Raw genomic sequence first — 51,443 nt, forward strand, 5'->3', positions numbered from 1 at the left:
AATAATGATTTTAATAATTATTGGGTTGGCTAATGCTGCCAACTGCACAAATAAAGAAGCTAAAAAGACTTCTAAAAGTACAAAGCGGTAGCGTGATAAATAGGGCAGAAACCATTGTAAACCAAAGCGTTTTTTGGGTGTGGTTTTGGTGGGGGAAAGTAGCAATACCCGCATCTGGTCAGAATTGCCTGCTTCTAGTTCTAATTGAGAAAGCAATTGTGCAGGTTTGAGCCGTAGTATTCCCTTGGATGGTACACCAATAACTATCAGGCGATCGCTGGCTTCATAGACAACCCCATAGCTATCACCATAGTGAATCATGGCTGGGGTAGGAATGCGCGTGATTTGTGAACAAGGCATATCTCCTAATTTGGCTTTGAGTCCAATGAATTCAGCCAAGGTTGCACAAACCTGCAACGGTATTACACCATGCTGTTTCATCTGCTGGGTGAAGATGCGGTGAATCACGTCCCGCCGAAAGGGCATTTCCAGATATTTGGAGAGCATTTGGAAACAGGCGATCGCAGAATTTAATTGCCCTTTACCATGAAAATGCGGATAATTTATATTCTTTGCTTCATATTTTATACTTTGTGGTTTTGGTTCTGGTGCTTCTTCAACAGGTGCATAGGGAATTTCATTTATGTCTATATACTGATTTTTTAGTGATAAATCTGACTCACACATACCAAGCAACCGTACCGGGATTTTCCCCTCAATCTCAACCGTGTCTTGGAGATTGTTAAATTCCAGGGAAGAACCACAAGCAAGGTTTTTCACAATTCCCCCACCACTGACAAACCAGATCCTTTCGTTATCGAGTTGACTAAGTGATGTTTTTCCAGGGGGGAGATAATCTATTTTTGCACCAGCTAAAGCATTTCGAGCCAATTCTTTGAGATTGATATCGCCTAAATCTGACAGTTTTGACTGTATACTCAAAACATGATAAATTTCTGCCAAATTGCTTTGATATTGACGAAATCGGGCAAAGACGGGATAATTTGTTAGTAAGCGGAAATAATCATCAGCATCCAAAGTTAAACATTTCACCTCAGTAGAGGCGATCGCTATCTCGCAGGGGACTTTCCGGAGTACACTAATCTCACCGAGAATTTCCCCAGGTTGGAGTAATTTTAAAGTTATTGGCTTTTGGGTTTGGGGGTCATATCCTAATAGACGAGCTGTTCCCTCATAAATAATTGCTAATTTTTCAGGGATGCTTTCTCGAACAATAATTTTTTGTCCTAGTGAATAATATTGAGGTTGTATTCGTGACAATAAATCGGTAAGTGCTTCATTTGATAATTTATCAAAACCTTCGATTTTCGCTATAAAATCTTCAAAAGTTCTTTGAATATAAGCCATGCTAAATTAACTGAAGGGTCAACTAAAGTTTTTCAACTTGCTGATAAGCCTATCTCTTGCCCAATTAAGCTAAGAAATGCAGTACCAAAGTGTTGGATCTCTAAAAAGTTAGCTTGTTCTGGGGCAGATTTATAAACGCGGAATGTTTTCATAATTCCCAGAGTTGCTGCACTTTCTAAGGGGCTGACGAAGCTAGTATCGCGGTCAAGAAAATAAGGTTTATTAGCCCAATATTCAATTTGATGAGCATTTAAAAAATAACACCCAGCATGAGGATTCAGGGTACGCCTAAATGTAATTGGTATTCCCATAATTATCCCCTGAAGTTGTGGTTTTTTCTTGATATTTTGAAAATTTGCAGTTATTTTGGGTGCTAGTTCACCGTCAATATAGGCTTTACAGGCTAAATTATTGGTAGCAACTTCGTAACGATTCGGCTGAAGTAGACTGAGATTACCTGCTTGCTGAGTAAACCAATTTAACTTAATAAAGAACCAAGGATCGTTAAGTATCAAGTCATCTTCGAGAAAACAATAGTAATCGTATTTACCAAGGGAATCACGCAATATTGCTTGACACTCAAATCCCAGCAACATGGGTTCTACTCCTGTGGGATGGTGTTGATAAAAGTGAGATGGCAAAGATAGCTGATTCAGGAGATGATGACCTTGGGTAGTACAAATCACAACATCCAAATCGTAGGATTGCGGTTGATTGGCTGGTAAAGCTAACCTCTGTTTAATGTCGATGATGCTTTGAGATTTGCCAAATAGTTGATGCAAAGCACTAATACTTTTAGTTAATGCTAATAGTCGAGGTCGGGGATCTTTTCTTTGAGAGGCGTGTTTACCGTTGCCGTTAGGATTAAAAAAGTGGGCTATGGTAATAAGAATCCGCATAAATTTTTTAATATCTGGAAATTAAATTTTTAGTAGTCTCAATCCTGGTTTAGAGATCCCCGACTTTTTAAAAAAGTCGGGGATCTGAATATCTGCTACCTATGATCTATGCTTAAAAGATAAAGTCTGTAGCATCCACATTGGTAGCAGTAAAGTTTGCCAAAGTAATTGTGTTACCAGCCCCAAATACACCACTGGAAATTACTGTATTTGCAGCATCTTGAGTTACTGTCAAAGAGCCGAAACTGATTGCAAAAGCTGTGAGGTCGATTTTGTCTGCATTATTGCCGAAACTGTTAATGCGATCGCTACCGAAGCCTGATGCAAAAATAAAGGTGTCGTTACCTGCGCCACCGTTGAGGGTATCGTTTCCAGCACCACCAACGAGGATGTCAGCACCAGCACCACCCAGAAGGCTATCATTACCACTACCACCATCTAGGTAATCATTGCCAGCACCACCATCGATGGTGTCATTGCCTTGATTACCAAAAATATTGTCATTGATTGCCGCACCAGTTAACAAATTAGTAGTTCCATTCAAGGTATCATTAGCGGCAGTACCGACTACAAGAGCTATTGCATCAGCCGCGATCGCTCCGGTGAGATTTGCGCCTCGGAAGTTAGCATTGGTAAAATCACCTTTTGAGAGATTAGCGTTAGTCAAATTAGCATTGCTGAAGTTTGCACCAACCGCAGATCCGTTAATCAGAACACCTGCTGCATTAGCTTGAGAGAAGTTAGATCCACTGACATCAGTAGTATCAAATACCGTTCCCGTCAGGTTAGTCACTGTACTACCAAAGGCACTAAAATCAGAATTGGTTAGAACGGCATCATCTATAGTTGCACCGCTTAAGTTCGCACCACGAAAGCTCAGATTAGCCGTTTCACCTGGTGGGAGGGGAGCATCACTCAAAGAAACACCACTGAAATTTGCCAGGTCAAAAATAGAGTCTTGCAGAGTGACATCAGTGAAGTTAGTTAAGCGGAAGTCTGCACCTGTAGCGTTGACGTTAACTAAGAGCGTCGCTTCCAGAATTGCGCCTTGGAGGTTAGCATCTGTCAAATTAGCACCTGTAAAGTCAGCAGCTTTTAAATTTGCCAAAGACAGGTTAGCACGGGTGAAATTAGCACCAGTCAGGTTAGGACGGTTAGATTGTTCACCACTGAGATTAGCTTCGCTCAGGTTAGCATCGGTGAGGTTAGCATTTGACAGGTTAATATTTGATGTGTTGATTTTAAATAGATTCGCCTGTTTTAAGTTTGCGCCACTGAAATTGACATTTTGCAATGTCGCTAGAGAAAAATTGACGGGTGCGGGAAAGTTGGTATTAGGAGCAAAGACGGCATTTGAGGCATTAACATTGATGAGGATTGCTTCTGAGAAGTTAGTACCTCTCAGGAGTGTACCAACGAACTGCACATCAGTCAGGCTGGCTTTGAAAAACGTTGAGCCATTCAGGTTTTGACCAGAAAAATTGTTTCCTACGAGAAGTTGATTGCTAAAGTTCAAAGCTGACATGACACATACCTCAAAAAAATTGGTGTAAAAATTCAGAACTCTAGCCTGTGGTTAGCCTCGTGAGTTCGAGGCTACACACTAGAAAAAAATGAATAAAAGGAACACTTTTTTCTCCACTCAGCACGCGGCTCATCGCCCCATTGACATAACCTCTGTAGAGAAGAACGTTAACAGCACTCAGCACTAGAAAATAAAGTCACTAGCATCGATATTTGTAGCGGTGAAGTTTCCTAAAGTAATCGTGTTACCAGTGCCAAAAACTGAACTGGAAATGACTGTAGTCAGTCCAACTTGATTAACTGTTAAAGCCCCAAAACTGGTAGCAAATGCCGTGAGATCAACTTTGTCTATACCATCGGCGAAAGCGTTAATGCGATCGCTACCAAAGCCTGTGGTAAAGATAAAGGTGTCACTACCATCAGCACCATTCATGGTGTCGTTACCAAGGCCGCCAATAATAATGTCATTTGCCACACCACCCACAATGGAGTCATTACCTAAACCACCATCGAGATAGTCATTACCGCCACCACCCAGGAGGGTATCATTGCCATCCCAACCATAAAGGGTATCGTTACCACCAAGTCCACTGAGGGTATTGTTTTCCGCGTTACCTGTGATGATATTGGCCAGGGCGTTACCAGTACCATTTTGGGCTGTGCCAAGCAAGGTCAGGTTTTCTACGTTATCACCTAGGGTATAGTCCAGAATAGATTGGATAGTATCTATACCTTCGTCAGCATTTTCTGTGATGGTATCGCCTATACTATCGACTATATAAGTGTCGTTGCCTGTTCCTCCACTCATGGCATCATCACCTAGACTACCATCGAGTAAATCAACACCTGCACCACCAATCAAGAAATCATTATCTATACCACCAATCAAGGTATCAGCAGCTGCACCGCCTTCGAGGGTGTCACTATCTGCACCTCCAATTAGGTAGTCATTGCCGTTACCACCGATGAGGAAGTCAAACCCTGCGCCACCATCTAAGGTGTCAGCACCAAGACCACCACTGAGGTTATCATTACCATCTGCACCATTGAGGATATTGTTAGCATCGTTACCTGTGATGACGTTGGCAAGTGCATTACCATTACCGATTGCGGCTGTACCAGTTAAGGTGAGGTTTTCTATGTTGTCGCCTAAAGTATAGTCCTGGCTAGATTGGACAGTATCTATACCTGCGTCTGCATTTTCTGTAATGATATCCCCAACACTATCAACTATGTAGGTGTCGTTACCTGCACCACCAACTAGGGAATCATTACCCGTACCACCATCTAAGGTATCATCACCTGTACCACCAATTAAGGTATCGTTACCATCTGCACCATTGAGGGTATTGTTAGCATCGTTACCTGTAATGACGTTGGCAAGTGCATTACCAGTCCCGATTGCGGCTGTACCAATTAAGGTGAGGTTTTCTATGTTGTCGCCTAAAGTATAGTCCTGGCTAGATTCAACAGTATCAATACCCGCGTCGGCATTTTCTGTAATGGTATCCCCAACACTATCAACTATGTAGGTGTCGTTACCTGCACCACCAACTAGGGAATCATTACCCGTACCACCATCTAAGGTATCATCACCTGTACCACCAATTAAGGTATCGTTACCATCTGCACCGTTGAGAGTATTGTTAGCATCGTTACCTGTGATGACGTTGGCAAGTGCATTACCCGTCCCGATTGCGGCTGTACCAATTAAGGTGAGGTTTTCTATGTTGTCGCCTAAAGTGTAGTCCTGGCTAGATTGGACGGTATCAATACCTGCGTCGGCATTTTCTGTAATAGTATCCCCAACACTATCAACTATGTAGGTGTCGTTACCTGCACCACCAACTAGGGAATCATTACCCGTACCACCATCTAAGGTATCATCACCTGTACCACCAATGAGGATATCGTTACCACCTGCACCGTTGAGAATATTGTTAGCATCGTTACCTGTAATGGTGTTGGCATCTGCATTACCTGTACCGTTTTGGGCTGTGCCTAATAACACCAGATTTTCTAAGTTGTTGCTTAAGGTGTAGTTCTGGCTAGATTGGACTGTATCTATACCTTCATTGGCGTTTTCGGCGATCGCATCCCCGGTACTATCAATTATGTAGGTGTCGTTACCCGTCCCACCAATCAGAGAGTCATTACCTGCGCCACCATCAAGGATGTCATCACCTGCACCACCATTGAGGGTATCGTTACCGTCAGCCCCGTTGAGGGTATTGTTGCTAGCGTTACCTGTGATGATGTTGGCAAGTTCATTACCTGTGCCGCTTTGGGCAGTACCAATCAAGGTGAGGTTTTCTAAGTTGTTGCCTAATGTATAGTTCTGGCTAGATTGGACAGTATCTACACCTTCATTAGCATTTTCTGTAATGGTATCGCCGCTATCAATTATGTAGGTGTCGTTACCTGTACCACCAACGAGAGAATCATTACCCGCACCACCATCAAGGGTGTCATTACCAGCACCACCAATTAAGGTATCGTTACCATCTGCACCGTTGAGAATATTGTTGCTAGTGTTACCAGTAATAATATTATTGAGTGCGTTACCAGTACCGCTTTGTGCTGTCCCAACTAGGGTAAGGTTTTCGACGTTGTTGCCTAATGTGTAGCTAGCGAGACTAGAACGGACGGTATCAATACCTGCGTTGGCGTTTTCAACGACAGTATCACCCGCAACATTGACTGCATAAGTGTCATTACCCGCACCACCAACCATTCTGTCAGCACCTGCGCCACCATCGAGATAATCATGACCGCCAGCACCTGTGAGGGTGTCATTACCACCAAAACCGAATAAGTTATCGTTGCCACTAGTACCTGTGATGCTATTGTTACTGGCATCACCGAGAGTTAAACCGATCGCATCAACAGCGATCGCGCCATTGAGATTTGCACCCACAAAGGTAGCATTTGTAAAGTTGCCTTTCCAGAGGTTAGCGTTACTCAAATTGGCTTCAGTGAAATTTGCACCAATGGCGATCGCATCCGTCGTCAGCACCCCTCTCATGTCAGCACTTGTGAAGTTAGCATTGGTGAGGTTGGTTTTAGACAGATCAGTGTTTAGCAGTGTTGCACTACTGAAATTTGCTCCCGTCAAATCGGTCTCAATTAATTTAGCCCCAGTCAAGTCTGTAGCTGTAACAGTGCCGTCAGTAGCTACATAAGCACTAAAATCAGCACTAGTCAAAACAGCATCATCTAGAATCAAGTTGGTTAAATTAGCACCACGAAATCTGACATTACCTGGCTGAGATGGATTTAGTGCTTGTGCATCACTCAGAACAACATTACTGAAATTGGCTAGGTCAAAAATCGCGTTTTGTAGGGTAATATCTGTCAGGCTTGCTAGTCGGAAGTCAGCACCAGTTGCATCAATGTTGACTAGAAGAGTAGCTTCTAAATCCGCTTCTTCTAAGCTGGCGTTTGTCAGATTAGCATCCGTAAAGTCCGCAGCTTTGAGCTTTGCTTTAGATAAATCAGCACCAGTAAAGTTTGCCCCTCTCAGATTTGGTCGTTCTGACTGTTCGCCACTAAGATTAGCCTCCTGTAGATTGGCATTGCTCAGGTTGGCGTTTGAGAAGTTGATAAATTTGGTATTTATTAATGAGAGATTAGCCCCAGTTAGGTTTGCTCCCGTGAAGTTGACATTTTCTAATGTCGCCTTAAAAAGATTAGCTGGGCCAAAGTTGTTATTGGCGGCAAAGATAGCATTACGGGCATCAACATCGAATAGTTTTGCTTCTTCAAAGTTAGTACCTCTCAACTGTGTATTGAAAAATGAAACATTGGTGAGAGTAGCTTTGAAAAATGTCGAACCATTCAGGTTTTGACCGTTAAAGTTGTTTCCGACTAAAAGCTGTTCGTTAAAGTTAAGAGCTGGCATACTACATACCTCAAAGTTTTAGGAATAGGGGTTCAAAAGGAAAGACACAAGGCAATCCTGATGAAATGAATGTCTCTGCCAAGCATTAATAGGGAACTAAATAAAACCAATTCGTAATTCGTAATTAATTCAGCCATTCATAAGGGGCGATGTTTTCAACCTTATTTTTTGGATAAATTCAAAATTGCAAAACTGAGCAATTTCAAGCTGAATGTTGAATTGCTAGCGATTGTGGTGGAGAAGTTTTTTGCATTTGCTCTTTTAACCAAGCAGCAAAAAGTTCGTTGAGTAACCTTTGTCGCATCGCTTGGTCGAATTGGGCTGGGATAAACTTTTCTAGCCGCACGATTATCCAGCAATCGCCAATATTAGTTGGTGGTGATAGTTGACCGGGTTGGCTAATAGCAAGGATGCGCGCCAGTTTGGGATGGGGTGTACTCAATGCTACAGGCCCTATTAAGCCACCAGTCTGAGCTTCTGCACCTTGGGAATATTGTCTGGCAATTTCAGCAAAGGACTGTTCACCTTCTAGGAGGCGAAAATAAAGTTCTTGAGCTACAGAACCATCTTGAATACGAATCAGAGAATAAACAACCTGGTCAAGTTTGGGTTTCAGTTGGCGAAAATGAGACTCTAACTTGCTACCCCAGGTAGCTGCTTTGAATTTCTCAATTCTCAGGTTGCGAGTTGCTAAATCTAAAAATTCTGCTTCCGTCAGGTTTTGCTGCTGTAACCAAGCTTGGCGTTCAGCTTGTGATGACAACTGATGTTGTTGACAAAACTCTTGATAACACTTAGCTTGCTCTTCGTTTGAGCAGGTAAAAGAGGCGATCGCTTCGTCAATTAAGAGTTCTTGCTGAAGCTTTGGTAACATTTGATATCGACTCAAGAGGGGAATAATTTCTTGAGTTGTCAATGTCTGATTGTGAACTTGTAAGGTTGTTTCAGATGTGGCTTTTGGTGATTGCTTACCAAATCCCTTGTTTTTGATCGGGGTGATCGCCTCTAACTTCCTTCCTCCCGATGGGTAAATGAGTTGAGTTTCTTCTGACTGCTGTATCCATTGCAAATGTTGGGGTAATAGCTGGGCTAAATCATAGCGTTCTAGAATCGTTTGCCTAGCTTTCGCCCTAATTCCAGCCATTTTCTCTGGATGACTGAGGGCTTCTACAATGCGATCGCATATTTCCTGGGGTGAAAAGAAATCTGCTAAAAGTCCATTAACACCATCTTGCACCACCTCGGCTACAGGAGCAGTTCTTGAACCTATCAGTAAGCACCCTGCTGATAAAACCTCCAACATCGACCAAGATAAAACAAAGGGACGAGTCAGATAAACGTGTGCAGAAGAAGCTTGCAGAACTTGCAGATATTCTTCGTAGGGTAGCCAACCTGTAAAATGAACTCGGCTAAGGTCGAGATCATATTTTTCTAGCATCACCTCTTTATAGGTTTTGCCATCGGGTAGCTTTTTACCATAGGCGACGCGGTTTTCTCCGACAATCACCACATGACAATTAGGGCGTTGTTGTTGGAGTAAGGCGACAGCCTCGATAAACTGGGGAAATCCCCGATAAGGTTCCATACCCCTTGCTACATAAGTAACAAGTTCTTCAACGTGAGAAAGGTCTAGATTTATCCGTGGTAGTACTAACTTCGCCCCTGGTTTGGGAACAAAGAAATTAGTATCAACGCCGTCATGAAGTACGTTAATTTTATTGTGATACTCTATGGGGAATTGCTGGCGTTGCCAATAGGTAGGAGAAAGACCGCGATCGCAACTATATAGATCCTGCAAAATCGGCGCATTTTTAATGCGAATCCGGGCTTCATCATCCGCAGTTATGTGATCGTTGGGATCAAAGTCAGCATCAGAACCATGAGCATGATAAAACCATTCAAAATAGCACAGTAATTTAGCTTGGGGAAAAATATCTTTGATAAATAAGGTCGGCCCCCAACCAGAATGACCATAAACTACATCTGGGACAAATCCCCGTGCTTTGAGTTGCTCTGCCAGTCTATACACCCCTTGACCTTGAAGAACCGCATTTTCCAAAGGTTTGACATAATGGTGAGTTTCCGGCCGAGCCTCACGTTTAGGGTTATAAACGACTCTATTCACACCAGGCAATTTACCTTCTTGGCGAGTAGTACCAAAAAAAACTTGGTTATTTTTGTCCTTAGCTAAAGCAGCAGCTACGTGACGAAATTGGGCTGGGAAATTGGGGTGTAAAAATAAAATTCTCATGGTTTTTTGATGACTTCTCTCCTGCTTCCCTCAACTATGTTTAAGCGGATTTTCGACTAGTTAAGCTATTCTGCTTTTAAGTTGCAAAATCCATCATGAAGGCTGTTAACTGTTGATTGTTGACAGCCATTATTAGCATTTGTGTAATTTAGACGTGCATGGTTTTATCTAGCTAGCAGATTGAAACGTTAGAGGAACAATTTTTTCAGGAATAACTGTCTGAAAAAGAGTGTAAGTAAAGCTATGCTGGAAAACATTTAGATATGTTCGGCATCACTCAGATATACGTGTTTCTGCTAGCTACTTCCAAAAGTTAATAAAGTTGAATTGGAAGTACACAAAAAAATTAAAAGATTATAATTGAGGCTTCATCGGAAGAGTAGCTCAACAAGTTATCCAGACTCTGTAGCTACTCTTCATGATTGGGGTAACTATTAGGTGTGTGCTACTTGGCTACCAACCAAAGTACACCGCCTAGTTACCCATTTCTTAGATAGACTCGATGAAATCTGATGCGTCAAACGCTCCACGGTTCACACCTGCCACAAAGGCGAGATTTTCAGATTGAGCAGGAGTAAAGCCTTCAGTCAGAACGTAGATGCGAGTACCACTTACTCCATTAATGGTGGCGTTCTGGAATCCTAGATCCGCAAATTCTAGAAGTTCTAGTACGAAGAAATCAGTACCATTTTGGAAGTCGGTAATCCAGTCGCCAGCCGGTACGGGTACAGGTGGTTCACCTGGATCTAGTGGTTCTGGCACAAATTCTGTATATAGCAATTGGAAGAAGTCAGTATCAGCACCACCTGTCAAGGTGTCGCGTGCAGTTTGAGTTTCTGCATCTTCCCCACCGAATAGAATGTCAACGCCTGCACCACCGATAACGCGGTCAACGCCTGCACCACCATCGAGGAAGTCATCACCTGCACCGCCTCGGAGAATATCATTACCTGCAAGAGTTTCAGCTACACCTAAGTCACCGTAGATGGTATCGTTACCACCGAAACCATCGAGAGTATCATTACCCTCGCCACCGTCAATAAAGTCACCTTCACTACCGCCAGTGATGCTTTCTACACCAGCACCACCCAAGAGGGTGCTAGGGCCTGCGCCACCATCGAGAATGTCGTTTCCGTCACCACCATCGAGGGTGTCAAAACCATCACCACCGACGAGGGAGTCGTCACCAGCATAACCATAGAGAATATCATCGCCATCACCACCGATGAGGGTGTCGTTACCACCGGAAGCCAAGCTGTCAGCCTCACCGTAAAGGGTATCATTACCTGCGCCACCATCGATGTAGTCAGCACCACCTGCAACAGTACCTTCTGTATCATCACCGTACAGCACATCATCAAAGTCGCTACCAATTAGGGTGTCATCACCAGCACCGCCTTGGGCAGTATCTTCAAAGCCACCATAAACCCAGTCAGCACCCGCGCCACCATCGAGGAAGTCTTTGCCATCTAGTGCATCGTCGGCATCTGCGCCGCCGTAGAGGGTGTCATTGCCGGCTTCACCATATACTTCGTCTTCACCTTCTCCACCAAAGAGTCTGTCAGCACCAGCTCCACCAAACAGCACATCCTTATCTAATCCACCATTGATGAAGTCATTGCCAGCATCACCATGTAGCTCGTCTTCACCTGCTTCCCCTAATATTCTGTCATTACCATCACCACCAAACACGGTGTCTTTATCCTCTCCACCGAAGATGGTGTCATTACCGCCTAAGCCAAATAAGAGGTCTTCTTTACCAAAGCCGCGAATCGTATCCGCATTATTAGTGCCTGTGAGGGTATCGTTTTCCGGTGTTCCGTTTCTGACTGCCATAAATTTATCTTTGCCTTCAAAAGATAGTTTTGGTATTTAACTTGAATGTGCATTCAGCACGATACAAGTCTTGTTAATTTGGTTGTTACCACTCTCACCACTCCCCCCTCTCCTCAAATTAGAAGAGGGGGTAATTAAGACATGGTGAGAAAATACTGTTTTAGTTCGTCATACATATTTTCAATCGCTCGATAAATAAACATTTGCAAAGTAACCTTCATTGAAACTTTATGGATCAATTAAGATAGACGTTATTGAAACTTTGGGAAAACTGAAAAATCAATTATCCGAAGTTGATAGTTTGGTAGGGTGCTTCACTGCGATAGACCCTAACTACGCTCAGAAATTATTCATACTCACGCACATTACATTGTGAATATTTTTTTATCTGGAAGTCCCTCAGCTAATTAAGCCTTGGCGAAGGTAGACGCAGACAAATTCAGCACAGATTGACAAAACCCATACTAGGGTATGGTTTTCGTCAGACATCTCTACTGTCCTACGTAAGAGCAGGTTATTTCATCAAGACGCGGCTATGCCAATAGCTATATTTTCAGAGGAGCAAATAAGGCATCTGTTGCATCTGTTATCTTGCAATATTATTTTCAGCAAAATATTGATGCCGAATTCCATTCTCAATAGAGTACTTCCGTCATCGAATAAACGCCATATCTTATCTCCAAGTCTCGAAATACATACTTTCTCCGTAAATAATTAAACGGTTGTACCCGAAACTTCTAGCCAGAGTGAGAAGTAGCTGTAACTATATATATCTATTTAGGAACACTTTAATAGGACACAGGGAACAGGGAATACTTGATACACAATATCAAGTGCATTTATGCTTCCAGTTTTTTGCTAGTGGATAAATTACACTAGTTAAAACTTTGGATCTAAAAATTTAGTAAATCTTTAAGACCTCGTTTATTAATTGATAGTTAATATTCTTTTTCTACCCTTAATAAACTTGGTGTTTAAGAAACTTACAATTCAGCGCTTGCGTGAGCTTGCATCTGTATCATACATGAGGACCATACTATGATGATCAATTTTCCGTATGGAATTTATAAAGAATCTGTTTATTAGATTAGTCAATGATATTCATAGGTTTAAGTTGGGTATACGCTTATATCATTAAGCATCTTTCATGAGATGATAAAGGGTTTTGAAATAATCTTCATGATGCGATCGCCGCAAGAAGACATTGTTTTCTCGTGGAAATGAGGAGTCCTTTCTGAGGCCACATCTTCCAGAATGATGAGTGAGGGGGTACCCAAACCTGATAGATTAAGCTATCAGCGAGTAAAAACTGGTGAAAATGAAAGTCCTAGTTATTGGTGGCGATGGATATTGCGGTTGGGCAACCGCACTTTATCTTTCCAATCGCGGTTATGAAGTTGGAATATTAGATAGTTTGGTGCGTCGGCACTGGGATAATGAACTGGGTATCGAAACTCTGACTCCGATCGCACCAATTCAGCAACGTCTCCAGCGCTGGCAAGATTTAACAGGCAAATCTATTGACCTGTTTGTTGGCGATATTACCAACTATGAATTTCTCCAAAAAGCGTTGCATAAATTTGAGCCAAATGCCATAGTCCATTTTGGCGAACAGCGTTCAGCACCATTTTCGATGATTGACCGCGAACACGCAGTTGTTACCCAGGTCAATAACGTTGTGGGTACGTTGAATTTGCTGTATGCAATGAAAGAAGATTTTCCTGACTGTCACCTGGTGAAGTTAGGAACAATGGGGGAATACGGCACACCTAATATTGATATCGAAGAAGGCTACATCACCATTGAACACAATGGGCGCAAGGATACCCTACCTTATCCCAAGCAACCAGGTTCAATGTACCACTTGAGTAAAGTTCATGACAGCCACAATATCCATTTTGCTTGTCGGATTTGGGGATTGCGGGCAACAGACTTAAATCAAGGTGTGGTTTACGGCGTTCTCACTGAAGAAACGGGGATGGACGAACTCTTAATTAACCGACTAGATTACGATGGTGTGTTTGGTACAGCGTTAAACCGTTTCTGTATTCAAGCTGCAACAGGTCATCCCCTGACTGTTTATGGTACAGGTGGGCAAACGCGCGGATTCTTGGATATTCGGGATACGGTGCGATGTGTGGAACTGGCGATCGCTAATCCGGCTCCATCGGGTGAGTTTCGTGTTTTTAACCAATTTACTGAACAATTCAGTGTTGGTGACTTGGCATTAATGGTGAAAAAAGCTGGCAATGCCTTGGGATTAAATGTAGAGATTAATCACCTCGATAATCCCAGAATCGAGAAAGAAGAACATTACTTCAATGCCAAAAACACTAAACTACTCGATTTAGGCTTGCAACCTCATTATCTCTCTGATTCTCTGCTAGATTCTCTCTTAAACTTTGCTGTCAAGTATCAAGGACGAGTTGATCAAAAGCAAATTTTACCCAAAGTTTCTTGGCATAGAAAATAAAAATAAGACTGAAGCAAAAAGCTTGTTTGTTTTCCCAGGGTGTAAAAGTATGAGATTTTTCGTCTAAACTCTCATACCTTTACACCCTATTTTTAGATCAAAGAAAGTTATCTTTATGTTTCGTTGTAGATTTTCCCTTGAGGAAGACAGTCCTGAAGAAAAAACTTTCGCGGCCAAATATATAACCGTAGCCAGATAGATTAGGACATCAAGCTCAGATAAAACCCCGAAAAGACAAGGCTTTCAAGTCGGTCAACAGTCAACAGTCAACAGTTAACAGCTATAAAAGCGGTATTTTCCCTACCCCCTAATCCCCATTCTTAAAAACGACGTTCTAGAATTGCCTTGATGTTAGGTATAGCGGCGGCGATAGAGGCGAAATCTGGGGTTGTTTTTTGCCAGCTTTCCCGTTCTTCTAGTCGTTCCGCCCAGGCTAGCAGACGGGGGTAATCATCTAAAGAGAATCCGAAAAGAGGGAGAGAAGGAATCAGTGTACCTGCAACCACTTCTGCCAGTGTGAAATCTTTGCCTGCAAAGTAAATCTGTTCACCTAAAAGAGTTTCATAAAACTGTAAAATTTTCCCTACTGCCTCTTGAGCAGATTCGAGCTTTTTGGCATCGGTATCTAATTCTACTAATGGCCGAGTCAAGATGACAGTAGCAGGCTGAAGCTCGCTGACTGTAATCATTTCTACCATACGAACTGTAGCGATCGCCGCAGGCTCACTAGGAATCAATGAGGGAGTGGGATATTTTGTCTCTAGATAATCCAAAATTGCCAAAGATTCCACCACCCGTAAGCCATTATCCACTATCACAGGCACACGCTGGAGGGGATTAATTGCCGTGAATTCCTCTTGAAATTGATCACCATTGAGATTCAGCAACAATGGTTCAAAAGGGATTTGTTTTTCTAGTAAGGCTACCCAAACTCGACGAGCATTAACAGAGATGGGATTGTAGTAAAACTTCAGCATCACAACCCTAAGTTATAAACTACGCTCAGGGATTATATCCTTTCGTTAAGTGATTGTACAAAATAATGAAAAATCTAGCACAATAAAATTACAAGTTTTCCCTAAAATTCTCATTGCCAGAAACTTAATAGATTTTCTTTGGTGTGGTGTGGTTCACGTTGATTCACAACTAGACTTACTTACCCGCAAAAATTGAGAGGTGTCCGTATGGATGCTAATAAACTCCTAGATTTATATAACGCAGGAGAACGAAAATTCCACAGAGCAAATCTGCATCAAGCTAACCTTTATGCTGTTGATTTGAGGGGGGCAAATTTTGCCGAAGCTGATTTAAGTGGAGCCAACCTCAGCCAAGCTAACTTGAGCGGATGTAATCTCAGTCGTGCTAATTTAACTGATGCAGACTTGAGTGGAGCCAACCTGAGTGGAGCTAACTTGAGTGAAGTCAACTTCATTGGTGCAGACTTAATTAGCACCAATTTAAAACACAGCAATCTCAGTCGAGCAGATTTACGGGGTGCCAATTTAATTTTGGCAAACTTATTCAGTGCTAACTTGAGCGAAGCAGAAATGAGCGGTGCTGATTTGAGTGGCGCTAATCTCAAGCAAGCGAACTTAATTGGTAGCAACATCATGGAAGCAGAATTGAGGGGGGCAAATTTCTCTGGAGCAGTAATTACAGAACAAGAAATCACTGGTAGAGTTTTGCGCTTAGGTCTCTCTCACAGATGGATAACTTGGGCTGGTTGTCATTGACTCAGACAAAATACACGAGGGTAACAAGAATATTTGGGCGTTGCATAAATGCGGGATGAATTGAGACTTTTGTACAAAGTAGAATATTGATTCTACCCTGCGGGAACGCCTTGCGGCGAATGCGTCTTTGCGCCTTTGCGTGTTAGCGAAGCGGGGCGTAAGCCCGACAAAAATCATCCCTCTAATCAGCAACACCAATATTTGTTACCCCAATCTGGGGCAGTCGTTCAACAACTGCCTCCTGTATTTTCATAACTAACGTGCTTGTACAATTTTAGTAAACCAAAGGAGTTGCACCGCGCATCTGACGGAAAGAATTAATGCAAGCCGGACAGTCACAACCAAACAAGGTAATTGCTATATCACTTTCTGCCTCATTAAACTCCAACATAGGAGCATCTTCTTGAGAAAATTCTACTTCCGGCTGATAGTTAGGCACTTGGGCTAAAACAGAAGCTCTAGCACAGACCAAACCAACCTTATGTTTATTTCTGATACAAGATAACTTATCTGTGTTTTTGACTTCCGGCTCAATTGCTTGTGCATGATTGACCATAACTGTCATAGACAGAATAGATGCTATCAAAACGGGACTAGAAATTAGGGTTAGGATAAATTTGTTCATGGGTTTCTTTGGAAATTAATTCTGACAATTCAGAATACTCCGATTAAATCTTACAATGATACTGATTGTCCATCAGGAGATTATGTTTCCTCGTCAAGACTTTTGTTTAGGATAGGGTAGAGCTAATTGACAATAGTGTTATTACTTATTTATTATTTACATCAGTACATTTATTTACTTATTTAACCAAGGCATAACAATATTAGCAATGAAGCGACAATAATAATTAGATACTACTTTTGGGCTTTGGGTTGAAATATCAAGTACGTACCTCCCAAACCTTCAACAATTGTGCGTGTGTTAGCAATCATCATATTTTGATAAGTGTCTCCATCGCTTGTTGGTTCTCCTAGTCCTTGAGTGTATAGTTGCCTTTCTGACAATTTTACTTCCGCTTCAGTAGCGACAGATTCCATCACTTTTAATGTATCTGTCATATCTGCAAAGATTGTTGGTACATTAGATTTTTGGATATACTGAGTTAGATTTTTGATTCTCTGATCTGTTGCTTGTTCTTCAGTACCAATAGTAGCGGAAGGAATACCATAGGCCTTTGTGTAATAGTTTATTGCATTATAAGTTGTTACTAATGTGCGCTTTTCTTTGGGAATAGTGGCAATTTTTACTTTAATCCAATTATCAAGTTGAGTTAATTCGGTTTTAATCCTTTTTGTATTGTCACTATAAATGGCAGCATTACTGGGTTCTAATTTTCTCAGGTTGCTATTAATGACTTCCAACATCTTGATAGCATTTTTCGGATTATGCCAAATATAAGGGTTATTTATTCTACGAGAATTTACAAGGATTTGCTGTGGCTTAGGAACTGCAATTTGACTCACGGCAATTTTAGGTGCAGAGTTTTTGGTGGCATTTATGAGCTTAATTAATTCTGACTCAAGATTATAACCGTTGTATAAAATTAGATTAGCTTGCTCAAGAGCATCTTTATCTTCTGGTGTTGCTTGATAAAGCTGAGGTGCTTTGTTAGGAGGGATTAAGCAGATGAGATTAATCTTATTTTCGGCAATCTGTCTAGTTAAATCACACAGTACACTTGTAGTTACTACAACTTTGGGAAGATTTTCATCAACCACATTAGTAGTCTGCGTAAAAGATGCAGTTGTAGTTTGATTTCTACATCCAACAAATGTGCCGGTGAAAATAGTTAAAATCACTCGTAATAAATTGTTGACTAATAATTTTTTTGGCATTATTCACTGTTGCTGACTGGATAAAAAATAATAGATATTAATTAATAAGATTATACTAATTTTGAATTCGCTGGAAGATGAAATAATTTCCTATTAGCTATTACCTATAGGGCTACCATTTGATTTTTATATTACAGTCGGCTTGTGGTGGGCAATGCCTACCCTACAAGTACTTAAATTATTCAAGAGTCAAATCAGATTTATGTAGGAGTGAATTGAATATTAAGAATAAAAGCACAGCATTGCTGTGCCTCCAAAAATTTATGTTTGCTCACTTCAAAAATTACCAGTGGGTAACTTCCCTTGTAGTAACTGAAGCTTAGTTTGGACACAGTTAGCACAGTTACAACCCAATTGATCGATGATGGGATTAGATGAACGAGTTAGGTGTAGAGTGGTTGATGGGGAAATGGGTTGTGTGGATACTGCTGTAATGGCTTGTGTATCAAGTACAGAGTTGATACTAACTGCCTTTGCTGGGTTAGCTACCAGCAACATAGATGCGATCAGTACAGGACAGGCCAGCAAAACTAGTTTGACTAAGTACATAATTCACAAATAATTACTATTTCTGATACAGCATAGCCAATTTATTAACTATCTTCAACTTTAGTTAATAAATACTAATTAACTACATCCAAATCCTTGACCCCGCAAAATCTTTGACCAAATGAGTAATTCTCCTTTTTCACCACCTGCGGCAATTAGCTTACCTTGGGGGTGCCATGCTAGGGTGGAAAATCCATCAGCAACACCTGTGAGAATTTGGGATACTTCCTTGGCTTTGTTCCACAAACATAGCCAGCCATCGGTTGCAGCCGAGGCTAGTAAGAAGCTTTTAGGTGCAAAGGCGATCGCATTAATCACACCTACATGATTAGTTAACACTCGCGCTTCCCATCCCAAGTTCTCATCCTCTAGTTTTTCCCAGACCACAATACCTTCCACACTGGAAGAGGCTAGTATTGGTGCGCCTAGTTTGGTGGTTGTTTCTGACCATGCTAGTTGACGAATCTTACCAGGAAAGCCACGCATAACCCAAGGGTCGGGATTATTCCATTCCAACACGGTGACGCTACGATCCATGTTGCCTGAAGCCAGGAATTTACCATCAGGCGACCAAGCCATAGTCACACTCACGGTAGGCATATTCAGAATATATGGTTCTTCATCCCAGTTTTGGGCGTGCCAAATTTTAACTCCCTTGTTACCACCAATTGCTAGGTATTGACCATCAATCCGCCAATCAATACTCAATGCGGATGAGTCGGCAAAATTCAGGGTGGTGACAACCTCACGAGTATCAGCGTCCCAAACTTGTACATAACGCCCCAAACTAAAAGCCAACTGGTTGCTAGCGTGACTCCAAGCCAACTTGTCTACCCATGCAGGTGCATTTTCTAAGGAGGCGATTAATTCCTGTCCTTGCCAGATTTTCACCCGTCCATCTTGTCCACCAACGGCGAGAAATTTGCCATCAGGGGAGAAAGCGAGACAATCGACAGACTGGCCATTACCCGCTTGCAGGGTTGTTAACTCACCATCCTGCCACAGTACTACTTCCCCATCTGCCGAAGTTGCGGCTAAGGTGTTTCCTTGTGGAGACCAGGCGATCGCTGTTACATATTCTGCCAGCATCCCTGAATAGTGTTCGTCAAATTCTTTATTTTTGCTGGTTGTCACGTTCATAGGTTGTTTAGAGAGGTGAGAGAAGAGAGCAAGGGGAGCAGGGGTGGCAGAGGGAGCAGGGGGAAATAACCCCCTAGCCTCTTGGTGTCTTTTAAACAAAACAAGCGAGAAAATCTTGCTTGAGTTGGGCTTCATCTAAATTGCGACCGATGAACACTAGTTCGTTTTTGCGTTTTTCGTTGGGTTTCCAGAGGCGATCGGGTCTACCGTCGAATATCATGTGTACCCCTTGGAAGACAAATCTATTATCTTCCCCGGCAATATTTAATATGCCTTTCATACGGAAGATATCGGGGCCTTGGATACGCAATAATTCGGAAATCCAAGCGTTTAATTTTTCCCCGTCGAGTTCACCCTCTTGTACTAAAGCCACAGAGGAAACAGTATCATCATGTTCGTGGGCATCTTCACCTAAAAAATTTGGATCTATCTCTAAAGCACGGTCTAAATCAAAGGCTTTTACACCCAACAAAGCGTCCATTGCTAACTCAGAATTGCGTGTACGGTAGATTTTGGCGATCGCATTCATCGACCTAATCCGCTTTTCTAATTCATCTAATTCTGATGGGGTAACTAAATCAGTTTTATTAAGTAAAATTACATCAGCAAAGGCAATCTGTTCTTGGGCTTCGTCTGCATCCCAGTGTTGCCAAATATGCTTGGCATCTACTAGCGTTACCACTGCATCTAAAGACAGTTGACTTTGCATATCTTCATCCACAAAGAATGTCTGAATCACTGGTGCAGGGTCAGCTAATCCAGTAGTTTCAATTACTAGATGGTCAAACTTATCACGGCGCTTCATCAAATTGCCAATTATCCGGATTAAGTCACCACGAACTGTACAACAGATGCAGCCATTGTTCATCTCAAAAATTTCTTCATCTGCATCAATAACTAATTGGTTATCAATGCCTACTTCCCCAAATTCGTTAACGATGACAGCAACTTTCTTGCCATGCTCGTATGTGAGGATATGGTTGAGTAGGGTTGTTTTACCTGCGCCTAAATAGCCAGTCAGAACAGTAACGGGAACTGAATCTGTAATTACGTCGGCCATCATATTATAAAAGCCTCAAATCTTACCATACGGATAATCATTATCACCTATGATAAGTCTTTTTATATTTTTGTGCGAATCTTATTCATATAAGATTGTTAAAACATCTTTTCAGGCGGAGCAGGGATATCTTTAAAGATTGCGTAGGCTCACTAAACTACATTAGGTATCTTTTCTATCATTTATATAAAAATAAATGTAATTAAAGTCACATTTATTCTATCTTGCTTCATAAGTGTTATTAGTTTGGCAAACTGTCAAAAATTTTATAAAAGTTATTTTTTATATTGCTTATTATTAAGTTAGATAATTTATGCTTTCCAGAGAATTTATGCCTAAGAGAATTATTACAAAATTAAATAGTTGGTTTCATCGAGATAGAATTGTTAGCAATCTAGAATTTTTTCAAGACATTATCGTAATTTCCCTATGTATGGGCTTGTTTTGTGTCATGCTCATTCGTCTGGGTGATATGTTTTTATCTTTTTTACGACCATTAGATTTAAGGGAAGTCACATCAGATATCTTGTTTATTTTGATTTTGGTAGAATTATTTCGGTTGTTAATAGACTACTTGCAATCACAAAAAATATCCGTAGGAGCAGCCGCAGAGATTACAATAGTTTCTGCATTACGGGAGGTAATTCTACGTGGAGTTTTAGAGATTAATCGTGATCAAATTATAGGCATTTCTGTATTTTTGTTAGTGTTAACAGGAATTTTAATGGCTCTACCTTGGATATCCCAGTTTTTTGAACACGTTAGACTTACTGACTATGAAAGTCCAGAAGAAAGTACAGAATTTTTATCTGATAAATCTTGAACCACAGATTGACTGTTGACTGTTGACTGTTGACTGTTAACGGTCAACAGTTAACAGCCTTCACGATGGATTGTGTAACCTAAAAGCAGAGTAGCTTACTAAACAGCACCCAGAGAGTGAGATGGGACTCATATTTGATTGACGGAAAAAGTCAGTACACCTCGCCCTAGCCCCATACCCCTAATTATTGAAACCACTAGCAGATATTACCCAAATGATTGCAAAATAAATACAGTCCGTTGTGGTGACTACCTAAGAAATGCCGACTATACTTGCTGACGCACAAAATTTACTATCTGACCTCATCGCCCGTTACTCGTCGCGTGTAGATTATTTAATGATTCGCCTAGAGGAAGCAGAAGGAACCGATATCTTGTTGCGTGGCGACAAAGTAGAAACTCTCAGCGAAGGAATTTCAATTGGTGGACACGTCCGCGCTTGTTATAGGGGTGGTTGGGGGTTGAGCTGCTTCAACCAATTGGCAACGATTCAAGACAGGATTGAAGAAGCGATCGCCGCCGCCCGTATGGTAGGAGACGAGAAAACGATCCTGGCTCCTATGGACTCAGTACAAGCTATATGCAGGCTACCCCTGACAGGTACAGATCCGCGAAAAGTTCCTTTGGCAAAGAAAAAAGAATTATGCGATCGCTATACTGATTTACTCAAAACTGTTGACCACCGCATCACTACAACCTCAGTTCGTTATAGTGACAGTAGCCAAAAAATTATCCTCGCCACTTCAGAAGGGACTCTTATTCAACAGTCTTGGGTGGATATGGAAATGCGCTTTGCTGCCACTGCTAAAAATGGTGAAACAGTGCAAACTGGTAGGGAAACTACAGGTTCCCGCAAAGCCTACGAGGATTTAACTAATTTAGATACTCAAGTTAAGAATGCGGCACAAAGAGCTGTTGCAGCTTTGTCTCTACCATCAGTTAAAGGTAATACTTACACTGTGGTTATCGATCCCGTTCTGACAGGTTTATTTGTTCACGAAGCTTTTGGGCATCTTTCCGAAGCTGACATGGCTTACGAAAATCCAGATTTACTAGACGTGATGACCATCGGCAGGCGGTTTGGCCCTAAAGAACTGCAAATCTTTGATGGTGCAGCCCCAGAAGGACATCGTGGTAGTTATTTTTATGATGATGAAGGTACACCCGCTACTACTACCCAGCTAATTAAAGACGGTGTTTTAGTAGGACGCTTGCATTCCCGCGAAACCGCCGGTAAGTTAGAGGAAAAGCCAACGGGTAACGCTCGCTGTCTCAATTATCACTTCAATCCCATTGTGCGGATGACCAATACTTGGATTGAACGCGGTAAAACACCAGTTGCAGACTTATTTACTGGGATTAAAGAAGGTGTTTACGCTCGTAATTGGCTAGGTGGTATGACTAATGGCGAAATGTTCACCTTTAGCGCCGGGGAAGCTTGGATGATTAGAAACGGGAAAATTGCCGAACCTGTAAAAGATGTGACGCTTTCAGGAAATGTTTTTCAAACTTTGGCTGATATTGAGGCTATTGGTGATGATTTTTATTGGGATGAATCTGGCGGTTGCGGTAAAGGTGGGCAAAATGGCTTACCTGTCGGTTGTGGCGGCCCTAGTTTACGGATTCGAGATGTAGTAGTTGGGGGAGAAATGTAGTCAATTCAAAATACCCTACTGGAAGCTAAAGCTACAAAATTCAAAGTTCAAAATTAAGAGCGATATCTACTTGTTTGAGCAGTGCGTCTAAAGATGAAGAGTTATCTAAAACTACATCTGCGATCGCTGCTTTTTCTTTTAGAGATAATTGACTATTAATTCGCGCTTGTGCTTGTTCTAAAGTTAAGTGATTGCGCTCCATTAATCTTTGCAACTGCTGTGATTCCGAACAAATTACTACCCAAATTTCTGTGACTAAATTCGTCATCTGCACTTCAATCAACAAAGGTATGACTAATACCAGTATTGGGGAAGTGGATTCAGCAATTGCTTTGAGAAAGCGATCGCGCACATAAGGATGTATTAAACTTTCTACCCAATGGCGTTGATCTTGATTCTGAAAGATCATCTCACCCAACTTTGGGCGGTTGAGACTGCCATCTGGTAGTAATATTTCTTTACCATAACGCCTAGCGATCGCATCCAGAATCGGCGAACCTAAAGATACTGCATCCCTAGCGTAAATATCTGCGTCGAAGATTGGCAAATTATGAGCGCTAGCTAAATAATTAGCGACAGTGGTTTTACCTGTCGCTATACCTCCAGTTAAGCCGATAATGCGTTGGGTCATCTCTTTTACTTGCGCTTAACGTAATCACAAATTAGGAATTACGTAGCTTGCTTTCCGTAGGGTGTTAGGAATTAATCTTAAACATCACCACAATATTTTGTAGCAATGAGCCGATTATTTTTATAAACTAATACTCTTCCATAACCTGTATCTTGCACAGCAGCATACAGATAATTTTTGTTTCTAAATCTGTAAACAACATCTCCGTTTTCATTACGTCTGGCTGTACCACCATCTAGTAGGAGATCAGGACGTTGTAGCGTAGTCGGAATATTATATGCAGCGTAACGTAATGTTCCATTGTTGAGGCGGGAGACTTCCACAAAAACACCTTCAGCACTACAACTAAATACTGGTGTAGCGGCAAGTGCAGCAACAGGTGATGCTACTATAGCTGTTAGCATAGAAGCCGCGCCTGTGAGGGTAGCCAAAATTCCCCACAAAGGTTTTGCAGGTTTGCAATTTAAGCTTTTCATACTTAATTCCTTAAAGTTTGTATAACCTGATCTACAAACTTATGTTTCCCGTTTTCGGATTTTAAGATGTCACAACTAATGAGTTTTAACTCGTTGTTCAGTTACTAAAGTTAGACTCACCCATTCGCCTTTATCGCTATAGCTACGAACCATACGTTGGCGTAAGTTTGGTTGAATTAACCAACCCACTTCTAAAATAAAGCTTTGACGTACCTGCACTTTGAGTGGAGAAGTAGCAGAAGCACCATTAGGTAAGAGTAAGACTTGTACTTGTTTTTCTGAGTCTTGATCAAAGAGAATGATTGAGCCTTTGATCGTAGCAGTGGAAGTTATGGCGCGTCCTGCGAAATTCAAAGTTTGAATTAAGCGCCCATTCTCATCTAGTTGTAATTTGAGGTTTGTAGAGATAGTATCAGGCGATCGCCAATCAGGATAAATTGTTATTGCTTCACCTTGCCATTCGCCCAATAAATCATCAATTTGTAAGGGTGGGTTCTCTTTTGCTGGTGTACCTGCTAAATGTTCACGAATTAGAGTAATTTGGTCTAACTGACCGTTTTTACCAAAAAATTGCACCAAGCGCAGGCGGCGATTTTCATGAATTAAACCTAATTCTGCACCAAATTCCGAGAATGGAGCTAACTGAATTGAACCTTGAGAAAAAGCACCATTTTCAAAAAACAGCACACTTCTGGCCAAGGAACTATACTCTAGAACCTTTTCTGTATCTTCTTGACGAATAATCTGGCGGACTGTTTGATTGTTATTCAATCCTGCCAAAGAAACAACCGTTGGAATATCATTTAAAAGTTGACCTTGGGGTGAAAACCGAGTAAATGAACCTTGCCATTCACCAAGATTAAGCAATAAACGTTCCCACTGAGATGACATAGTAGGTAATAAATACTAAATGCTCAGTAGCATATCAGTTTTGAGGCTTGTTTAGTGCTGGGGAAATCAGGACTAAAGTCCTGACTACTAACTTTTGGCAAAACGTCGGACAGCAAATAAGCTACCCATTAATCCTACTGTTGCACCAAAGCTTAACAAAATTAAAGGTAGTAGCAAAACCTGTGTGGCAGTGAGTTGTAAACCATTGCTAATAAATTGAATAAATTCTGGTTGATTGGTGAGTAACTTCCCGGTAAACTGTTGCATTACGGATATAAAACTCCAAGCGATCGCACCACCAAATAAACCAAAAGCTATCCCCTGCAATATAAACGGTAGATAAATCCAGGCAGAAGTTGCTCCCACTAACTGCATAATTTCAATTTCCCGCCGACGTGCCATCACAATTAGACGAATAGTTGTTGTAGTCACAGCGATCGCTGTTAAAGTCAAGATAGCTGTGATTGTCAACGTCAGCCAATTTAGTCCTCGATGCAACTGGGCGATACGTTTAACTGCTTCATCGACATACTGAACCGTATCCACTCCCTGTAACTTAGCCAATTGAGTTGCTAAAATCGGCACGGACTGAGAGTTACGTGCTTTGACCTTAATCTCATCTACTAGAGGATTTTCCCCTAGCTGTTGTGTTGCACCTTCAATATCAGCAATTCCCAGTTCTTTAACTAATTTAGTCCAGGCCTGCTCTTTAGTAATGATTTTCATCTCTACCACATCCGGCATTTGGATCACAAACGGCTCAATAGTTTGTGCTGACACACCAGAATCAAGATAAACAGATACTTCTAATTGGCTACCAAACTGATTGAGGAGTTTTTCTACTTGCCAAGAAGTTTGCAAACTCAAACCAAATAGAAATAGTAACACCGTCACCGTACTAACAGCAGCCCAATTCATCCAACCACCGCGCAGTAAACCCAAAAAGGTTTCCTTCAGTAGATAGTCAAGTTTCGTGAGAAATTTAAACACAACTCACCCTAATAGAAGGAAAAGGGGGAGAGAGCAGGGGGCAGAACTTACTCCAAGATTTTCGCCCAGTCCCCAATCCAAGGCAAAAGAAAAAATCTTTTACCTTTTTACTTTTTACTTTTTACTTTTTTGTCCCCAGTCCCTTTTATACTCGATCAATTATTCAATTTGTAAGACAACTAAAGTCATATCATCATTATTTTGTCTGTCAGCACCGATAAATTGCTGAACTCGGTCGAATAGATAATCGACAATTTCCTCTGGGCCGTTACAGTACCGACAAGCCGTACTGAAGGCAGTAACAAAGTTTTCTTCATCGAAGCGATCGCCACTGGCAGCAGCAGCATCAGTCAAACCATCTGTATAATAAATAACTGTATCGCCCGGTTCTAACTGTGCCTGACCGTCTTCGTATTGGCTATTAGCATCCAGCCCAATTAACATCCCCAGAGTATCTAGGCGAGTGACGCTTTTTGTCGCTGCGTGCCACCACAAAGGGGGATTGTGTGCCGCATTACTATAGGACAAAATTCGTTTATGCGGATTATACTCAGAGTAAAATAGTGTAATGAAGCGGTGGGAATTTTCTAAATCCGCATACATAACTCGGTTTAGATTCTGTAAAATCCCCGCCGGAGAGTTACCGTGTAACACTTCTCCCCGTAGCATTCCTCGCATCATGGTCATAATTAACCCCGCAGGAACGCCTTTACCCATGACATCACCAATCACCAAACCCCAACGACCCGAATCTTGACCAAGTTTGGTGTATTGGTGAATTTGGCTTTGATTCGTGGGAATAAAATCATAATAATCTCCGCCAACACGATTGGCTGGTCTACAGCGTGCTGCAAGACTAACACCAGGAATGTGAGGACACTGACGCGGCAGTAGTCGTCTTTGAATCTCTGCACCAATTTCTAGTTCTTGGTCTAGACGTTCTTTTTTCCTCAGTTCTACTGCCAGTTCGTCGTTTTCAATTGCCACTGCGGTTTGGTCTGCAACTAACCGCACTAACTTTTGTCTAGTTTCTGTCCAACTATACTCAGGATCGCGGCTTAATACGTACAACCATCCCCGTTCTGTATGCTTGACTAAAATTGCCGTGCCGAAGATTTGCACATCTGGCCCCAGGTAGCGGTGCATCTGATCATCTAGCATTCCTGTGGCGTTAGCTAGAGGTGCAGCGTTAGGCAAAAGTGTGATTTGGCTACTAGCTGTTTCTAGGGCTTTGCGGATGTTCTTACGTTGGCGGCTGTCTTGCCAGTGTAATTGTTCTAATCTAACTTGGCCATTAGGTTTGTAGAGAAACAACGCGCTACCATCAGCATCTGTCACTCTTGTTGCCATCAGAGGAATAAGTTCCAAAAACTGGTTCAGATTATTGAAGCTTCTCAGGGCAAATCCTAAAGAACTCAGCAAATCTTGGATTTTGTTCTGTTCCCGGTGCAATCGTGACACAAGTTCTTTGAGTGCCACGACTGGTGTGACATCTGTCGTAGCACTATTATTGTTGTCCGTGGGTTGAGAGGAAAATGGAGGCACAGGCACAGGTTATTGCACTGGAAAGGGGTAAATTTTAGATTGACAATTAATAGATTTTCTATTTGGCGATCGCTAAACCATATTGGGTTAAAGTTTAGCGCTTTTGCAAGAGTATAAAGACGTAAGACTTAAATAGACATAAGTATTACATTTGCTGAGAAAATTTCTATCTTCGGGGAGGAATTTCCATTAATGTACTTCAATTTACTGATAATACATGAAGTTTTCTTAAAGGTTGCTGACAAATCTCAGGTGACCATAAGTTTAAGAAAGCTGTTGAAGTAGAACAGGGTAAATAATTAAATGTTTGTAGTGTGCCTCTGCGGGGAAGCAAGCTACGCGCAGCGTCTCGCAGAGAGAACTTTAGTCCTCAAACAAGTACTAAAGCCCTTACTACGAAATAAAGCCTAGTATTTTTACATCACTTAACATAGGTTGGTTTTTTCAAGTCGTTCTACTTACTTGCTATCCAAAATCGCCAACGCTGCATCTAATAACTTCCTTTGGTCGCTATAAAGACGGCATTAGATTGAAATTCTAGCAAATAACAACCGTAATGTTATCGAAAATTAACTAGATTAGCAAAAAGAAATCATAGGGATTGGGTACTGGGTACTGGGTACTGGGGATTGGGTATTTCTCCCCCTGCCTCCCCTGCCTCCCCTGCCCCCTGCCCCCTGCCTCTTCCTCTTAGCCACTCAAGAGAGCTTCTACAAACTCGTAGCTGGAAAAGGGGCGTAGGTCTTCAATGCCTTCCCCGGCACCAATAAAGCGGATGGGTAGGCCTAGCTGCTGCACTACCGCAAGAGCAACACCGCCTTTGGCTGTACCATCTAATTTTGTTAATACTACGCCACTGAGTTGGGCTGCTTGTGAGAAGACTTCAGCTTGTCGCAGTCCGTTTTGGCCTAAAGTGGAATCTAGCACCAACAGCGATTCGATTTTGGCATCTGGGGCTTTTTTGTCAATAATTCTGCGGATTTTACTGAGTTCATCCATTAAGTTTTTCTTGTTTTGCAGTCGCCCGGCTGTATCTACTAATAGTAATTCTGTATTTCGTGCTTGGGCTGCGGCGATCGCATCAAATACCACGGCGGCTGGGTCTGTATTTTTACCAGGGTTAGAGATTACTTCTACACCGCTTCTTTTACCCCAAACTTTTACTTGTTCAACTGCTGCTGCACGGAATGTATCGGCTGCACCAATCAAGCATCGATAACCTGATTGTTGTGCGAGGTGTGATATTTTACCGATGGTAGTAGTTTTCCCCGCACCATTGACTCCTGTAATTAACCAAATATTTAAGCTATCTTTCTCTGGAGCAAAACTGGCTTTGTGGGATGTTTTGAGGGGTGCATCTAGCATATCCCGCAGGATTTGTTTTAAGTAAGCGATCGCTTCTTCTGGTGGAGTAACTTCTTCCCGCAGTTTTTTCTGGAGCGAACTAATAATATAGTCGGTTGCTTCTACACCCACATCAGCTTGCAAAAGTAAAGCCTCGATTTCCCCTACAGCCGCTTGATTGAGAGGCCCTTGCCCAACAATTGCCTTTAGTTGGTTAAGAATACTTCGACGGGTTTTGTCTAATCCTTGGCGTAGCTTTTTCAGCCAAGTAATTTCTTCAATTGATATATCTTCTGGTCGTCTTCCTTGGGCTGCCAATACCTCTGCTGACCAAACAAAGCCTTCATCAAATGATAGTCCAGCAATTTCTGGAACTGTTTCTGATGTGGCATTAGCTGCTATTGGCTTGACTACTTCTGGTTCCGGTACTTCAATAGCATTAGCGATTAATCGTTCTTGCCTAGCTTCCCGTTCTGCGGCTGCCCGTTCTAAAAACGATAACGTAGGCGCTGGTGTTGGTTCCGATGCTGCTACTGGTTCTATTGGTTCTAAGTCGATTTCTACATCTTTTTGTGTAGCCGAAGTTACCTCCTGCTCCTCTAGATTAGATACTTCCGCTTCCATCACAGCAGTTGGGATATTTTCTCCCACCTCAACTAAGGCAGTATCCACTACTGGTAATTCTAGATTTTCTGTCTCAGCAGTTGCCTCATCTTCCACGCCAGTTGTTTGTACAGGCGCTTCGGCATCCACTGATTCTGGTGTCGCTTCTACTTCCTGGGATTTTTGTTTCTCTTGAATGTTTTTGTAAGCAGCCTTTGCAAACGCCAATAAATCTGCTGTCGAGTCTGGGACAGTCGCAGCAGGCGTTGACGTTGCTTCTGTTTCTACCTGAGATTCTGTGACTGGAGATGTTTCTGGTTGTTGTTTTTCCGAGGGGCTATCCGAGGAATCGTCAGTTTGACGACGGAACCAATTAAAAACCATTGCAGCTAGCGGTGATAGTTGTTACGAGTTATGAGTTATAAGTTTAATTTAACTGTGGACTCCTAACTAGTGGTAAACCTCCTGGTTATCCTCACCTCTAAAAGTCGGATTTTTCGCTCAGGGATCAGTGACTGGGTAGCAGAGGGGATGAATCAATTCAAAATTCAAAATTCAAAATTCAAAATTCAAAATTCAAAATAAATTCAATCTGACTCAACACCCTGCTTAACACCGGACTACTGTTCTCCGCACAGCTATAGCCACAGGGCTTGACAGCACTAAACACTCAGTGCCTTTTTTTGGTCTGAAACTCGCCGTAGTACACCGTTAATAAAACGATGACCTTCATCGCCACTGTAACGTTTAGCTAACTCTACAGCTTCGTTGATGGCGACGCTGTTGGGCAGATTCAAGAACATCATTTCTGCTACGGCAATGCGAAGAATATCACGGTCAATTTGCGCTAGGCGTGTAACTTGCCAATCAACTAGGGCTGAGGTAATTTGTTCATCAATCATGCCGCGTTCTTCATTGATGATTTTGACAAGTTTGATGGCATATCTACCTACTTCCTTGTCTTGATTTGCTAGCTGAATTAATTCAGGAAACTCAACAGATGTGCCTAGCTGATTGATGGCTGTTTGTGTATGGGAAATTGCTTCTTGTAGCATATTACGGGCAGTATTTAAGTCTGAAGCCCGTGTTTGACTCGTTAGCAGGCGATCGTTACTACGTTGCAATTCAGCAGCCGCATTATCCAAGGTATCTTGTACTTCTGCTCTCAAGGTACGTACTGTAGCCAATACTAACTTGGGCAGGTGTTCTTCGGTTAATTTTTTGGGGTTTAGTGGTAACTGACTCAGGCTTAAAAGTGCCAGTTCACGAGCGATTTGCTGGGGTTTACGGTCTTGCATAATAGTTAAATATTTCAGTAGTAATTTAATTGCTGGGTGACAAATTATTCAATTTTGACAAAGCCAGACAACCATCTTATCTGTATTAGGTACGAAGTTACCGGATTTTTTTAGATTTATTTGGCGGTAAGTGCTGAGTAGCGAGTAATAGAGTCAGAATTTCCTCTCCTACCCTTTTAGTTCTATATCTGCTTCATTTCTTGCAGAGATTTTTCTATTTTATGATCTTGGATTAAATCTAGGTTGGTTAGACAGGGATTCGGCGCGACAATGCCCCCAGAGACCACCACTTTGAAAGCATCTTCTACGGACATGGAGAGGTTAACTACTTCGTCTTCTGGGACTACGGCGTACCAGCCTGTAGTCGGGTTTGGAGTGGTGGGAATAAACACACTCAACATTGGACGAGGCATTTGAGATTGAATTTCACTACTAATCACACCTGTAACAAAGGCGATCGCCCATATCCCCCGACGGGGATATTCTATTAAAATGACTCTCCGAAATTTCCCATTGGAGTCTTTTAGTAGTGTTTCCAAAAGCTGCTTGAGGGTTTTATACACCTGTCCAGCTAAAGGAATTGCCTGTAATAATCGTTCACCAAAATCCAACAACCATCTTCCTGCAATATTCCTAGCCATTAACCCAATGATCAATATACTTAGTAGAGGTACAGCTAGCCCTACTGCAAAATTAAGTATATTTACTACTATGGGATGTAGTCCATCAAAAGGGTTAAGTTGTTTAGGCACTTGAGTAAGAAAGTCAATTACCCAATTAGCAATGGTAATTGTTAACCAGATAGTGGTTGCCAGGGGAATTACTACTAACAAGCCAGCAATTAGGTCATTTTTCAAGTCCTGCTTTAGGCGGTCAATTCCCAAGCCCTTATGCTCTTTTTTTAGGATAGTGGAACTTTCATTATTGGTACTCATTCCAGTAAATTTGTCTAATTAATCAGATATAGTGTGTAGCTTTTGTACTGCAACCCTTAGTCTGCAAGACAAGTATTGGAACTGTAGCCAATGTGTTCCCAAGCATTTACTCGGAAATAGGTTTTTTCGATACTTGTCTATATAAACACATTCCAAGTAGCACAAAAACTAGTTTGTCTGTGAGGACTTTACTTTTCTTTGTACAACTTGTAAATGATTGTTGCTAATTTCTTAGTTATTACAATCCTACCGCGATATGTTGAAAGCTGCTATGACTGTAAAAACAAGTCCAGTAAATTGATGAGAACGATATGCTTTCAATTTACAACAACTAAACACGAAGTATGTTTATGAAAATATGTTTTTATAAATTTTAACCTATTATTTGTGAGCTTAAGAATTATGTCAGTTTAGAGCTAGATGAAATTATGACTCTAGTTTTTAATCCCTCGACCCTAGTTCCTCTTTTGCAACTTCCTGTTTGCTGTCACTGCTAGGAACTATCTCTGGTTCTAAACTAGGGATTGGTAGATATTTCATTTCCCAGGCTTTCAACAAAATTAGGTATTCATAAAAAGCTTGTAATGTACACCAAGCCATTCCTGCACGTCCATCTAGACAACCGCCTAAGAGAAAGTACATATATAGAAAACGTAACAAAGGTCTGGCTGGTAGTCGTAGAGACAAGTCTTTTAACGCACGTCGTCGAGCCACTTCCGATTTACCAAACAATAAATCTCGCCAGTCAACCTTGCCATTTTCTAATTGATATAAAGTCTCTTTCGCTTCATCCGTAGAATAACGGTTATGTTTTTCAATCCAACGGCTCAAACCCTTACTACAAGTGTAGTGAGGATAGGTTTCTTTGAGAAAGCTGGTAGCACCTTCACAAACTTCTCGTTCTGTATGTCCGTAGTCGGTAAACCAAACTTTGCCATGCTGGAACAGACGCATCTGATAACGGGGATATTGAGTACTATGGCGAATCCATTGGTTCATGAACATCACCCGTTCAGCAACGTAGTAGCCAATGTATTCGGACGTTGTAATTACTTGTTCACACTCGGCAAACAACTCTGGTGTCATCCTCTCATCGGCTTCGAGAATATATACCCATTTGTGTTTCGGTGGGAGAGACTCTAGCATCCATGTACGTTGGCGACCGTGGCTTTCAAAGGCGTGCTGCACAACACGAATGGGATAACGATTGGCGATTTCTACAGTGCGATCGCTACTACAAGAGTCTACAACGATGATGTCATCTGATAACATCGCTGATTCTATACAACCTGCAATATCTAGTTCTTCGTTATAAGTCAGTATGTAAATAGAAAACATTGCCCAGTCTGACAGTAATTTTGCTAAATGCTAAGTATCTTTAAGTATTGCTAAAGATTCATTGTTAGTCATTACTCAACAGTCTATGTACTCTATGGCTAACTGAGGGCTAAGAGTGTTGATTAACAAACACGCCCTAGCCCCTAGCTTAAATTAGCGTGCAGGTACTTTGCCTTTACGTCCACCACCTTGAAAAGCACCGCTAGCTCTGAGTCCCGACCAGCCGATAATGATGTAGCCAATAGACAAGATCAAACTGCTGATACCAATTCGCAGTCCAGATTTCCACGCATTGTCTCTAGCTTGCTTCGCAGCATCTTCTTTTCGCTGACGAATTTGGTTCAATCTTTGATTAGCCAGTCCTTGAGGATCTGTTTGCTGGGCAATAAACTGATCCAATTCTTGAGGATTGGCTTTAAATTTTCTGAGTAATTCTTTCTGCGCTGCTGGAAGTTGGGAATTATTTAACGCTTGTTGATATTTTTGATCGTCTCGCAGCAGTTCAGTGAATTGAGCTTTAGCCTGGGTACGTAATTGCTCTAGTTGAGCCTTTCCTTGCTCGGTGTTTGCTTGGGCTTGAAACTGAGCTAACTGATTTTTGAGTTGGTTTTCTGCCTGGTCTGCCTCTTGATTAATTTGGTTGACTGTTTGTACGCTGGCTTGTCTCACATTATTGAGATGTAAGGGAAAAATCAGCAGGAACATTAAGCCCAAAAGGCTGGATAGTATTAAAACGGGAAATCTTAAATCAAATCCTGTCGAGCCGCCATCACTAGCACCGTCCATCCAATAGCCAGTGAACAATGCTCCCAAGCCAACCAAAGGGACAATGCCCCGGTCAACTAACGCTGTTGCTAGGTTAATCTGCCATAACCTGTCTGTGGGTTGGAATGGTAATAACAGAATCAGAAAATCCAGCAAAAACGAGACAATTAAGACTATCCCCACAATTTTGAGGATAAGGGAGGCATTTACAGCAGCAAAGCGGTTAACCATAGTTTTTCAAATTGGTATGTACTGAGTTTAGATTGAGTGATTGTCCTCTTTAAAGTTACTTGAATATCGCTCCCGTAACCTTGCTTTTTATATGAATCTACCCATATATATGAAATAAAACGCAATGCCACCATGTTACAAAATTTTTACCCCTGGGTTGGAAACTGCACTACATTGGCATCGGTTTTCTAGAGCGTGATGAAGATGATTAGGTATTATATAATACAATGACAAATGAGATAAATTGACCTACCTAATCTTAACTTCTGTTTCCCTAATTCGTTGCCAAATGTGTAAATCATCTGGTCTATCAACGTCAGCCAACGGTGGTAAGTAATGATATGAGAGGTTAAGTTTATGAGCAATATCCACAGTTTGCTGTAATACTTGCGAAGTCCCCCAGTCGATATTGGCAAATAATTCAGGGATGAAGCGGCGTAAAGCAATTAAGTAGTAACCACCATCAATGGCTGGGCCAAGCACTAAGTCAACTGTATAAATTTGTTCAAAAGCTTGAGCAAGAATCTGAGAATTTAATCCAGGACAGTCGGTACCGATAATTACAACGTACTTTGCTTGACCTTGAAAGGAATCATACAGCGATCGCGCCATCCGTGAACCCAAATCTCCATCACCTTGAGCATGGTAAACCAAGTCAGCGCCAAGCCAATCTTGCATAAGTTGCCAGCCACCCCCTGCAAACCGCATTTCTAAAGATACGTTAATTAACTTTTGTAGTTCCTGAACCTGAAATAAGGTATGTTCAGTCATTTGCCGTTGCAGGTTGGCAGCACCAATACTACCCAAAGCAGGTATCAATCTGGTTTTTGTTTTCCCCGGTTCTGGATAGCGCGTAAAAATAATTAAGTGCTGTTGTAAAGTTTCTAATGATTTCAGCACACAATACCTTGTTTAAACTAACTAAAAATATCTTAATAGCAATAATCACCACCGCTATTAGCCCTATTACGCTCTTTTGCTGTACGCATCGCTCCTAAAATTGTCGAAACATAGACACAGCGCTTAATCCTGCCTCTAGACTTACTTGATAAAGTAATCCTACCGAGAGGTGGTTGTTGAACACTTCCTTGATAATCAAATTGAATTCGCCTCACACTGTTTGATTGCTGTAAAGTGCTTTCTTCGTCTAAGCGCACACGAGAATCTAGATTATTCCAACTAGCATCGGTAGGACTGACACTAGCGGGATGAACTGCCCATTGAACTATACCATTTTGTTCGCGGAAGCTGGCTTGCCAAGTCAATTTTTCCTTACTAGCTTGGCTTTGGGCTTGTCGCATAGCATTATAAACTTCGTTTTGAGCTTTGTTAAGGCTTTGAGTATCTATAAAAGTTAACCAGTAAGGTAGTGTCAAAGATGCTAGTATCCCAATCATGAGAATAACTGCCAATATTTCTGGAAGTGTATAACCCCGATGAGAATGACACTTGAGCAAATTCTTTTTATTAATTAGATGTAGTAGAAGCACCTTGATATATCTTCAGCAGATTTTAACTACTGGAAATGATTGATAGCTCCGGCTTGGGTGATTTTTTCTTTGCTTGTGTTAGTAATAAGGTTGATGCACCAGGAGGTAACATCATGATGATTACAGACTTTAAGAAAAGTTTGAATGTATCGCTAATTCTTTTTTGTCTAGCAGCATCATACAAAAAATATTTCCACAGAAATTTAATGGCAGTCAAACCTTTATTTTGAGAATATGGCTGTTGTAAGGCTTTACAAGCAAGATATTTATAAATATTAGCTATGCTTAAATGCAAAATATGCTTACCAATTGTAGGTCTGGCTTGATAAGCTTTCTCAAGTACTTGTAAGCAATATTTTTCTTGTCTAGCCAGATTTGCTGATAGAGAATTACTGCTAACTCGATACAGGATTTGTACAAGAGGCACAGATACAAAAAGATATTTTTCTGCTAATCGTAGCCACATATCCCAATCTTGAGCAGCTTTTAATGATTGATCAAATCCCTCCAGATCAACTAAAGCATCTCTGAGAATTAAAGGATTGGAACCATTCTCTAAAAAATTGTTAATCAATAACTTTTGATAGACATCTCCATTCAGAGTAACGCGTTTACCTGAAGTTAAAAAATTACCATCTTCATCAATATAATCAGTCCAGCTATAAGCCACGTGAAACCCAGGATTTTTGTATAAAGCTTCTAACTGAAGTTTGAGTTTATCAGGCATCCAAATATCATCTGCATCTAAGAAGCTGATGAACTTACCTTGGGAAATCTTGAGTCCGCAATTTCGACTAATATTCCCGCCAGCATTCTCAAAGGAAAATATTTTAATTCGTGAATCTTGTATTCGGGAAACAACATCTAAAGTGTTATCTTGTGAGCCATCGTTGATGATTATTAATTCAAAATTTGTAAAGGATTGCGTTAAAACAGAATCGATTGTTGCTTTGATAGTTGTTTCACAATTGTAAGCTGGAATAATTACTGAAATTATTGGTGAATTGATAAAAGATTCAGTCATGATTTAAATTCATGTCTTTATTTGCTATTTTTCCACAATAAAATATTAGTGAGTATAGGGGACTCAAAAGACTACCCAAATAAAAATTAAATTCAACAAGTGCAACTATATTTTTATTTAATTCTTTATTGTACTTAATGATATGCCAAAATAACCTGCGTGTATTACCTAAAATTGTTCTTACTAAAATTATTGGTGATTGCCATTGTTTAGCATTTATTAATCTGAGTTGAAAAATACATAATCCACAGCCACGAGCTATATTGATTAAGTAATTTTTTTCAAGTCGCCAGTGGGGAATTTTATGATAAATTTCCATTTTTGGGTTGTACCAAATTTCCCAACCAGATTTGTATATATATAAGAGAACTTCTGTATCCTCCCCAGAAACCATTAAATTCCCAATTCTTCCCTTAAAAACTAACTGTTGGGGTACGCTTTCCAGCCACGCTTGTTTACGAATAACAAGTGCGGCTCCTGGTGGTAGTTTTAGATTTTTAGCATCAAACTTATATGCTGTTTTTCCGTGTTCTCGAACTGCTAAAAAAGATTGAATTTGGGAAAAATTATCTGGTGGGGTTACTTCAAAATCGCCGTGTATTTGACCACTCCATGCACCTGCTTGATGATGTTCTTCACCAAAATTATAAGATTGTATAACCCAATCAGCTGCTGCTAAGTTGTCATCATCTAAAAAAGCGATGAATTTACCTTGAGCTTCCTTGATTGCTCTGAGTCTTCCATAGGCTAATCCCTGCTGTGTTTCTAGAAAATATTTCAACTGGCATTGAGTAAATTTTTTCTGGTAATCACTCACTACTTCAGGTGTGCGATCGCTGCTATTATTATCAATAATAATAACTTCCCAACGTAAATGTTCTGTACCAGTTTGAGTCAACAGTCTATCTAAAACTTGTGGTAACCGTTCTGCCCCATTCCATGTGGGAATAGTAACAGTAAAGTCTAATTTTTCTCGGAGATTTCGTGGTTCCTGCGGCATGAGTTAAATTATCATAATTATTGCTTTGGACTTTTATTTAAATAGCCATTTTTCCAAAGATAAAAAGGACTAATTAGGCTATTGATCAAAAGCTCTGTTTGGCAAGCTATGACCAAATCATTTTTGATCTTGTCTCTATATTTAAGAAATTGCAAAAGGAGTTTCCTAATGTCATTTATCATGTAAGCAATTAAGATAAATGGCTTTTGATAGGGTTTAATATTTGTCATTCTGGTGACATATCGACTTAGACCAATTCCTCTAAAAAAGGGAATTAAATATTCTTTTTTTAATCTAGTACTTGGTATTTTGTGATAAATTTCCATTTCCGGACTATACCAAACTTCCCATCCAAATTTCTGGAAATAACACAGCATTTCTAAATCTTCACCAGTGAGCATATTACCAGCTACTCTACCAGTTAAAATAGGCTGATCTGGTACACTTTCTAACCATGCTTCCCGACGAACAACTAATCCAGCAGAAGGCGGGAGGAGTTTTTTTCTGGGGTCATAAAATAGAGGTTTATTTCCACGTTCTGTAATTGCCAAAAAGGGAGTTATGGACTTAAAGCCTTCTGGTGGTTCAACTTCCCAATCTGGGTGGATTTGACTACCATAAGCCCCTGCCTTGGGGTGCTGTTGAGCAAAAGCAAAAGCTGCTGCTACCCATGTAGGTGTAGGATAGTTATCATCATCTAAAAAACCTATTAGTTGTCCTGAAGAAACTTCAACACCTTTTTTTCTGGCGTAGGCTGCACCTTGTTTAGCTTCAAAATAATATTTCAAAGGATAAGGACGGTGCCAATTTTCTATATACTGTTGTACAACTTGGGCTGTATTATCGGTGCTGTTATTATCGACAACAATGATTTCCCAATAAATATTTTCGGTGTTAATTTGAGTTCGCAACCTCTCTAAAAGTTCAGGTAAGCGATTTGCACCATTGTAAGTGGGTATAGCTACAGTAAAATCAACTTTTGTAGTCATTTTTCACAGATTTTATTTGGATTTATTTGTCGCTTGAAGGTGACTAGAAGATGCCAAATATTTGACTGAACTTATTTGAGGCTGTGCTATAGCTAACGACGATAAAAGATTTAAGTTAAGAATGACAAATTTAAGTCATAAAAAAGACATCTTTGTGAATTTTTGGCATCTTTTACAAGCTATATTTTTGAGTATTTGATTGTCGAATTTAACAGAAAATTTTGTGGGCTATAAATTTTATGTATTAATGGAAACTATAAAATATGCGCCCTGGATTTCCTAAAACTTAAAATCTGCACCCTATATTTCAATTTTGCGTTGAATGAGCAATTTATCGTACAGTATTTATATGGAGTTTTAAAAAAAAAATTGCTACATTGAATATATATTTAATTGCATTTGCTATCTTTATCAGTAAGTGTTGCACCTAAGAGAGTTTTTACGATGACGCAACGCCTGATGTTATTATTTGCTACAACAACTTTGATTTCTGGGGTTGCAGTGGAACCATTCGCTGGTGCTGAATTAAATTCTAAATTTGTCAAACTACCCATGTAATCGAAAGTGATTGTTTGGGGTGTGTTTAAATAAGTAGAACTTGCATTAACAGTCGTGCTGACTTTGTTTTTGCTAGTGAGATTCGTCAAAAGTCTGATCTGTCCTACAGATAAGATGTCTAAATCTTCGCCTAGATTCTGCCAACGTTTTCTAGGATTGTCAGATATAGAAGATGCTGCTTCAGAATCAGGATGAACAACAATCTTAGGAATCTGGCTTTCCACTTTAAAGCTGACGCTGTAGCTCATTTTTTGCCGTTTAGCTTGTCGCTGTGCTTCTTGAAGACCAGCTAAAACAGCATCATTAGCTTTATTTACTCTCTGTCGATTGACGAAAGCAGTCCAACTGGGCAGTGCCATGACGGCTAATATCCCTATCATCATAACCACGGCCAGCAATTCTACCATGCTAAAACCAGCTTCTGGTTGAGCAACTATGAAAATATGGCTTTTCAGCAGACTTAAAGATTTAGAGGTGCTATTTTTTTTGTGAAGATTGAATGAATTCCAAAGGATCTTATTCATAATCAACTGCCTTCAATTACCCTAGTGTTTTCAGCATCTACTGAGTAAATAAATACCCACGTCCTTGTACTCTGATACTTGCAGTTGGAAAATAAGCACTTCTGTTATCAGAATAATCCAGGTTATTATTCTGTAGGCGTGCGATCGCATTACCTCTCAAAAACACCTGTGCTGTAGTGTTAACTCTGTCAACACAGGCATAAAAGCTCGTCATGTTAAACGTATTGCGGGTATTAAAATTAGTTGTATTCGGAGCTACTAAGTTTGAGCCAGTAGGACAGGTAATTTTCGCCGGCGCACCTGTTATTGTCTGATCGATATAATCCACCAATACTACTGGTGTGGCAGAGTAATTAACATTAGTTACTGTACTTCCCCCACCAGTAATCGGAGTTGAGTATTGGCTGAGTCTTCTCCAGGCATTCATTTTTTCATGAATAGTACCTGTTCCATCAAGGCTGAATAGTGCAAAACCATCACTTGGGCAATAACCACTGACATATTTTCCTGTATATCCAGTACAAGACACTCCACCAGCACTGGCTACACCGTCTCTAATTTGCCACCTGGTAATACGAGCAGCATTAGACCAAGTAGTGTCACTATCTTTTATGAGATGGTAAGCAACTAATGAATACACATAGGTATCATCTTTTTGGCTGCCTGTAATTGTAATGGCTTGGTTAATTAGTTCTCTTTTCCAAAAGACTAGGACAGGAACTCTTTCTGTCGATGTTGGGTTAGGTAATTCATTCCTAATGGCATCGATGCCAGCACTATCGTAGATATATATAGCCTGTTGCAAGTCACGGGCAATATAATCTACTGCTGCTTGAATTTCTTGTTCAGAGCTTACCTTTGCTTGTTCCTGTCGGTCTGTATTCATGACACTAATCATGAAACCCATTAATGGCGTAATTACCAGTACTGCCAGAATCATGGCTACCAATAATTCAATCAAGGAAAAACCACCAACTTCCTCTATAAGCTTGGAGCGTTTCAACTGGCTTTGAAGCAGGAATTTTAATGCCCTCATCATACTCTGGTTTTCCCTTTAGTGAATATTGATGGATAGATACACATCAGATTTTGCTCATTAATTACAGGCTGTATTTGTCGCCACTCCAAGACGCTGACATAAAGCCTTAAAGGAAGTACTAGTGCTAGAAATATCAGTTGTCATTTCTAGCAGAGGTGCTTGCCGATCGCCTAAGCTACCAGTAAAAGGGTTTTGTGTATTCTTAGTAGTAGTAGTACTAGCAGTTAGAGGCTTACTAAAGTCAACATCTGCTCGATAAACTCTGATTCCTAAACGGTAGCCATCATTAACACCTGTACCTTGCACAAGTCGATTAGCCTGTATGTAAAACAAATCACTAGTACAGGCTGGATCAGATCGGTCAGAAATACTACCATTCTTGTTAAAACAGTACAAACTGGTTCTCGTCGATGTTGTGGGAACAGGCATTTTCGTAGTGTTAATTAAATAGTCCTGTGGTCTACCCGTTATCGCTGGGATCGCTGGTGTAGATGCTGTAGCGGCTACAGCAGGTATATTGGAAATGCGTCTGGGGTCAGATGAAGTTGAAGCAGCTAGTACTGGAGTGATGTCGCTTGGGACTGCAATTGTCCCGGCTCTGATACCATCAATAAAAGTCTTGGCAGCTTGTGTTGCTAGTTCCACACGTCTTGCCTGAACACGAGTAGCTGTTGATAGGACAAGTACAGGTGCGATCGCTGTTAGTAAAATTGCTACTACAATGATTGCTACCAAAGATTCAATGATGGTAAAACCAGAATCGCTACAAGAGGTTTTTTGTTGTTGTTTTTTATATTTGATCATTGCTCATCACCTGCTTTGATAATTTGATCCTTAAGAGCAAGAACCACGTTGATCTGCATCTATGGCATTTGTATCGTCTGCGGCTTTTTTTGCACACAACAAAATTCTCACCCAAGGATCATCTCTACCTACTTCTCGGAAGAATTCATCAGGCAAATCATCGGGTATGGTGACTAATTTTTGGGCAAATAAGTCAGGCGATTGAGATAGTAACGCCACATCATAACCCCATTGCCGTAAAGGAGGCATATAGTATGGAACTGTACCTCTAAGTCCTGCGCCATAGTTATCGATTCTGTAGAAGTTATTGGCAAATCCGGTCATGAATGGTGCAGTAGCATAAGCGCTACGTTTGACTTGGTAAAAAGCACCACTTATTCTGACAGGCGTTTCGGTAGTACCAGCACTCCAGTTTTCCAGAAAGCGTACAAAGTTATGTAAACCGCCATTATCTTCTGCATCACGGCTGACAGCTGCTCCTGTTGGCGTAGCTGATGCAGATGGAGTATCTCCAACTGCGGCAATTACATTGACTGTAGTTGGTGTTGCTTGTTGCAGCCAGTTTCCAGGTTTTCCAGCCTCAATAATATCTGTATCTGGTGCTTCACGAGTTCCAAATGGTCTATCAATTTGGAAAACTGGTTCAAAACGAATATTATTATTACTGCTAAATACACTACTTCCTTCAAGCCAAGGAATGAAATATGGCTGGCCACTTGTATCTTCTGCATCTTTAGGTAGTGTTGTACCTGTTAAAGGCCACGCAAATTCCGCTATTTTATTATCGCTATCAACGCCGTAAACTCTCAGTGGGGTTTGTATTGCACCACTAGTGAGATTACGTACAAAGGCAATTCTATATGGCCTACCTACGAAATTAGCATTAGGATTATTACAAGTTGTTGGTTGACCGACGATTCCCGTTTTAATTGATGTTGCTGGTTTACCCAGAATATCTGGAGTGCCACTACCATCTCTATCTCGCCATGAACTCTGCGCTACAGCATTGGTTGGGCAGGCGTTTTTAATTGTCCAGTTTCTAGGTTCACTGCATGGATTCTGGTAACAAACCTCTAACACTAGCTGTTTAGCCCGGACTTTTCGCACAATTGGAGTGACAAAGTTGTTGAGATAAGAACTCCCTTGGAATCCTGTTGTTGCTGTATCACCAGATACATCTGGTACTAAATCTTTAGGAAGGGCTTGAAAATTGGGAGGGGTGGTTGTGGGAGGGGTTGTGACTGGGGCTGGATCTGCATTGGGATTAAACCAATCAGCGATTGGTACAAATGAATTATCAGTGGAGAAAATGCCTGTATAGTTAACTGGAGTAGTGGGAATTGTCGTAGGGTCAAGCTGCCAATCATGATCTGCTTCATTGCGGAAGCCAAATCTGAAATTATTAGAAAGTACGGTCAGAGAATCTGCCAATACAACAGCAGATCGCCATTCATCCCCAGTTGTACACTGTGGTAATCTAGGATCACCCGGACGACAGGCAAAGTTTGTATTTAAACCTGTACGACTGTAGAAATTATTCCAATCATCAGCTAGTGTTGTGGTGAACTCTTGTTGAGTATGAAGATTAAAGTCGCCATCAATATAGGCGGGCAAATTACTAGCTAAAATTAGTCCCTTTTCTGCATCTCGATAGGTGTTGCTTGCACCACGGGCAATTCTTTGACCGTTAACAAGCATAATGGCATTGGGGCGACGATTAGGATCAAGTCTGTAATCCACCGCACTCTCCAGCTTTTCACTCTCAGTGGGTGAATTGGGATTTGCCGCCGCACTTAAATCTAGGAGAGCATCATCACGAGTTGCATAAATAATACCGCTATTGGGTAATAAGTATTCCTGTGCTGGTGTGCTGGTACCGATTGTTTTTCTACGCAGCTTATCAATATCTAAAACGGTGGCACGAATTTCTAAAGGTCTTCTATGTCTCCTGACTAGATTGTAACTTCTGCTTCCAGTCGTTGTATCAATTGCTTGAATCTGTCTAGCATCTAGAAAGGCAACTTCATAAATAGAGCCATGATCAATAACACTGTTGCTAGGAGTGTTAAGCGTACCATCAAAGATTGCTAGTCCACAAATTGCTGCATCAATGGCAGACCTTTCTGATAGAGTACGTTGAGAGGATGTTTTGGCTAAAGCTCTTTTGAGTAGTCCATCATCAATTGAGCGACCATTGGGGTAGGTTAAATCTGATAAATAACTGAGAACATTGGCATGAGTAGTTTCAGTCACAGCCGTAGGAAAAGCGTAAACTATGCCATTGTTGGATCGACCACCAGTAGCATTGTCAAAAGTTGCTGGAGTTGATGGTGGATTTTTAGCCGTAGTGCTGTTAGTAGGATCATAATAGCTGCTAACACAAGCGATAGGGGTCGGACTAGTCTGGCTGTAGCTAGCGGCTTTGTAGTGATAAACTGCTGTAGCCCGCATCCGCAAATATGGTTGACCAGTTGCTGGTTGATTTATTCGATAGGTGAGGTCTAGACCATAGTCTTGATAAGGTCTGATGGGGCTAGGGACTGAACTGGTTTGAAACGGCAAAAGATCAGACCAAATTTGCTTATTCAGCGCATTATAGGCAGTTAAGGTAGTTGAAGCAACGTTAGCAGGGGTTATAGAATCAGGTAAATAAATTCCTGCCCCAGTGACCACTCGTAAGCCGCCTACTGCATCTTGTGGACTAGTGGGTACTTGGGCTGCTGCTAATTCCCAATCTCCATCTCGGTCTGTACTACCTAAATCTTTTAAGGTTTCTACCCGACTGCGGCGAGTGCGATCGCCAGTTCCATTATCCCATTTGTAACCAGTGATAGTTTGGGTATCGTCGGCATTTGGCCCGACAAATGCTCCTTTAGTCGTGTCCCACCAAAGTTGAGGTAGGTTATTACCAATTAAAACGCGATCGCCAAAGTATCCCTCTACATCTTGTAACTCTTTTGCAAGTTTGGTTGGTTCAGTTGCAGCAGGTATGAGCTTGTCAGTACCATTTGTACTTAAAGTTAAACCAGCATAACCAGTGGCTGTTAAACCATCGGCAGGATCGACAGGGTAGATCCAAGGATTGGGGGGACGTAAGGTATTGCCACTACCTTGCAGTACTGAGCTTGCAAGGGTACCACCGACTGCATAATTCCCTAAAGCATTGCCGTCAAAGCCAACTTCTGCATAAGGTACTCTGCGGGTGCGTCTTCTAAAATAAAGTTCTAGCTGCTTGAAGCGTAGGCTAGCTCTTTCTGTGGTCGTTAAATTGGCTAAGGTTCGACCTTGCTTGATAACTACATCTTGCATCCCTTGAGTAACTTCTGATGGGTCAGCCGTTCCGTCAGCATTAGCTGCTATCTGGGCAGTAACCAAACGGTTGATGCGTTGTGTGTAAGCTAGGCTATTGTAGGCGATCGCATTTGGAAAATGAGTAACTGATTTGTTGCTAGCTAAGCTTGCACCTGTGCCACTTCTGATAGCAACATTATCAATACCAGCTGTTTTACCTTTGTATAAATCAATTGTTGCACTGCCTGAATCAGCACCCTCAGTGATTACACCAGAACCAATATTTCCGCCAACGACTATTTTGGCATTATCAGGGTCGTAAAAGCAGGATGCGTTAGCACTAACTTGATATAGTCTAATCCCATTACCACCAGTAGGTATCCCCGCAAATAAGTTACTATTACTGAAAATGCGTCCATTTAGCCGGAAAAGAGGCCCAGGGGCTATTCCTAAGTCATCTTCGTAGACGACGGCATTGTTAACTAAAGGTAGTTGTACTCGGTCTTGTTGAAGCTCTAAAGCCGAGAAGCCTTGATTCCCTCTCTTAATCTCATAATTAGTAGTATCTGTGGGTTGTGTAGTAATAGGAACACTGGCTGTGTAAACAAAAAACGCCTTTTTCAACTTAGTACCATTTCTGAACCAGCCTGTATTACCTACTAACGCTGCACTTGTATCTTGACCGTCTCCACAACTGCTACTGACAGTACCAACGATCATAGGCGGAGTTCTCGCCTCTAGTGGGTTTCTGGCACGAGTGTATTGTCCGCCACTTACAGGTGGATTTCTAAAATAAATTCCATAAAGAGCATAGCTATCAAATTTACCGTTGTTATCTGTATCTATAGGATACATCCATGCCGTTCTTAGTTCGTTAGCACCTTGAGTTACCTTTAATTGAGTTTCGTCACCAAAAGTGTATTCATTGATGTTTGTTGTCAAAGTAGTGTACAACGCATCATCTGTTGGCGTAGCCCGTGGTAATCTTGGGTCTTGAAAAAGTTTGTTAATTTTTGCCCTAGCGCGGTCTAGTGCGGGTGCAGCAGCATTGAGAGCAGCTTCATTTACACGCACATTACTAGCATTTTTTGCTCTTTCAAATGACCTAAATAAAATTGCTGTAGTCAGTAGGACAACTACTAACGCTACCATTGCCACAGTTGGTAATACAAACCCAGCATTCACCGCTACTCGTCTTTTACGATTAACAAAAAAAGTTCGTAGCAGTCTATTAATTTGTCTGTTGAAAGTCGATAAATAATTTTTTCTAAATAATTTTGCTGTTTTTCTGATTGTCTTGACTAGCTGGCGTTTTATAGTCATGGCTGCTTTCCTGTCAAGTTATTTGCTACCAATTTATCTTTTTTTTGGCAATCGACAACTGTACCAATAGATCGTCTCTAAAGGCATAATTAAAGTTATATATATTTGGCAACACCCTGCTTTGCCAACTCTCAATGATTGGATTTTTTACTTTATATCATTCTTTAAGTTTGGAGATTTTTCGGTAAATACTGATTTTTTCAAAATCTTAATTTTCTAAGTAAATAAGGATAAAAACATCATCGGTTTACATTTCATTTACAAAAATATAGTTCATTGGCGGTTTACTTTATGAAGATATGGCTAGTTAGGTAAACTTATAGTACCCAGCCATCGAATAAAAGATATCAGTTGTAGCGGTTTTTGTATGTCTGAAATAGAAAGTGATTGATTTTAAATACCGTTTCTTGATGTAGCTTGTCTGGCGTAGCCATAGATGCACTTTATTCTGTACTGTAGAGACCTTGCACGCAACGTCTCTACATCATTTATTCGTCTCAACACCATAATTAGAGACCCTGGGTTGCTAGATACCCGACTTCTTAAAGAGGTTGGGTATGTGAATCGCTGTCTTGATCATTCAAAGTTTCAATTAATAAATCTATTTGTTGCTGTCGTTGCTGTAAAAAAGTGTCGCATTGACGCAAATACTCGACGGCGTTGGCAAACTGAGCAAAAACTGCTTCTAGTTCCAATTCTCCTGATTCAATCCGTGAAATAATCGCTTCTATTTCTGCGACCTTTGCCTCATAATTACCATGTGCCACAGTATCCGAATTATCGGAGTTCTTACGCTTAACCATTAATCTCTTCGCCCTCATCGCCGTTCTTCTACTTCTATCACTTTGGCCTTAACTTCACCTTGTGCCAGTTGAATGAATAACTCATTTCCTACAGCTAATTCATCGGCAGAACGAGCGATCGCACCGTTCTCTTTTTTCACTACTGCATAACCACGCTGTAATACGGCTTTGGGGTCGAGGCTGCTTAACTTTTGTCGCAAAAGTTCTAGGTGTTGCTTGGCTTGCTGCGATCGCCCCATTGTTAATTGCCACAATCGCTGACGTTGCCAATCTAATTTTTGCGCTTCTTGTTGCAAGTGTCTATCTAATCTGAGATTCTGCAAACGGTTGCGTATTGTTTGTAGTTGGTTTTCTGCGGAGGTTTGGGTATGAAGCAAAACTTGATGTAAGGTGATAATACGCTGACGATGTTGATTGTATAACTCTGCCAGTGAGGGTACAACCTTTTCTGCTGCTGCCGTCGGTGTATGCACGCAAACATCAGCCGCTAAATCCACTAAAGATTCGTCTCGTTGATGACCAATCCCAGTAACTACGGGTATGGAACACTCAGCCACAGCGCGGACTACCCGTTCATCATTAAAGCAAGCTAATTCTTCTACTGCACCACCCCCGCGCGATAAGATTAGCACCTCGGCACGACCATCTTTTTCTACTCGTGCGATCGCCTTCACAATAGATTCTGGGGCTTGTTCTCCTTGGACTGTGGCAGGAGAAAATAAAACGTGTAAACCGGGATATCTATGTTTCAGGGTTTTTTGAATATCACCCCAAGCAGCCGCCGTCGGTGAAGTGACCACAGCGATGGTTTGGGGATGGATAGGAAGCGATCGCTTTTTTTGGGGGTCGAATAACCCCTCAGCCAACAAGCGATTTTTGAGTTGCTGATAACGTAGTGCTTGTAAACCAACTCCAGCAGGTAAGGCTTGCCAGACTGATAATTGATACTCTCCCCTTTGTGGATATAAACGAATACTGCCTAAAACAATTAATTTTTCACCCGCTATGGGTAATTGGGCAAGCTTGGGTACTTGGCTATTCCAAACTACGCACTTAATTGCTGCTGTACCATCGGGATCTTGAAGTGTAAAAAATAACCCACTGCGGTGATTATTAGCACTAGAAACTTCCCCAACTACCCACACCTGCCGTAGTTGCTCGTCATGTTCTAGCAACAAGCGGAGATAATCAGTTAATCCAGATACAGAAAGTGCTGTATCTAGAATTATGGAAGCGGCGAAATCGGCAGCCATCAGAAATTTCAATACATTAGTACAAGTCTATCCAAATCGTAGCACTGGGAGGTGCGGTAAAACCCTGTGGGCATAGAGGAGAATATCCCAGATAGTCCGTAATTTACGGATGGAGCGATCGCATAATGCCCATAACTATGATGGCCACAGATAATGGCGTAGAATGATTATCGCCTTGTAACTAAAAACAATGATAATTAATATGTATACATCATGTTTTAATTTTTCCTGGAATAAATTTACGCTGGTTTTATGAATATTTTTATATAAAAATGATAAATCTTGAAAGAAATGAAAAATAGGGGTAAAGCATATTATTCGTCTGCTTCTGGCTATTCAAGCTAAACATTTATTCGTCCATAATTCTTTGGTATTAGCTTCCCTTAATTTCTATAAAATTTTTATCCCATAAGTTTTATTTTATCTGGATTTAGTGTATCCTAGTTTTCCTGAGTATTTTTTCCAACATTAGACACCATAAAACCTTTTTACGGATCTCTCTCAAGATTCTTGAAGAACTGTACTAGTGTGTCTAAAAATCAGTCTTTAGATTATCCTTTTTCTCTCACTGTATAAGGCATAAAAAACCAATGGATATACGACTCATAAAAAAATCTGAGAAATTAGTTCTGAAAAAAATCAAAATGATGGAGGAAACAGAAGATCAAAATCTGCCACTAGATCCTATGGATATAGCAGAACCAATTATTGAAGAACAAAAAGAACTATATATAGATATTAGAGAACCTAACTATATTCCTTTGAGAGATAATCCTGTAATTCAGTCTGCTGGCAACTCAGGCTGGCAGGTTTCTGATATTTGGCGAGATATTAGAGTAGATGATTTTTGTAATTAGTTAAGAGAGGATTGGGAACTGGGGATTGGGGAGAGTAATCAATGTACTACTCTCCACTCAACTCCCCCCTCAGCACTCCCCATTCTTAACTAACGTTAATGACTACACCCTGGCTCTCATTTGCTAATCGGTCTACTGCACAGACAGCATAGGTTCCTGGTTGGACTGTGGCGAAGGTTGTCCCAGCAGACAAGACTCGCTGTAGTATCCAATTACTGCCACTTTGACGATAAAGTGTCCAAGAACGAACGGGTTGATTATCTCCCGGTTGCCAACTGAGTCTGCGGTTGTTGACTTGCAGTTCTTTTGGTGGAGGTGGTGTAGTTGCAGTCTGCCAAGGCATAGCAGGTGCTATGGCAGGTGTAGTATAAAGTGAATTTTGGAAAGTTGCCGAGATATCTTGGCGATTTTCAATGATGGAACTGACGCTAAAAAAGATATTGCCCAGAGATAATTCTCCAGCTTGATTGCGGCTGATTTTGACTTGTTTTTCTATCTCTTCATTTTTCCAAGCCTTGCCGTCAAGTTGTCCAATATTGTTACCTGCGTAAATGTGTCGCCGCTTAGAATTAATTTCTGTCCACCATTTCAGCAATACGGGATAACTCTGACTGGTTTGGTCAGTACGCCAATATAGTTGCGGTGCTAAATAATCCACCCAGCCTTGCTCTAGCCATTTTTTGGCATCAGCATACAGTACACTATAGGCATCTAAGCCGGTGATTCCTGGTGGTTGTCCGGGGCGATAAATGCCAAAGGGGCTGATACCAAATTTAACGTAAGATTTCGTCGCTTTGATGCCTTGAGACAGACGTAACACCATTTGATCAACGTTTTGCCGTCGCCAGTCGTTTAGGCTCAGTTGTCCACCGGCTGATTTATAGGCAGCATAGGTTTTATCATCGGGGAAAGCTTGACCTTGAATGGGATAGGGATAGAAGTAATCATCCAGGTGGACTGCATCTATGTCATAGCGACGGACAACATCCATGATGACGTTGTAAGCCCTATCTTGGACAATTTTTATCCCTGGATCCATCCACAATTGATTCCCCCATTGATAGACTACCTCTGGATTGGTTACGGAGATGTGGGGACGAACGTTAGGCGCACTCTTGGTGCTAGTTTTGGCGCGGTAGGGGTTGAACCAAGCATGAACTTCTAGGTTGCGTTTGTGGGCTTCGGCGATCGCAAACTGCAATGGGTCGTAGAATGGTTCTGGGGCTTTGCCTGGAGTTCCTGTCAGCCAAGCACTCCAAGGTTCTAACTGGGACGCATATAAAGCATCTCCTTCTGGTCGCACTTGCAAAATTACGGCGTTGAAGTTCAACTCTTGGAGACGAGTAAGAATTGCCACCAATTCAGCCTGCTGTTGAGCTACAGAAAGTCCAGCTTTGGAAGGCCAGTCACTATTCCAGACTGTGGTTATCCAAGCCCCCCGGAACTCTCTGTTATGGCTGACCCGTACAGTGGGTGTTGGGGGTATCACCAAGTAAACAGAGGCAATCTTTTCTGCCTGACCGAGATAAACTAAAGCTTGATAAATAATTGCGGCGACATCACCACGAGTAGCCGCCGTAGTGAAGTTAAGTGATTTGATATTGGGGAAACTGGAGACTAAACCTGCACTAGTGGCGATCGCAATTTGATTTCTGCCATAAGCTGGTATATTAGCCGCATCTTGATAAATTTCCGGTAATTTTTCTAGTAAATCCGGTTTAATCTTCGTAGCTATTTCCAGTCCATTGACTAGAGATACTAGGATATCCCCCCTAGAGATTTGATTACCAGGGCGAAAGGTTTTATCCGGGAAACCACTCAAGAATCCGGTTTCGTAAGCTTTTTTGATGGCATTTGCTGCCCAATTACTTGTCGGTACATCAGTAAAATTAATGTACGGACGTTTTACAGATATATTAAATACGGCTGCAACTATAGCGGCGAACTCAGCACGGGTAACTGAATTATTAGGGCGAAAAGTTCCATCAGGATAGCCATTTAAAATCCGTCTTGCGGCTAAAGCTTCGATGAACGGACGCGCCCAATGGTCGGGAATATCGGAGAAACGTGTAGTAGTAGATACCATTGTTATTTGCTGCTAGCTTGCTTGATTGTAGATATCCTTGGCAAATCTAGCAATATGAGAGCATTATAGGAAGCGATCGCTATAATCTCACCAAAATTCCCTGAATATTGGGTCGAAGCTGCATAAAAAGGCAGTCCCGATGAAAAAATTTTACAGTTTGTTTCTATCAAATCGGTGAGATGCCTCTGGATGTCCATCCGTGAGAGGTTAAAGTAATTGCACATTTGTCAAGAGGGTGCAGGAAAAGGGGATAGATCCAGCTTGAAGACTGGTTTTCGTAGGGCTTTGACTACGCCTAAATCTTG

At 41.2% G+C, this 51,443-nt stretch carries 39 protein-coding genes; 5 read left to right on the forward strand and 34 right to left on the reverse strand.

The genetic code is table 11. The annotated features are described in order from the left end of the window. The 6 genes from H6G14_RS22930 to H6G14_RS22970 form a co-directional block, all read right to left on the reverse strand. A partial coding sequence (locus H6G14_RS22930) for a cyclic nucleotide-binding domain-containing protein (protein WP_190569945.1) occupies positions 1 to 1,368 on the reverse strand: 1,368 nt, incomplete at its 3' end. A 32-nt stretch (positions 1,369 to 1,400) separates the two neighbouring features. Beyond that, positions 1,401 to 2,267: a calcium-binding protein gene (locus H6G14_RS22935; protein ID WP_190569947.1), complete on the reverse strand. Its 867-nt coding sequence runs from the start codon at positions 2,265 to 2,267 to the stop codon at positions 1,401 to 1,403. Between the two features lie 112 nt (positions 2,268 to 2,379). Continuing rightward, positions 2,380 to 3,792: a pentapeptide repeat-containing protein gene (locus H6G14_RS22940; RefSeq protein ID WP_190569949.1), complete on the reverse strand. Its 1,413-nt coding sequence runs from the start codon at positions 3,790 to 3,792 to the stop codon at positions 2,380 to 2,382. A 183-nt stretch (positions 3,793 to 3,975) separates the two neighbouring features. Then, positions 3,976 to 7,692, reverse strand: coding sequence for a beta strand repeat-containing protein (locus H6G14_RS33685; RefSeq protein ID WP_242053517.1), 3,717 nt, complete (start codon positions 7,690 to 7,692; stop codon positions 3,976 to 3,978). A 202-nt stretch (positions 7,693 to 7,894) separates the two neighbouring features. Next, complete coding sequence (locus H6G14_RS22965; RefSeq protein ID WP_190569951.1) at positions 7,895 to 9,943, reverse strand: glycosyltransferase; 2,049 nt, start codon at positions 9,941 to 9,943, stop codon at positions 7,895 to 7,897. 489 nt (positions 9,944 to 10,432) lie between these two features. Continuing rightward, on the reverse strand, positions 10,433 to 11,779 hold the full coding sequence (locus tag H6G14_RS22970) for a calcium-binding protein (RefSeq protein WP_190569953.1): 1,347 nt from the start codon (positions 11,777 to 11,779) through the stop codon (positions 10,433 to 10,435). Positions 11,780 to 13,097: 1,318 nt separating this feature from the next. On the opposite strand from H6G14_RS22970, the gene H6G14_RS22975 reads away from it, so the two are divergent. After that, positions 13,098 to 14,252, forward strand: a complete 1,155-nt coding sequence (locus H6G14_RS22975; protein ID WP_190569955.1) for an NAD-dependent epimerase/dehydratase family protein — start codon at positions 13,098 to 13,100, stop codon at positions 14,250 to 14,252. 320 nt (positions 14,253 to 14,572) lie between these two features. Here H6G14_RS22975 and H6G14_RS22980 read toward each other — a convergent pair whose 3' ends face one another. After that, positions 14,573 to 15,229: a glutathione S-transferase family protein gene (locus H6G14_RS22980; protein WP_190569957.1), complete on the reverse strand. Its 657-nt coding sequence runs from the start codon at positions 15,227 to 15,229 to the stop codon at positions 14,573 to 14,575. Between the two features lie 207 nt (positions 15,230 to 15,436). Here H6G14_RS22980 and H6G14_RS22985 point away from each other — a divergent pair, with 207 nt between their 5' ends. Continuing rightward, entirely contained in the window at positions 15,437 to 15,985 is a 549-nt protein-coding gene (locus tag H6G14_RS22985) for a pentapeptide repeat-containing protein (protein ID WP_190569960.1), read from the forward strand. 274 nt (positions 15,986 to 16,259) lie between these two features. Here the strand turns inward: H6G14_RS22985 and H6G14_RS22990 are convergent, their stop codons facing one another. The 5 genes from H6G14_RS22990 to H6G14_RS23010 all read right to left on the reverse strand — a co-directional run bounded on the left by H6G14_RS22990 (position 16,260) and on the right by H6G14_RS23010 (position 20,576). Then, entirely contained in the window at positions 16,260 to 16,610 is a 351-nt protein-coding gene (locus H6G14_RS22990) for a hypothetical protein (RefSeq protein ID WP_190569962.1), read from the reverse strand. Positions 16,611 to 16,843: 233 nt separating this feature from the next. Next, positions 16,844 to 17,824 carry a metal ABC transporter substrate-binding protein gene (locus H6G14_RS22995; RefSeq protein ID WP_190569964.1) on the reverse strand — a complete coding sequence of 327 codons (981 nt, stop codon included), beginning with the start codon at positions 17,822 to 17,824 and terminating at the stop codon, positions 16,844 to 16,846. Between the two features lie 276 nt (positions 17,825 to 18,100). Continuing rightward, positions 18,101 to 18,373 (reverse strand): hypothetical protein, encoded by a 273-nt coding sequence (locus H6G14_RS23000; RefSeq protein ID WP_190569966.1) that lies wholly within the window; start codon positions 18,371 to 18,373, stop codon positions 18,101 to 18,103. A gap of 78 nt (positions 18,374 to 18,451) precedes the next feature. Then, positions 18,452 to 19,513 carry a WD40 repeat domain-containing protein gene (locus H6G14_RS23005; protein WP_190569968.1) on the reverse strand — a complete coding sequence of 354 codons (1,062 nt, stop codon included), beginning with the start codon at positions 19,511 to 19,513 and terminating at the stop codon, positions 18,452 to 18,454. A gap of 91 nt (positions 19,514 to 19,604) precedes the next feature. After that, on the reverse strand, positions 19,605 to 20,576 hold the full coding sequence (locus H6G14_RS23010; protein ID WP_190569970.1) for a CobW family GTP-binding protein: 972 nt from the start codon (positions 20,574 to 20,576) through the stop codon (positions 19,605 to 19,607). Positions 20,577 to 20,904: 328 nt separating this feature from the next. On the opposite strand from H6G14_RS23010, the gene H6G14_RS23015 reads away from it, so the two are divergent. Together H6G14_RS23015 and H6G14_RS23020 are read left to right on the forward strand one after the other, a co-directional pair. Continuing rightward, positions 20,905 to 21,396 (forward strand): phosphate-starvation-inducible PsiE family protein, encoded by a 492-nt coding sequence (locus H6G14_RS23015; protein WP_190569972.1) that lies wholly within the window; start codon positions 20,905 to 20,907, stop codon positions 21,394 to 21,396. 259 nt (positions 21,397 to 21,655) lie between these two features. After that, entirely contained in the window at positions 21,656 to 23,050 is a 1,395-nt protein-coding gene (locus H6G14_RS23020) for a TldD/PmbA family protein (protein ID WP_190569974.1), read from the forward strand. 40 nt (positions 23,051 to 23,090) lie between these two features. On the opposite strand, the gene coaE is transcribed toward H6G14_RS23020, so the two are convergent. The 21 genes from coaE to xseA form a co-directional block, all read right to left on the reverse strand. After that, entirely contained in the window at positions 23,091 to 23,681 is a 591-nt protein-coding gene (coaE, locus tag H6G14_RS23025) for a dephospho-CoA kinase (RefSeq protein WP_010995922.1), read from the reverse strand. 77 nt (positions 23,682 to 23,758) lie between these two features. Beyond that, positions 23,759 to 24,157, reverse strand: a complete 399-nt coding sequence (locus H6G14_RS23030) for a hypothetical protein (protein ID WP_190569976.1) — start codon at positions 24,155 to 24,157, stop codon at positions 23,759 to 23,761. A 75-nt stretch (positions 24,158 to 24,232) separates the two neighbouring features. Beyond that, the gene (locus H6G14_RS23035) at positions 24,233 to 25,048 is read right to left on the reverse strand and encodes a DUF3598 family protein (protein WP_190569978.1); all 816 of its coding nucleotides are present in this window, start codon (positions 25,046 to 25,048) and stop codon (positions 24,233 to 24,235) included. A gap of 87 nt (positions 25,049 to 25,135) precedes the next feature. Next, the gene (locus H6G14_RS23040; RefSeq protein ID WP_190569980.1) at positions 25,136 to 26,038 is read right to left on the reverse strand and encodes a permease-like cell division protein FtsX; all 903 of its coding nucleotides are present in this window, start codon (positions 26,036 to 26,038) and stop codon (positions 25,136 to 25,138) included. Between the two features lie 159 nt (positions 26,039 to 26,197). Next, positions 26,198 to 27,589 (reverse strand): SpoIIE family protein phosphatase, encoded by a 1,392-nt coding sequence (locus H6G14_RS23045; RefSeq protein WP_190569982.1) that lies wholly within the window; start codon positions 27,587 to 27,589, stop codon positions 26,198 to 26,200. A 684-nt stretch (positions 27,590 to 28,273) separates the two neighbouring features. Continuing rightward, the gene (gene ftsY / locus H6G14_RS23050; protein ID WP_190569984.1) at positions 28,274 to 29,914 is read right to left on the reverse strand and encodes a signal recognition particle-docking protein FtsY; all 1,641 of its coding nucleotides are present in this window, start codon (positions 29,912 to 29,914) and stop codon (positions 28,274 to 28,276) included. A gap of 278 nt (positions 29,915 to 30,192) precedes the next feature. Next, positions 30,193 to 30,828, reverse strand: coding sequence for a transcription antitermination factor NusB (gene nusB / locus H6G14_RS23055; protein ID WP_190569986.1), 636 nt, complete (start codon positions 30,826 to 30,828; stop codon positions 30,193 to 30,195). Positions 30,829 to 31,010: 182 nt separating this feature from the next. After that, a complete protein-coding gene (locus H6G14_RS23060) occupies positions 31,011 to 31,763 on the reverse strand; it encodes a DUF502 domain-containing protein (protein ID WP_190569988.1) in 753 nt (250 codons plus the stop codon). Positions 31,764 to 32,204: 441 nt separating this feature from the next. Further along, positions 32,205 to 33,101 (reverse strand): glycosyltransferase family 2 protein, encoded by an 897-nt coding sequence (locus tag H6G14_RS23065; RefSeq protein ID WP_190569990.1) that lies wholly within the window; start codon positions 33,099 to 33,101, stop codon positions 32,205 to 32,207. Positions 33,102 to 33,254: 153 nt separating this feature from the next. Next, on the reverse strand, positions 33,255 to 34,097 hold the full coding sequence (gene hpsJ-B, locus H6G14_RS23070) for a hormogonium polysaccharide biosynthesis protein HpsJ (RefSeq protein WP_190569991.1): 843 nt from the start codon (positions 34,095 to 34,097) through the stop codon (positions 33,255 to 33,257). Positions 34,098 to 34,346: 249 nt separating this feature from the next. Beyond that, entirely contained in the window at positions 34,347 to 34,997 is a 651-nt protein-coding gene (locus H6G14_RS23075; protein ID WP_190569993.1) for a TIGR04282 family arsenosugar biosynthesis glycosyltransferase, read from the reverse strand. 32 nt (positions 34,998 to 35,029) lie between these two features. After that, a complete protein-coding gene (locus H6G14_RS23080) occupies positions 35,030 to 35,587 on the reverse strand; it encodes a GspH/FimT family pseudopilin (protein ID WP_190569995.1) in 558 nt (185 codons plus the stop codon). A gap of 22 nt (positions 35,588 to 35,609) precedes the next feature. Further along, positions 35,610 to 36,611 (reverse strand): glycosyltransferase, encoded by a 1,002-nt coding sequence (locus H6G14_RS23085; RefSeq protein ID WP_190569997.1) that lies wholly within the window; start codon positions 36,609 to 36,611, stop codon positions 35,610 to 35,612. Further along, positions 36,604 to 37,611 carry a hormogonium polysaccharide biosynthesis glycosyltransferase HpsE gene (gene hpsE, locus H6G14_RS23090; RefSeq protein WP_190569999.1) on the reverse strand — a complete coding sequence of 336 codons (1,008 nt, stop codon included), beginning with the start codon at positions 37,609 to 37,611 and terminating at the stop codon, positions 36,604 to 36,606. Before hpsE (H6G14_RS23090) ends, H6G14_RS23085 begins: the two co-directional genes overlap by 8 nt. A gap of 17 nt (positions 37,612 to 37,628) precedes the next feature. Continuing rightward, positions 37,629 to 38,600 (reverse strand): hormogonium polysaccharide biosynthesis glycosyltransferase HpsE, encoded by a 972-nt coding sequence (gene hpsE, locus H6G14_RS23095; protein WP_190570001.1) that lies wholly within the window; start codon positions 38,598 to 38,600, stop codon positions 37,629 to 37,631. Between the two features lie 389 nt (positions 38,601 to 38,989). Continuing rightward, entirely contained in the window at positions 38,990 to 39,682 is a 693-nt protein-coding gene (locus tag H6G14_RS23100) for a pilus assembly FimT family protein (RefSeq protein WP_190570002.1), read from the reverse strand. A 37-nt stretch (positions 39,683 to 39,719) separates the two neighbouring features. Then, complete coding sequence (gene hpsC / locus H6G14_RS23105; protein ID WP_190570017.1) at positions 39,720 to 40,718, reverse strand: hormogonium polysaccharide secretion pseudopilin HpsC; 999 nt, start codon at positions 40,716 to 40,718, stop codon at positions 39,720 to 39,722. Positions 40,719 to 40,778: 60 nt separating this feature from the next. Beyond that, on the reverse strand, positions 40,779 to 41,525 hold the full coding sequence (gene hpsB, locus H6G14_RS23110) for a hormogonium polysaccharide secretion pseudopilin HpsB (RefSeq protein WP_190570004.1): 747 nt from the start codon (positions 41,523 to 41,525) through the stop codon (positions 40,779 to 40,781). A gap of 30 nt (positions 41,526 to 41,555) precedes the next feature. Next, positions 41,556 to 46,139 carry a hormogonium polysaccharide biosynthesis protein HpsA gene (hpsA, locus tag H6G14_RS23115; RefSeq protein WP_190570006.1) on the reverse strand — a complete coding sequence of 1,528 codons (4,584 nt, stop codon included), beginning with the start codon at positions 46,137 to 46,139 and terminating at the stop codon, positions 41,556 to 41,558. A 542-nt stretch (positions 46,140 to 46,681) separates the two neighbouring features. After that, positions 46,682 to 46,942, reverse strand: a complete 261-nt coding sequence (gene xseB, locus H6G14_RS23120; protein ID WP_190570007.1) for an exodeoxyribonuclease VII small subunit — start codon at positions 46,940 to 46,942, stop codon at positions 46,682 to 46,684. Positions 46,943 to 46,956: 14 nt separating this feature from the next. After that, positions 46,957 to 48,195: an exodeoxyribonuclease VII large subunit gene (xseA, locus tag H6G14_RS23125; protein WP_190570010.1), complete on the reverse strand. Its 1,239-nt coding sequence runs from the start codon at positions 48,193 to 48,195 to the stop codon at positions 46,957 to 46,959. Positions 48,196 to 48,785: 590 nt separating this feature from the next. On the opposite strand from xseA, the gene H6G14_RS23130 reads away from it, so the two are divergent. After that, complete coding sequence (locus H6G14_RS23130) at positions 48,786 to 49,052, forward strand: hypothetical protein (RefSeq protein ID WP_190570012.1); 267 nt, start codon at positions 48,786 to 48,788, stop codon at positions 49,050 to 49,052. Positions 49,053 to 49,137: 85 nt separating this feature from the next. Here the strand turns inward: H6G14_RS23130 and H6G14_RS23135 are convergent, their stop codons facing one another. Next, a complete protein-coding gene (locus H6G14_RS23135) occupies positions 49,138 to 51,138 on the reverse strand; it encodes a glycoside hydrolase family 10-like protein (RefSeq protein WP_190570014.1) in 2,001 nt (666 codons plus the stop codon). Positions 51,139 to 51,443 lie beyond the last annotated feature (305 nt).

Source organism: Nostoc parmelioides FACHB-3921, assembly GCF_014696625.1.
GTDB classification, from domain to species: domain Bacteria; phylum Cyanobacteriota; class Cyanobacteriia; order Cyanobacteriales; family Nostocaceae; genus Trichormus; species Trichormus parmelioides.

Excerpts from the sequence above, each read along its gene's own strand:
- H6G14_RS22935 (WP_190569947.1), bottom strand. The coding sequence starts at position 2,267 with ATGCGGATTCTTATTACCATAGCCCACTTTTTTAATCCTAACGGCAAC.
- H6G14_RS22940 (WP_190569949.1), bottom strand. The coding sequence starts at position 3,792 with ATGTCAGCTTTGAACTTTAGCAATCAACTTCTCGTAGGAAACAATTTT.
- H6G14_RS33685 (WP_242053517.1), bottom strand. The coding sequence starts at position 7,692 with ATGCCAGCTCTTAACTTTAACGAACAGCTTTTAGTCGGAAACAACTTT.
- H6G14_RS22965 (WP_190569951.1), bottom strand. The coding sequence starts at position 9,943 with ATGAGAATTTTATTTTTACACCCCAATTTCCCAGCCCAATTTCGTCAC.
- H6G14_RS22970 (WP_190569953.1), bottom strand. The coding sequence starts at position 11,779 with ATGGCAGTCAGAAACGGAACACCGGAAAACGATACCCTCACAGGCACT.
- H6G14_RS22975 (WP_190569955.1), top strand. The coding sequence starts at position 13,098 with ATGAAAGTCCTAGTTATTGGTGGCGATGGATATTGCGGTTGGGCAACC.
- H6G14_RS22980 (WP_190569957.1), bottom strand. The coding sequence starts at position 15,229 with ATGCTGAAGTTTTACTACAATCCCATCTCTGTTAATGCTCGTCGAGTT.
- H6G14_RS22985 (WP_190569960.1), top strand. The coding sequence starts at position 15,437 with ATGGATGCTAATAAACTCCTAGATTTATATAACGCAGGAGAACGAAAA.
- H6G14_RS22990 (WP_190569962.1), bottom strand. The coding sequence starts at position 16,610 with ATGAACAAATTTATCCTAACCCTAATTTCTAGTCCCGTTTTGATAGCA.
- H6G14_RS22995 (WP_190569964.1), bottom strand. The coding sequence starts at position 17,824 with ATGCCAAAAAAATTATTAGTCAACAATTTATTACGAGTGATTTTAACT.
- H6G14_RS23000 (WP_190569966.1), bottom strand. The coding sequence starts at position 18,373 with ATGTACTTAGTCAAACTAGTTTTGCTGGCCTGTCCTGTACTGATCGCA.
- H6G14_RS23005 (WP_190569968.1), bottom strand. The coding sequence starts at position 19,513 with ATGAACGTGACAACCAGCAAAAATAAAGAATTTGACGAACACTATTCA.
- H6G14_RS23010 (WP_190569970.1), bottom strand. The coding sequence starts at position 20,576 with ATGATGGCCGACGTAATTACAGATTCAGTTCCCGTTACTGTTCTGACT.
- H6G14_RS23015 (WP_190569972.1), top strand. The coding sequence starts at position 20,905 with ATGCCTAAGAGAATTATTACAAAATTAAATAGTTGGTTTCATCGAGAT.
- H6G14_RS23020 (WP_190569974.1), top strand. The coding sequence starts at position 21,656 with ATGCCGACTATACTTGCTGACGCACAAAATTTACTATCTGACCTCATC.
- coaE (WP_010995922.1), bottom strand. The coding sequence starts at position 23,681 with ATGACCCAACGCATTATCGGCTTAACTGGAGGTATAGCGACAGGTAAA.
- H6G14_RS23030 (WP_190569976.1), bottom strand. The coding sequence starts at position 24,157 with ATGAAAAGCTTAAATTGCAAACCTGCAAAACCTTTGTGGGGAATTTTG.
- H6G14_RS23035 (WP_190569978.1), bottom strand. The coding sequence starts at position 25,048 with ATGTCATCTCAGTGGGAACGTTTATTGCTTAATCTTGGTGAATGGCAA.
- ftsY (WP_190569984.1), bottom strand. The coding sequence starts at position 29,914 with ATGGTTTTTAATTGGTTCCGTCGTCAAACTGACGATTCCTCGGATAGC.
- nusB (WP_190569986.1), bottom strand. The coding sequence starts at position 30,828 with ATGCAAGACCGTAAACCCCAGCAAATCGCTCGTGAACTGGCACTTTTA.
- H6G14_RS23060 (WP_190569988.1), bottom strand. The coding sequence starts at position 31,763 with ATGAGTACCAATAATGAAAGTTCCACTATCCTAAAAAAAGAGCATAAG.
- H6G14_RS23065 (WP_190569990.1), bottom strand. The coding sequence starts at position 33,101 with ATGTTTTCTATTTACATACTGACTTATAACGAAGAACTAGATATTGCA.
- hpsJ-B (WP_190569991.1), bottom strand. The coding sequence starts at position 34,097 with ATGGTTAACCGCTTTGCTGCTGTAAATGCCTCCCTTATCCTCAAAATT.
- H6G14_RS23085 (WP_190569997.1), bottom strand. The coding sequence starts at position 36,611 with ATGACTGAATCTTTTATCAATTCACCAATAATTTCAGTAATTATTCCA.
- hpsE (WP_190569999.1), bottom strand. The coding sequence starts at position 37,611 with ATGCCGCAGGAACCACGAAATCTCCGAGAAAAATTAGACTTTACTGTT.
- hpsE (WP_190570001.1), bottom strand. The coding sequence starts at position 38,600 with ATGACTACAAAAGTTGATTTTACTGTAGCTATACCCACTTACAATGGT.
- H6G14_RS23100 (WP_190570002.1), bottom strand. The coding sequence starts at position 39,682 with ATGAATAAGATCCTTTGGAATTCATTCAATCTTCACAAAAAAAATAGC.
- hpsC (WP_190570017.1), bottom strand. The coding sequence starts at position 40,718 with ATGAGGGCATTAAAATTCCTGCTTCAAAGCCAGTTGAAACGCTCCAAG.
- hpsB (WP_190570004.1), bottom strand. The coding sequence starts at position 41,525 with ATGATCAAATATAAAAAACAACAACAAAAAACCTCTTGTAGCGATTCT.
- hpsA (WP_190570006.1), bottom strand. The coding sequence starts at position 46,139 with ATGACTATAAAACGCCAGCTAGTCAAGACAATCAGAAAAACAGCAAAA.
- xseB (WP_190570007.1), bottom strand. The coding sequence starts at position 46,942 with ATGGTTAAGCGTAAGAACTCCGATAATTCGGATACTGTGGCACATGGT.
- xseA (WP_190570010.1), bottom strand. The coding sequence starts at position 48,195 with ATGGCTGCCGATTTCGCCGCTTCCATAATTCTAGATACAGCACTTTCT.
- H6G14_RS23130 (WP_190570012.1), top strand. The coding sequence starts at position 48,786 with ATGGATATACGACTCATAAAAAAATCTGAGAAATTAGTTCTGAAAAAA.
- H6G14_RS23135 (WP_190570014.1), bottom strand. The coding sequence starts at position 51,138 with ATGGTATCTACTACTACACGTTTCTCCGATATTCCCGACCATTGGGCG.